This is a genomic window from Massilia sp. TWR1-2-2 (genome assembly GCF_049897565.1).
In the GTDB taxonomy this organism is placed as follows: domain Bacteria; phylum Pseudomonadota; class Gammaproteobacteria; order Burkholderiales; family Burkholderiaceae_D; genus JAFCUW01.
Genome location: NZ_JAFCWM010000032.1, coordinates 1 through 49993, shown reverse-complemented (window position 1 = coordinate 49993; position 49993 = coordinate 1). Strand labels below are relative to the sequence as shown.

The window sequence follows — 49993 nt, the reverse complement described above, 5'->3', positions numbered from 1 at the left end:
CAGCGATACACTCGAAAAGCTGCCCACCTGCCCGAACAGCAAGATCGACTCCTTGCTACCGTTTGCACAGTCTACCCAGTCCTAAACCGCATTCATAGGTGGGTGGGCCGGACGCTTACAAACGAGCGACGACACGACCAATTCATCCGCAAGAGCCAGACGAAAAAAAGACCCCGGTTTGACGCGGGGCCTTTCATCCGGCGAATTACGATACGTTGTTATCCGACGGCTTGACGTTTAACACCTCGAAAGTCCGAGGATACGAGGTGCGGAGCACCCCTTGGATTATCAAACGCCCAGCAGGGTGTGAGCCGTGGCGTTGAACGAACCCGTGCCCAGGTCAACCAGACCGACGAGTTTGACGATAACGTCGCTGTCGTTGGTGAAGGTTGCGCCGTCAACAACGTTTTCGATCACGTAAGTATTGCCACCGATCTGGAACCAGGAGATCTGACCAGCATTCGTCGAAGCGATCGCAGCGTTAGCGTAGTCCTGGAACACAGCGGTATCGCCCAGCGAAACCTTCGATGCGATGAACGAAGTGCCGTTATTGAACAGGATCTTGTCGCCAGCGGTGAAGTCGGTGATCGTTGCGTAGCTGTTGACGTTCGTCGTAGCTGCTGCAACGTTGAACACGTCGTTACCGGCGCCACCGGTCAGGATGGCCAGGTTGCCGTTAGCGCCAACGATCAGTGTGTCAGCACCAGCGCCACCGATCAGGACATCAGCGTTGCCGTTTGCGGTCAGAACGTCAGCAGCAGCGCCGCCTTTGATCGTCTGCGATACGGTGCCGTTGGTGCCAGCGACCAGGATGCCGGTCATTGCAGAACCATCAACCGAGGTCAGAGCAGCAGCGGTCTGCGACAGGGTCAGGTTCGAGTTGCCGGTGATGACAACCGATTTCAGCGCAGCATCGGTCAGGTTCAGGGTAGCGGTCTGGATGCTTGCCAGGCCATTCGACGTTGGTACGGTGTCGGTAACGGTCAGGTTGATCGTCTCGACGCCAGCAGCAGCGACATCACCGAAGTTGATCGCAGCGCTCGACACTTTGGTGACGATGTTCAGCGAATCGGCGGTGCCGGTTGCGTCGTTCATCGTGACGATCGTGTTGGCGCCAGCACCGATCATTTCCAGCGTAGCTGCGTTAGCGACGTGGGTCAGAGTCAGCGAACCGGCGGTCGAAGCGATCACACCTGGGGTGGTTTCGGTCGAAGCGGTGAACGAGATACCAGCGCTCGATGCAGCAGCGAGGTTAGCAACGTTGCCTTCGGTGTTGAGGTAGGTAACCGTGACCACGGCGCCAACATTCGAGATGTTGCCGATTTCGCGGGTTGGGTTAGCGGCGTTCCAAGCAGCCATGATCGCAGCCTTGTCAGCAACGATACGGCCTGCGGTGGTCGAAGCATCATCCGTTGCGACCGAGCCGGCAACAGCAGCGCCCAGGAACGAGACGGCGCCCGAAGCGGTGCCCGAGACGGTCAGGGTCTGAACTTCCGAAGCAGCAGCGACGGTCACAGCGGTACCGGTGCTGATGACGTAGTTGATGTTGTCCAGGTTAGCCAGGTCAACCGTGTTGGCACCAGCCGAAACGACTGCGTTCAGCTGCAGTTTTTCGAAGCCGTCGATCTTCGTAGCGAAGGTCGTCGTTGCCGATGCAGTAGCAGCATCAGCTGCGTCCATGCGCAGGGTGTCGGTACCAATGCCGCCGTCCATGTTAGCGGTCAGCGCGGTGGTGCCAGTTGCCAGACGCAGGGTGTCGTTGCCGGCGCCCAGGGTGACGGCCTTGGTCGTCGTGGTGTTCAGCAGCGTAACGGAGTCGGTACCAGCGCCGCCGGTGAAGGTTGCGTTTGCGGTATTGATGGTGACGCTGGTCGTGCCGGTCGTAGCCGAGCTGTCAACCGAAGTCACGTTCGAACCCGAAGCGTCCATGGTCAGGCCAGCAGCGCCGGAAACGGTAACCGTCTTCAGTGCAGCAAAGCTCGAACCGGACAGGATTGCGGTGTTGGTGCCCGAGACAGCCAGGGTTTCAACAGCCGAAGCGGTGATCGCGGCGCGCGAGGTGGCAGCAGCGGTGGTGATGTTCAGGTTCGTGTAGGTCGAACCCAGGCCTACCGTAGACGCCACGCCGGAGACAGGGTTACCGATGTTGTTCAGCGACAGGTTGAGCGAAGTAGCAACGGTGTTGGTTACAGCTACATTGTGGGTGCTGTTCGCCAGGCTCAGCGAGGTCAGCGCGTCCGAAGCGATGGTCGAGTTAGCGAACGAGTTCAGGCTGACGGTCGACAGAACATCGGTGCCGGTGATGTTGCCGTTGATGGCAACCGCGCCAGCGACGACGCCGAGGGTGCCTTCGTAGCCAGCCACGCCGGCGTCGCCGTCGGTCACTGGCGTGACGACGACAGCTGCGGTGCCCGAGCTGATCAGGGTAGCAACGTTGCCTTTCGAAGTCGATGCGGTGAAGGTCACGGTGGCGGTTGGCGCCAGGGTGGTGCCGCCGGCAACTGCTGCGCCGGTGGTGAAGTTCGAGCTGGCGGCGTTGGAGTAGATACCGTTAGCAGCCGGTGCGGAACCCTGAACAGCCGACGTGCCCAGATTGGCGAATGCCGAAGCTGCCTGGATGGCGGTCAGATCTTTGACAGCAGTGAAGGTCAGGCCGTTGATGACGACGGCCTGGCCAGCGGTCATTGCGCTGAAGGTTACGGTCTGAACTTCCTTGACGCCTGCAACGGTAGCCAGGGCTGGGTCAACTGCGACTTCAGTTGCCTGGTTGACGGTGACCGACGTGGTCGCGGCCGCGCCGTTGACAGTGATTGCGCCCAGGGTGACGGTCGAGCCGGTCGTGTCTTTGATTGCAGCGGTAGCATCCGAAGTGGCGAACTCGTTGACAACGACGGTGGTGCCGCCGGTGATAGCGATGGTGCCCAGGGTCGTGTTGGTAGCGGCTGCGGAAGCAACGCCGGTTGCCGATACGTTGATCGCGCCGGTTGCCACTTTGGCAGCGCCGATGGTGATTGCGCCCGTAGCCCGGCCTTCAGCGACCAGGTTGATCGAGGTGCCGCCGTCGATATCGATGGTGCCGGTGCCTTGAGCTTTGTGGGTTGCGCTGATGGCGCCGCCGGCATCGTTCATGTCGATGGTGGTATTAGCCGCGGTTGCGGTAACGTTCTGGCTCGAACCACCATTGACAACGACGTTGCCGGTAGCGTTCAGCACCTGGATGGAGGTCGACTCGCCAGCGGTCAGGTTGACAGCAGCCGACTGGGTGGACTTGAGCGACGAGACGCTCGAGAAACCGGTGGTATTGGCGGTGACTGCGCCAGCGCCGCGGATAACGATGTTTTCAACGCTGTTGAGCGTGATGCCGGAGTTATTCGACAGGGTGAATGGAGCGATCGAAATGATGTTCAGCGTGTCGTTGCCGGCGCCGCCGTTGATCGTGTCGAGTGGGGTGAACGTTGCAGCGCCCAGAGCGTCAGGAGCGGCGTTGAACACGTCGTTGCCGCTGGTGCCGGTGATGGTGTCGACGCCGGCGGTCAGGAGTTGGGTCGAAGCGACAGGAGCCGAATCGATGGCCATCTGCTGCAGGTTGGCCGACAGGGCTGCAGGCGCGATAGCGGCGGTCAGCGAAGCGTCGGTGGTGATGCCGTTCAGGAACGCCTTAGCCGAAGTGATGGCGGCAGCGTTCGAGTAAGCCAGGCGCAGGGAAACGTCGGCGTTCAGGGCGTCGGTGTAAGCGATGCTGGCGGTCGTACGGTTGTTGTACGTGGTCAGGTCCGAACCTTGTGCGCCTTTGGCGACTACGGTAACGATCTGGTCGATCGTAACGGCGCCCGATTGCAGCTTAGGGCTCCAGAAGTTCAGGCCTTCGGAATCGACCGTGCGGCCGAAGATGTTCAGGTAAACCTGGTTGATAACGCCATCGGCGCTCAGGCCGGCGTATGCAGCTTTGTATTCTGGCGACTTAGCGAATTCGGCGCTCACTGCGGCGGTATTGCCGTTAGCGCGTGCAACGACACCTTCCCAGAATGCCAGACCAGCTGGATCCGCAGGACGGTTGAAGTAAGCAACGTAGAGGGCTTGAATCGAAGCGGTGTATTGGGACATTTAATGACTCCTAGGGGTTGTACATCTAAAGTTGTTCTGGCCCTGCCACTTCCGTAATTGCAGCACAGCAAGAGCACGTACAGAATGATGGCAGAACACTGACTTGCGTCAATGTGACGAACATCACAAAAAAATAGAAATTCGCACTAATTTTCGCCGTTGTTGCGACAGAAAATGGAGCGCGAGCAATTATGGGAGAACATTTTGCTGAAAGCAACGTTTTTCGATGAAGCAATGTTAACGCCGGTCCTTTGTACACTTAATAAGTGTTAACGGACAATTTGGTCCCGGGGCGATGCGGTATAGTCTGGCCTCATCAAAAAGCGCGTAGACATATATATAGATGAGTTACCCCGACAGCGAATTCGCCCGCGTTCAGTGCCCTGCCCCTGACCGCGCGAACCAGGCTGAGCCGCATATCGTATATCGGGCTGACATCGACGGCCTGCGTGCCGTGGCCGTGCTGCTGGTGATGCTGTTCCACGCCTTCCCGACCGTCGTCCAGGGCGGCTTCATCGGCGTCGACATATTCTTTGTGATTTCGGGATATCTCATTTCCGGCATCATTTACGACAAGCTCGACCGCGGCAACTTCAACTTTGCCGATTTCTACGCGCGGCGCATCTGCCGGATCTTTCCGGCGCTGCTGGTGGTCATGGCGGCGTGCCTGGCGTTCGGCTGGTTCGCCATGCTGGCCAGCGAATACAAGATGCTCGGCCGGCACCTGGCGTCCGGCGCCGGATTCATCGCCAACCTGACGCTGTGGCAAGAGAGCGGCTATTTCGACAGCGCCGCCGACACCAAACCGCTGCTGCACCTGTGGTCGCTGGGGATCGAGGAACAGTTCTATGTGCTGTGGCCGCTGGCGCTATGGGCGGCGCATCGGCTCAAGGCGCCGCTGCTGGCACTGTGCCTGGTGCTGGCGGGCGCCTCGTTCGCGCTGAATGTCGCGCTGGTCGACGGCAACCCGGTGGCCGCTTTCTATTCGCCCGGCACGCGCTTTTGGGAACTGCTGGCCGGCAGCGTGGTCGCCTATGGCGGCACGCAGTCTGGACGGTCGGCGTGGGGCGGTCGAACGCCTGGGCGTGCCAACAACCTGATGGCGGTGGGCGGGCTGATCCTGATCGCCGCGGCGGTCGCGCTGATCACGCCGGCGCGCGCACTGCCTGGCTGGTGGGCGCTGCTGCCGGTGCTCGGTACCTGCATGCTGCTCGCTGCCGGTACTGGCGCATGGTTCAACCGCACGGTGCTGGCGGCGGCGCCGCTGGTGTGGGTTGGCCTGATCAGCTATCCGCTGTACCTGTGGCACTGGCCGCTGCTGGTGTTTGCCCGGCTGGCCGAATACAACGGCGCACCGCCCTGGCCGATCCGCCTGGCGGCACTGGCGCTTAGCGTGATGCTGGCGTGGTTGACCTTTAGTGTGGTGGAAAAACAACTGCGCTTCGGGCGGGCGCGCAATGCCAAGGTCGCAGTGCTGTGCCTGCTGATGCTGGGCGTGGGCGCCGCCGGCTACGAGGCCCACCTTGGCGACGGCCTGCCGTCGCGCGAGGCCAACGCCAAGGTGGCGCTGTTCGCCGACATCCTCAGCCCGCCGCAGACGCGCATGACCAACGATTCGTGCCAACGGCTACTGGCCCGGCCGCCGGTACCGGGGGCGGTGTGCCTGGCCAAGTCCGCGCAACCGCGCATGCTGGTGATGGGCGACAGCCACGCGATGGCGTTCAATTCGGCCGCGCTGACCGGCCGCTCGGCGCTCGACACGGTGTTGTTGGCCGGCCACGGCTGCCTGCCGTTCATCAGCTACCAGAACTACGGCCCGCAGGAAAACCGCGCCGCCAAGAAGTGCTATGACCTGACCGCGGAGGCGCTGGCGATGGCGGCGACGGTGCCATCAATCGAAACGGTACTGCTCGTCAGCCGCGGGCCGCTGTACTTTTCGGGGCGCGGGTTCGGCATGGAGGAGACCGATCCGCGCTGGAGCGGATGGAGGATCGAGCCGGTCAGGCCGGGCGCCTCCATGCCGAGCCACCAGGCGTTCGTTGCCGGTTACGTCGAGGTCGCCAAGCAATTGCTGGCGCTTGGCAAAAAGGTCGTGTTTGTCATCGATGTGCCTGAATTTGGCATCAACCCGGAGGTATGCATTGCCAACCGTCCGGTGGCGTTTCGCAATCAGTCGCTGCCGAGCTGCGTGCTAAGCCGCGTGGTGGTCGATGCGCGCCAGCGGCAATACCGCGAACTGATCGGCCAGATCCAGGCGCAGGTGCCCGGCTTGCTAGTGTACGACACGCGCGCCGCGTTTTGCAGCGAGACGAGCTGCGCATCAAAGGATGACCGTCAGGTGTACTTTTACGATAACAACCACGTCAACCTGAGCGGCAGCGCCAAGCTGCTCGACGATCTGGCGGCCTGGCTACAGCGCCAATAAGCAAGGGCTTGTTGCGGTACCGGTGGAGGTCGCGGGCTGCGCCCGATAACGCAGTCCCCGCGTGCGCGAGGACGACCGTCTTACAATGTGCAGCAACAGCGCCGGTGAACCGGCTCAGCGGCCCTACTTCCAGTACGTTACGCCGCTAGCGATGCGGCTGACGTCGATATTGCCGTTGAACAGGTACGTTGCATCATTGTTCGGACCGAGCACGCCGTTGACGGTCATGTTGGTCGGCTTTTGGAACTGGCTGTTGCCGTACAGTCGGCCGTCACTGGAGACCTCGCCTTCGGCACGCATCTTGAAGCGCTCGGCGTCGGAAGTCAGCAAATCGAAGCTGGTCGTAAATCCCCGGCTGCCGAAATCGACCCGCAGCTCGCCGTTCTCCAGCTTTGCCAGCGTGACTACCTGGCTGTTCATGTCGCGCACGAATGCCTGGCTCACCTTGAGCGTGAAGCCCACTTCGCCTTTCTCGGGCGCCACATACGGCGTACCGGCAGCGTCGCGGAACAGCACGAAATACTCGTTAAAAGCGATCCGCTCGGCGCCGTCCTTGCGGATCGCACTGGTGGGCGCCAGGCCAAGAACCGGCTGGAACCGGCCCCAGCTGATCTCGCGGCCAGGCTCGATCACCGGCGGCGGCGTCGGCACGCCAATTTCCACCACTGGCGGCGTGGTCGACGGCGGCAGCGGATCGGGCGTTGGCGCCGGCGGCGGCGGGGTAGTCGGCGCAGGCGGCGGCGTTACCGGCGGCACCTGGGCGCCCACCAGCAGCAGGTTCTCGGATTTCTTCGGGTCCAGGCTCGGCTCACTAGGCGAGGAGCCGACACTGCCGGCCGTCTTGGCGATCGGCTCGTCGGCGCGCGGCGGTGCCGTCACGTCCGGCGACAGGCTGCCGCCTTGCAGCAGCTGCGGCACCTTGCCGCGCTGGATCTGCAGCAATTGGCCTTTCTGGCTGGCCGACAACTCGCGGGCGGCGCCGCCTTCGCACGGTCCGTTGCCCTCGGGCAAGCAGGCGCCGGCAAAGCCGCTGACGGTGATGCCACCAGAAATGACGGCCACGCGCGAGGTATCCTGGTCGGTAAAGACGGTAAAATCGGTTCCGCGCACACCGATCGCGGCGACCGGCGTGTTGAAGCGGAAATTCTGGCGCGCCAGCTTGACCGCTTCGCCGGAGCGGCTGCGCGCCACGCCACTGATGAGCTCGAGCTTGATGCGGGTATTCGCCGGATTGGCCTTGTCGACGTGGTAGGCGGCGATGCGCGCGCGGGTATTCGGGCGCAGGATGAACAGGCCGTTGTCGACCGTCTTCACATACACATAGCCGTCGGCGCCGGTGGTCAGCATGTCGCCCTCTTGCACCGCAGAACCCAATGCAGCGGCGCGGTCAGCGACGGCAGCGTTGCCGGCGACATAGATGACCTTTCCAGCTTCGGCCGCATCGACGAGCTGTGCCGACGCAGCAAGACTGGCGATGATGATGAGATGACGCAACATGATGTTCCCCTTTTCTCCCATTATCCGTTCTCACCGGCAAGTTTCTGTGATGAGCATCACATGCTATCATAATTGTTCAGCCCGCCAGACCAAGTTACACCTGGTCGCAAATGTCCTTTCCCCGGGCGCAAACGGCTATACTCAACGTTTATTAACAACAATTGCGCAGCAACATGGATATCCCGGCCTTGCGCCAGCGGCTGCCTGCCGCGACCACGGTGATCAGTTCGGCGATCGCGCTTGCCGCCTTTCTGCTGACTATATGGACGCAGTGGATGGTACCGCCGGCCGACTCGGTGTTCGCCGACGAATGGCTGCGCGACGGCTTCGTCCAGTTGCAGGCAAGCGACAGTCCCGACCCGCGCATCCTGATTGTCGACATCGACGAGACCAGCATGGCCGCGCGCGGCCCGTGGCCCTGGCCACGTGAGCGCATCGCCGAACTGGTCGAAACGCTGCTCACCACCTACAGCGCCCGCGGCGTCGCCCTCGACATCGTGTTGCCGCAGGCGGGCGACCAGCGCGGCAATGAACGGCTCGCCCTGCTCGCGACACACGGTCCGCTGGTATTGGCACAAGCCTTCGATTTCGATTTCCATCAGGTACGCCCGGAACCGGTGCGCGACGGCGTACTGGCCGGCGCCAGCGCCGCCTACCCGCGCGGCGGCGTCGCCGCCACCGGCTTCATCGGCAACCACCCCGACTTTGCCAAGGCGCCCAACGTGGGCAACATCGGCTTTATCCCTGACGCCGACGGCGTGCTGCGGCGGGTGCCGCTGGTGACCAGTTTCGAGGGTCGCCGCTACCCGGCGTTGTCGCTGGCGCTGATCAACTGCTGCGCCGGCGCCGGCGCCCTGCCGCTATCCGACACCGGCCTGCTGCGCGTGTCTTACCGGCGCGACTGGGCCGCCTACACCGTGGTCGCCGCCAGCGACATCCTGTCCGAGAGCATCGCGCCGCACAGCGCCCAGAAGCGGCTGGTGATCGTCGGCTCGTCATCGCTGGGGCTGGGCGACCGCGTCACCACGCCGCTGGCGGCCAGCCGGCCCGGCCTCGGGGTACACGCGGCGATGCTGTCGACCCTGCTCGACCGCCAGGCCGGGCTGACGCCGGCGCCGTGGCCGGGCCGGCTGATTGCCTGTCTGTTCGCCCTGTGCGCGGCGCTGCTGGCCGTGTTCGCGCTGCCGCGCCTGTCGGCCCTCACCAGTGTGGCGTTGCTGGGCACGCTGTCGGCGCTGTGGGTCGTGGCGGCGTATTTCATCAGCCGGCACGACGGCGACTTTTCCACCACCGGCCCGCTGGCAAGCAACCTGCTGCTTCTGGCCGCCGCGGTGCCGTACCAGTGGCAGCAGACCCAGCGCCGCTCGCGCCATCTGCTCGACACCTTGCGCCAGTACGTTGCCCCCGAAGTCGTCGAGCAGCTGCTGCGCAGCGACGTGACCGACCCGCTCAAGCCGCGCCAGCTCGACGTCACCACCTTGATTGCAGACATGGAAGGCTATACCACCCAGGTCGAGTCATTGCCGGTGGAAGAAGCGGCGCGCCTGACGCGCGACTTTCTCGACTGCCTGACCGGCCCGGTGATCGCCATGCACGGCACGCTCGACAAATACACCGGCGACGGCCTGGTGGCGTTCTGGGGCGCGCCGTTGCCGATCGAACACCATGCCGACCTGGCGCTGGATGCCGCCGGCGCCATCCTGGCGCGCGTGGCGGCGCTGAGCGCCGAGCGCCAGCGCGACGGCAAGCCGGCCTTGCGGGTGCGCATCGGCATCGAGAGCGGCGTGGCGATGGCAGGCGACTTCGGCACCTCGTTTCGCAGCATTTACACGGCCGTCGGCGATAGCGTCAACACCGCCGCGCGGCTGGAACAGGCCGCGCGCGACTTCACCCACAGCATCATCGTCGGCGCCGGCACTGTTGCGCGCGCGCGTCGCCACGACTTCTTACTGCTCGGTGAGCGATTGCTTCGGGGCAAAGAGAAGCCGACAACACTATATACTCTCGAACTCAATCACAACGCCGGCGGCGAGACGACAACAATGAATCAGGCAGGCGGCAAGGCGACGCTGGAACACGTTGCATGACGGGTCAGGCAGTACACATCATGCGGGCGATCGCGGCGCTGGCCATGCTGGCCGCCGCCTGCCGTGCGCAGGACGGCGCGGCGGCGCCGCCGGCCCAGCTCGACGAGCTGTACCGCGCGGCGATGCAGTCGATCGCCGAAGGGCGCAAGGGCGACGCGTCGGAAGCGCTGATGCGGGTGGTCGACATCGAGCCCAAGCACGCCGGCGCCTGGCTCGACCTGGCGCTGATCCAGTGCGGGCTAGGTCACTCGGACGAGGCCGAAAGGCTGTTTGCCGCGATCGAGACGCGCTTCAATCCGCCGTCCGGCATCCTCGAGGTGATCGCCGAAGCGCGCGACAGCGGCTGCAGCCGCTGGAATCCGACCAGCTCGAGCTCGCTCACGCTCGGGCGCGGCTACGACCGCAACGTCAACCAGGGCGCCAGCAACCCGAATTTCGTCGTCAACAGCGACGGCATCCCGATCGAACGCCAGCTGTTGGCCGAATTCTTGCCGCAGGCGGACCGCTACAGCGTGCTGTCGGGCGAATACATGCGCGACGCCACTGCCAATGGCACGGTCGGCTTTGCCCAGATGCAGTTTCGCCACAACGACCACCTGAGCCGGTATAACAGCGGCGCGCTGTTTGCCGGCGTCGAGACGCCTTGGCGCTTTGGCCGATGGACCTTGCGCACCACCGCCCTGCTCGGCGCAGTGAGCCTGGGCGGCCAGTTCTACCAGCGCCATGCCCAGGCGCAGGCGCGCTTCGGCCCGCCGCTATCCTTGCCGGCGGGCATGCAGCTGACGGTGCTGGCGGGCATCAACCACACTGAGTATCTGACGCTGACCAATTTTGACGCCAACACGGTCGAACTGCGCCCGCAGCTGACCTGGCGCGGCGCCGCCGGCACCCTCAGCGCCAGCGCCGGCTACCTGCGCGACATGGGCCAGCCCGCCCGCCCGGGCGGCGACCGCCGCGGCCTGATGGCCAATGTGGTCGGGCGCCGCAGCCTGGCCTATGGCATGACGGGCGAACTGGCGTTGACGCGCCAGCAATGGATCGGCAGCAGCGCCTACCTGCCGGGCCTGATCGAGCAGACCCGCCAGCAGGACACCAGCATCGTGCGCGCCAACCTGAGCTACCCGATCAGCAAGCGCCAGCTGTTGCAGCTGGAAGTGCGGGCGGTGCGCAATCGCGAGAATATTTCCATCTTTCAGTACAATAATCGTCAGGTACAGTTGAGTTGGCAACTGCAGAGTCCGTGACCGGCTACAATCGGCGTTTGAACCAGGGAGCGTGGTACGGTATGGTATTGGAACAACTGTTATTTGCCGGCGCTAGCGCGGCCATGCTGGCCGGTTGCCTGGTGCCCAACAGTTGGCTGCCGCGGCGCCTGCCGAACGACAAGCTGATGCATTTCGCCGGCTTTGCCTTTCTCAGCGTGCTGGCGGTTCGGTTGGCGTCGAGCCAGCGCCAGATGATGCTTGCCATGCTGGGCCTGCTGGCGGCCGGCCTGCTGATCGAATGCCTCCAGATCCTGGTGCCGGAACGAAAATTTTGCTGGCGCGACATGGCCGCCAACGCCGCCGGCGTCGCCAGTGTGGCGCTGGGTGCACACCTTTACCTTGTATTTGCCTGACCTGACTAGAATTGCCGATGACCTCAGCCAGCCCGAAGCCGATGCTCCCACCGCCCGACGCCGCTGCCGAAGCGCCGCCGGGCGAAGACGCGCAGGCCAGCCAGAGCCGCCAGGTTCAGGTGCACCTTCGCAAGATCCCGCTGCTAGCCGGCCTGTCGGACGAGGAACTGGTGCCGGTCAGGTCAGAGCTGCGCTTTCGCCAGTACACCAAGCGCCAGGTGGTGCTGCACAAGGGTGGCAGCGGCGACGGCCTGCTGTTCCTGCTATCGGGCCAGTTGCAAGTGATCGACGTCACCGAAGACGGCCGCGCGATCGGCCTGCGCATGCTGCAGCCGGGCGACTTTTTCGGCGAAATCGCCTTGATCAACAACTCCACCCGCTCGGCCTCGGTCGTGGCCACCAGCGACGTGCTGGTCGCCTTCCTGCCGACCGCCACCGCGATGCACCTGTTTTCGCACTCGCCGTCGGTGGCCAACCAGATGCTGCGCCACCTGGCGCGCAAGATCCAGACCGATTCCGAGTTCCGCGCCTTGCTCAGCATTAACAATACCGCCAAGCGCATTTACACTTACCTGGTGCTGATGCGCCAGAAAAAGGCCGACGGCCAGGACGTCGTCGAGAACCTGCCGACCCACCAGGATATCGCCAACATGATCAACACCAGCCGCGAGACGGTCACCCGCGCTCTGCTGACGCTGGTGCAGCAAGGCATCGTGCAGAAAGACACTCACCGCTTGATCATCCTCAATCCCGAGGCGCTGCAAAAGCTGGTGCAAGGCTCGACCTAGCCGGTGCGGCGCCCGGGCGCCGTTGTAGAAGCACCACGCTGCGGTATAATCGCCCGCTTAGCCAACCGTACTGCCGCCCGCCTATCGCCGCGGCCCGTTCACCCATGATGCAAAGCCGTTTCCTGTCCGCCCTGTTGGCGCGCCGCCGCCGGGACGCCCGATGATTTCGAGCGCGATGCTCAAGGGCGTGTGGGCCTATCGCGGTTTCGTCGTGGGCAGCGTGAAACGCGAATTCCAGGCCAAGTACGGCAACGCCGTGCTCGGCGCGGCATGGACGGTGCTCAATCCGCTGGCGATGATCGTCGTCTACACCGTCATCTTCGCCCAGGTCATGCGCAGCAAGCTGCCCGGCGTCGATTCGAGCTTCGCCTACAGCATCTACCTGTGCGCCGGCGTGCTGACCTGGGGGCTGTTTACCGAAATCACCACGCGCGCGCAGACCGTCTTCATCGAGCACGCCAACCTGATCAAGAAACTGCAGTTCCCGCGCATCTGCCTGCCGCTGATCGTGGTGCTCAACGCCACGCTCAATTTTGGCATCGTGTTCGCCCTGTTCACGCTGTTCCTGCTGGCCAGCGGAAATTTCCCCGGCTGGGTGTTCGCCGCCTTGCTGCCGGTGCTGCTGCTGCAGATCGCGCTGGCGATCGGCCTTGGCATGCTGCTTGGCGTACTGAACGTGTTCTTCCGCGACGTCGGCCAGTTCTTCGGCATCTTCATCCAGTTCTGGTTCTGGCTCACGCCGATCGTCTATCCGGCCAGCATTTTACCGGAGGAAGTGCGCGCGCTGCTGCCGTGGAACCCGATGGCGTCGGTGATCGGCGCCTATCAGGACATCCTGGTGCACGCGAAGTCGCCCGACTGGTCCAGCCTGGCGCTGCCGGCGGTGCTCGCCGTGCTGCTGTGCATGCTGGGCATGCAGACCTTCCGCAAGCGCTCCGGCGAAATGGTGGACGAACTGTAATGGGCAGCATTCACGTGCAACAACTGGGCAAGGCCTACAAGCAGTATCCGAACCGCTGGTCGCGCCTGGCCGAATGGGTGCTGCCCTTCCTGGGCAAGCGCCACCGCCTCAAGTGGGTGCTGTCCGGCATCGATTTCCAGATCAACCGCGGCGAGGCGGTCGGCATCATCGGCGTCAACGGCGCCGGCAAGAGCACGCTGCTCAAACTGATCACCGGCACCACCCAGGCCAGCACCGGCGCGGTCCACACCAGCGGGCGCATCGCCGCCCTGCTCGAACTGGGCATGGGCTTTCACCCCGATTTCACCGGCCGCGAAAACGTCGTCATGGCCGGCCAGTTGATCGGCCTGGCGGTGGCCGAGATCGAGGCGCTGATGCCGGAGATCGAGGCGTTCGCCGGCATCGGCGACTACATCGACCAGCAGGTGCGGGTGTACTCGAGCGGCATGCAGATGCGCCTGGCGTTCAGCGTGGCTACCTGTGTGCGGCCCGACATCCTGATCGTCGACGAGGCGCTGGCGGTGGGCGACGTATTCTTCCAGCAAAAATGCTTCGCGCGCATCGACAGCTTCACCAAGGCCGGCACCACCTTGCTGTTCGTCTCGCACAGCACCGGCACGGTGCTCAACATCTGCACGCGCTGCATCTTCATCAAGCAGGGCGCGCTGGCGTTCGACGGCGCCCCGAAGGACGCGATCGACCTGTACCAGGCCGAGCTGCTGAGCCATTTGGACCACGCGCCCGGCCAGATCCGGGTCAACCGCGGCAGCGCCCCCGAGCGGCTCGACTACGAGCATGCGCCTGCGCTGCTGGGCAAGACCGGCAGCATCACCACCGACGCGGCCGACTGCATCGCGGTGCGCTTCGTGCACGCCGACGGCAGCACCGCGCACAGCATCGTCGCCGACCATCCGGCGCGTTTGCAGGTCGACTACCGCACCCGCCGCCGGCTCGACGATCCGCACGTCGGCTTCAAGATCCGCAACCGCTTCGGCGTGGTGCTGTTCGAAACGAACAGCTACTGCATGCGCGAGCAGCTCGGCGCCGTCGATGCCGGCGGCGCGCTGTCGGTGCAGTTCAGCTTTGCGATGGCGCTGGCGCCGGACGAATACACCATCACCGTCGGCCTTGGCAATGGCGGCTACGGCGAAGGCAGCTTCCGCGAAGTGCTCAACTACCTGCATGAGGTGACCACCTTCATCGCCTTGCCGAACCAGGACGCGATCGTCTGGTCGGGCCAGGTGAACCTGGCGCCCACCCTGACATTCACCAAACCGTAACGGCGCCCCGGCGCCGGCCATCAAGAGAGGAATGCGAGAATCATGCAACAGCAGCAGACAGCGGCTCCCACCAGCGCCCAGCAGGACATCGTGCGCGGTCTTTATCGCGGCTTTCTGGGCCGCGAACCGGACGGCCCTGGCCTGGCCCACTGGAGCGGCGTGCTGGCCGGCGGCGGCGATTGCGGCGAGCTGCTGCGCGCCATCACCGGCAGCGACGAATACCTGCGCGCCGACGCCGAGCGCGCCGCGCGCACCCGCGTGCGCCAGGCGGTGGCGGCACGCGCCGCGGCGCTGCTGCGCCAGCAACCATTGAGCATCGTCGACATCGGCGCGCAGGAACTGGCAGGCGAACAGCACGTCTACGCGCCGCTGGTGCAGCACGCCCTGCCGTACCAGGTGATCGGCTTCGAGCCGCTGGAACAAAAGCTGCAGGAACGCCAGCTGCAGGACGGCGGCAGCGTCAAGCTGTACCCGAACTTCATCGGCGACGGCGAGCGCCACCTGTTCCATATCAACGCGCCGGACGCCACCTCGTCGCTGCTGCCGCTCAATCATGCGCTCAATCGCGACCTGGTCGACTTGTCGCAGCTGCGCACCGAAAAGACGGTGGAAGTGACCACCAGCCGCCTCGACGAGGTGCTCGCCGACGTCGCCCGCGTCGACTTCCTCAAGCTCGACATCCAGGGCTTCGAACTGCCGGCGCTGCAGCATGCCGGCGCCGTGCTGGCGCGCACCAACGTGATCCACTGCGAAGTGTCGTTCGCGCCGATCTACCGGGACCAAGCGCTGTTTTCCGAAGTCGAAGCGCTGCTGCGGTTGCACGGCTTTTATTTCGTCGACCTGCAATCGAGCTGCCGCTACGCCTACCACACCGCCTCGGGCAGCACCTCTCGCGACCGCCTCGGCTGGGGCGACGCGCTGTTCCTGCGCGACGCCGGCGCCACCGAGGCGCCGCGCGACGTGCTGGCCCAGCTGGTCATCGCGCTGCTGGTGTACGACAAGTATTCGCTGGCCGAGTCGCTGGCAGCGCGCTACGACGCACTGACCGGCGACACGCTCGCCGCACTGTTCGGCGCCGCGCCATGAGCTTCATCTCGTACGCCCAGAATGGCGAAGACGTGCTGCTGTGGCGCGCGCTCGGCCACATCAAGAACGGCTTTTACATCGACGTCGGCGCCAACGACCCGGAGCTGCATTCGGTGACCAAGGCGTTCTACGACCACGGCTGGTACGGCATCAACGTCGAGCCGCTCAAGCAGTACCAGAAAGGGTTCGAGCAGCAGCGCCCGCGCGACGTCAACCTGACTGTCGCCGCCGGCGCCGAGGAAGGCGAGATCACCCTGTACGACGTGCCTGACGTGCCCGGCTGGGCCTCGGCCGACGCCAGCGTCGCCCACGCCCACGAGCAGGATGGCTTCACGCTGCAGGCGCACACGGTGCCGCTGATGACCTTGAGCGCGATCTGCGCGCGCCACGCCTCGTACGACATCCACTTCCTCAAGATCGACGTCGAGGGCCACGAAGAGCAGGTACTGCGCGGGATGGACTTCGCGCGCTGGCGCCCGTGGATCCTGGTGATCGAGGCGACCATGCCGAACAGCCGCGAGACCAACCACGACACGTGGGAGGCGCTCGTTACCGGCGCGCGCTACCAGTTCGCCTATTTCGATGGCCTGAACCGCTACTACGTCGCCAGCGAACACGCCGAGCTGGCCGCCAAGCTGCAGGTACAGCCGAACGTATTCGACGACTTCATCTCGTCTCACCTGTCCAAGGCGTGGCGTGAGGGCGAAGCCGCGCGCGCGCGGGCGCAGGCGAACGGCGGCTGGGCCGAGCGCGAGCAGGCCGAGCGCATCGCCGCCGCCACCCGCGCCGACGAAGCGGTGGCGCGCACCATCGACACGCTGGCCAAGCTGCTCGACAGCGAAGCGCGGCGCCACCAAAGCGAAACCGAACTGCGCCTGGTCGTCGCCGACCGCAACCACACGCAATTCGAGCGCGACCAGGCGCGTGAAGCGCAGCGCAGCGCCGACGCCGAACTGCAGCATGCCCGCCACGCGCTCGCCGAGCTCGAAGCGCTGCGCGCCGTATCGGTCTGGGCCGACGACCTGAACCAGCAGTTGCTGCGCATTCACGGGTCGCTGGCCTGGCGCGTGACCGCCCCGCTGCGCCTGGCCGGACGCGTGCTGCGCGCGTTTGGCCGCGGCGGCTTCGTGCTGCGCCGCGCCGGCGCCGCGACCGCGCGCTCGAAGCAGCGCGCGCGTTCCTCGCTGCGTGGGCTGGTACGCTGGGGCCCGGTGCGCCGGCACGTGCTGCCGCACCTGCTGCGCATCCCGGCGGTCGAACAGCGCATGCAGCGTGTCGCCGCCGCTTTGCAGCCACCCCACCCTTACGCCGATGGCGGACCGCCGGTCACGCCGCAGCTGATCGATTTGCCGCCAGCGGCGCGCAAGGCGCTGGCCGACCTTGAGCGGGCCCGCCGCCGCAGCACGACCTAAACAGAAAAACCTATGCGTCTCGTAATCGACTTGCAAACCTGCCAGGGCGGCGACGCCGCCACCATCCGTTATCACCTGGCGCAGGTGCGTTCGCTCGCGCGCACCGCCGGCTCGCACGAGCTGTGGCTGGTACTAAATGGCCAGTCGGGCGAGCGCATCGAATCGGTGCGCCTCGCCTTCGACGGTGTGGTGCCGCAGCAGCGCATCGTTGTCTACGACTTGCCCGAACACGGCGCCGGCGCCCAGCCGTGGCAGCTGCGCGCCGCCGAACAGGTGCGCGAAAGCGCCATCGCCGCGCTCGAGCCGGACCTCGTGTTTGTGCCCAACATGTTCGGCGACGAGCGCATGGTCGCCTCGGTCGGCAGCCTGAGCGACCGGTTCGCGACGCTGGCCGGCTGCAGCGACCTGACCCCGCTGCTGCGCGAGGCGCCGCCGGCCGGCGCGCCCGCCTACCGCCAGCGCACCGCGCTATCGAACGCGACGCAGCTGATCGTCGGCAGCGGCGAAGCGGCCGCAGTGGTCGAGGCAGCGCTGGGCGCCGGCCACGCGCGTGTGGTGCCGCTTGGCCTGGTCCCACAGATTGTCAGCCGCGCCGGCGCCGACGCCGATGCCCTCGACGTGCTGATCCACGTCAGCGCCACCCACCCCGGGCGCGCCGCCATGCTGCTGACCGCCTTCCTGCTGCAGCCCGAAGCGCTGCGGCGCGGCCGCCGGCTGGTGTTCATCGGCGCCACCGGCGCTGATGAACGTTCGCGCATGCTGGCCATTGCCGCCGGCCTGGACAAGGGCGCTGGCCAGCTCGTCTTTGCCGACGGCAGCAGCGACGCCGCGCTGCAGGCGCTGTACGCGCGCGCCGCCGTGCTGGTGTGCGCCAGCGGCGACCAGAGCTACGGCGCACTCGAAGCGATGGCCGCCGGCGTGCCGGTGATCGCGGCGCAGTACGACGCGCTGGCGCCGCTGATCGGTGCGCCGCGCGCGCTGTTCGACAAGCCCGACGCCGGCGCCGTCGGCGTCGCCCTCGGCCAGGTACTGGGCGACGAAGCGCTGCGCCAGTCGCTGCGTCAGCAAGGTCTGGCGCTCGCTGCGCGCGACACCATGGACGAGCATACGCGCGCGCTGTGGGCCGCCTTCGACGCCGCCGTGGCGCTGCGCCCGGCAGCGGCACCGGCGCCGGCGCGCCGCCACCGCCCGCGCCTGGCCTACGTCTCGCCGCTGCCGCCAGAGCGCAGCGGCATTGCCGACTACAGCGCCGAACTTGTGCCGGAGCTGGCGCGCTACTACGACATCGACCTGGTGGTGAGCCAGCCGGCGGTCGGTGATGCCTGGATCGAGGCCAACCTGCCGCTGCGCAGCGTCGAGTGGTTCGACGAGCACGCCCATCACTACGACCGGGTGCTCTACCACTTCGGCAATTCGCCGATGCACCAGCACATGTTCGGCCTGCTCGAACGCCACCCCGGCATCGTCGTGCTGCACGATTTTTACCTTGGCAATATCGTCCACCACCTCGAACATACCGGCTACGTCCCGGGCGCGTTCCAGCAGGCGCTGTACTACTCGCACGGCTTCGCCGCGCTGGCCGACCAGCGCAAGACCGGCATCAACGCGTCGGTCTGGAAGTACCCCTGCAACAAGGCGCTGCTCGACCAGGCCAGCGGCGTCATCGTGCATGCGCGCTATCCGGCCGAACTGGCCGAACGGTGGTACGGCCACGCCAGCGTGCGCAAGTGGCGCACCTTGCCGCTGCTGCGCGCGCGCCACGCAGGCGCCGGCCGCGAAGCCGCGCGCGCGGCGCTGACGATCGCCGCCGACGAATTCGTTGTCTGCTCGTTCGGCCTGCTCGGGCCGACCAAGCGCAACGACGCGCTGCTGGCTGCCTGGCTGGCCTCGCCGCTGGCACAGGACCCGGACTGCCGGCTGGTGTTCGTCGGCGCGCCCGACCCGGGCGCTTACGGCCGCGATTTCGCGCGCCAGCTGGAAAAGGCGCAATGCGCGCGGCCGGTCGAAGTGACCGGCTTCGTCAGCGCCGACGCCTACCGCAACTGGCTGGCCGCCGCCGATGCCGGCGTGCAGCTGCGCATGCAGTCGCGCGGCGAGACGTCGGCGGCAGTACTCGACTGCCTGCTGTACGGCGTGCCGGCCATCGCTAACGCGCACGGTTCGAGCGCGGAGCTGCCCGACGACGTGCTGCTCAAGCTGCCCGACGACTTCGCGATCGCCGAACTGGCCGACGCGCTGGTGCGGCTGCGCGGCGACGGCGCCCTGCGCGCAGCACTGTCGGCGCGCGCCGGCGCCTTCATCGACCGCGAGCACTCGCCGGCCCAGGTCGGGCGCCAGTACGTCGAGGCGATCGAACACTTCGCCGGCCGCGGCGCCGGAGCCGAGCTGGCCGCGGCGGTCGCGCGCATCGCGCCGGCCGACGCCGACCTGACCGACGTGGCGCGCGCGATCGGCGCCAACAGCCGCCATGACGGGCCGCGCCAGCTGCTGGTCGACATTTCGGCGATGGTGCAGTTCGACCTGCGCACCGGAATCCAGCGCGTCGTGCGCAGCGTGCTCAAGTCGCTGCTGGAAGACACGCCGGCCGGCTTCCGGGTCGAACCGGTCTACAGCGCCGGCGGTGGCGCGCCGTACCGCTACGCGCGCCGCTACATGGCGGGCATGCTCGGCATCGACAACTGGCAGCTCGACGACGCCCCGGTCGACGCGATGCAGGGCGACCTGTTCCTCGGGCTCGACCTCGCCACCCACGGCACCCGCCTCAACGAAGGGCGCCTGCAGCAGTTCCGCAACCGCGGCGTGCAGGTGTACTTCGTCGTCTACGACATTCTGCCGATCCTGCGCCCGGAAATGTTCCCGCCGACGGCGGAAGGCGACTTCAAGGCTTGGCTGCCGATGCTGGCGCGCGTGGCCGATGGCCTGGTGTGCATCTCGCGCGCGGTGGCCGACGAAGTGGCGCACTACCTCGGTACCCTCGAAGCGCAGCAGCCGTCGGCGCCGCGCCGGCCGCTGCAGATCGGCTGGTTCCACCTCGGCGCCGACATCGACGCCAGCGAGCCCAGTAGCGGCCTGCCGCCGGCGGCCGAGGACATCCTCGGCCAGCTGGCGTCCCATCCAACCCTGCTGATGGTGGGCACGATCGAGCCGCGCAAGGGCCATGCGCAGGCGCTCGCCGCGGTCGAACTGCTGTGGGCGCGCGGCGTCGGCGTCAACCTGGTCGTCGTCGGCAAGCAGGGCTGGATGGTCGAGTCGACCGTGGCCAGGCTGCGCGACAGTGCGCACGCCGGCAAACGGCTGGTCTGGCTGGAAGGGGCCAGCGACGAGATGCTGCAGAAACTGTACGGCAGCGCGCAGGCGCTGCTGGCCGCCTCCGAAGGCGAAGGCTTCGGCCTGCCGCTGATCGAAGCGGCGCAGCACGGGATCGCCATCATCGCGCGCGACCTGCCGGTGTTTCGCGAAGTCGCCGGCGAGCACGCCTATTATTTCGACGGCGTCGCACCGGCCGCGCTGGCCGACGCCATCGACGCCTGGCTCGCGCTGCACGCGGCCGGCAAGGCACCGCTGTCGGCCGGCATGCCCTGGCTGACCTGGTCGGCCGCGACCGCCCAGCTGCGCGGTTGCATCCTGCGGCAGCAGTGGTATCGCACGCTGCACCACGACGCGGCGGCCGCGCCTGAAACGATCGCCGCCATCGCCGCGGTGGAAGCGGCGCCGCCGCCGGCCGCCGGCACCGCCGCGCGCCAGCTGCTGGTGGACGTCTCGGCCATCGTGCGCACCGATCTGCAGTCCGGCATCGAGCGCGTCGTGCGCGCCCAGCTGTTTGCGCTGCTGGCCGACCCGCCGCCAGGCTGGCAGGTCGAACCGGTGTTCCTGAACGCTGAAGACGATCGCTGGCAGTATCGCTACGCGCGCAAGTACGCCGAGAAGCTGCGCGCGGGCGCAGGAGGAACGCTCGAAGAGAACCTGGTGGCGGTCAGCGCCGGCGACGTGCTGTACAGCCCCGACTACTTTCCCGACGGTGTGGCCGCCGCCGCGGCGCAGGGCCTGTACGCCAAATGGCGCGGCGCCGGCGTCGAAGTGAACTTCCTGGTGCACGACCTGCTGCCGCTGCTGCGCCCGGAGTTTTTCCCCGAACGCGCCGACCGAACCCACGGCCGCTGGCTGGCGTCGATCGCCGCCAACGCCGACCGCCTGGTGTGCATTTCGCACGCGGTGGCCGAAGAGACAGCCGCCTGGCTTGACCGGGCCGGCAACCCGCAGCCGGTCAGCATCGCCGTGCTGCACCACGGCGCCGACCTGGCAGCGTCAGTGCCGACCGAGGGCCTGCCTGCCGACAGCGAAGCGACGCTCGCGCAGCTAGCCAGCGCGCCGGTGTTCCTGATGGTCGGCACGATCGAGCCGCGCAAGGGCCACCTGCAGGCGCTGTCGGCGTTCGAGCAGCTGTGGCGCGAAGGCAGCACGGCGCAGCTGGTCATCGTCGGCAAGGAAGGTTGGAAGGGCCTGCCGGAGAACCAGCGCCGCACCATCCCGCACCTGATGGCTCGCTTGAGCCATCACCCGGAAATGGGCGAGCGGCTGCTCTGGTTAAGCGGCATCAGCGACCAGTACCTGGAACGCCTGTATGCCGTGGCCGATTGCCTGCTGGCCCCAAGCGAAGGCGAAGGCTTCGGCCTGCCGCTGATCGAAGCGGCGCAATGCGGCCTGCCGATCCTGGCGCGCGACCTGCCGGTATGCCGCGAAGTGGCGCGCGAACACGCCTGCTACTTCAGCGGCCTGGCGCCGGCCGACCTGGCGCGCGCGGTCAACGAGTGGCTCGCGCTCGACGCCGCCGGCCAGGCGCCGTCGTCGCGCAACATCGAGTGGAGCACGTGGGAGCGCAATTCGCGCGAACTGGTGATGGTGCTGTCGGGCGGCAACGACGAGCGCCGTTGGGTGCCGCCGGCGAAGGATGGCGCGCCGGCGTGACCGGCACCGTGGCTGACGCAAGCGGCAGCGGCGCCAGTTCGGCTTATAATGCCGCGTTGACAACGCCGCGCCTGATGCCGGCGCCCCAAACACTGCAACTTGGACCCACTACCATGAACTTGAACCCGACATCGCCGCGGCGGGCCGGCTGATGCAATTTCTCCTTTACTGCATCTGCGGCGGCATCGGCGTATCGACCGACTACGCCATCTACTACCTCGCTTTCACCAACGGCATGTGGTACCAGGGCGCCAACGCGCTCGGCTACCTGGCCGGCACCTTGATGAGCTTCACGCTGAACCGCGTGTTCACCTTCGGCATGCGCGACCGGGTGCTGCAGCGGCTGTTCCTGTTTCTGGCGGTGGCGGCGGTCGGCTTTGCCGCGTCCGCGCTGCTGCTGTACGCACTGGTGCAGTGGCTGCAAGTCGATCCCCGCATCGCCAAGCTGTTGACGCTACCGATGGTGGTGGTGCTGCAGTTCTCGCTGAACCGGCGCATCACGTTCAACAGCGCCGGCGCCAAGGCGACCTAACTTTTATCGAAAACCGAAAATACAATGAGCAAGCAATTTGATGCAGTAATCGTGGGCGCTGGATTTACCGGCCTCACCGCAGGACTGGAGCTGGCGCGCGCCGGCAAGCGTGTCGTCGTGCTCGACGCCGACAGCGCCCCCGGCGGCCTGGCCGGCACCTTCGAGTTCAAAGATGGCGTGACGATCGAGAAGTTCTATCACCACTGGTTCAACAACGACGAGTACGTGCCCAAGCTGGTCAAGGAACTGGGCATGGAAGGCGACATCGTGACGATGCCGTCGAAGACCGGCATGTACTTCAACGGCCGCCAGTGGAACCTGTCGACGCCGATGGACCTGCTGCGCTTCAAGCCGCTGTCGTTCGTCGACCGCATCCGCCTTGGCCTGCTGGTGCTGAAGGTGCGCCGGGTCACCGACTGGAAGACCATCGAGCACCTGTCGATCCGCGAGTGGCTCGAACCGCTGTGCGGCAAGAACGTGTTTCGCATCGTCTGGCAGCCGCTGATCGAGAATAAATTCTCGGTGTTCGCCGACGCCGTCAACGCGGTGTGGATGTGGAAAAAGCTGGTACTGCGCGGCAGCACGCGCGACGCCAAGGGCGGCGAGCAGCTGGCCTACTTCAAGGGCGGCTTCGGGCGCCTGGCGCAGGCGATGGCCAGCGAGATCACCCGCCTCGGCGGCGAGGTGCGCTATTCGAGCCCGGTGACCGGCGTGCATACCGCCGGCGGCGACAAGCTCTCCGGCGTGGCCACGCCAGGCGGTGAAGTGAGCGGCGAGCAGTACCTGTTTACGCCGGCGTTCTCGCTGATCGCCGACATGTTCGAAGGCGCCGCTGGCGCCGACTGGCTGGCGCGCTGGCGCCGCGTCAAGTACCTCGGCAATGTCTGCCTGGTGCTGGAACTGGATCGCAGCCTGTCGGATACCTACTGGCTCAACGTCAACGACCCGGGTTTCCCGTTCGTCGGCGTCATCGAGCACACCAATTTCGACAGCCCGGAAAACTACGACGGCAAGCACATTGTGTTCCTGTCGCGCTACCTGGCCAAGGAAGACCCGCTGTGGTACTACGGCGACGACGACTACCTCGAGTTCGCGCTCGGCCACCTGCAGCGCATGTTCCCGAAACTGGAGCGCAGCTGGATCCAGGATTTCCGCATCTGGCGCGCCGAATTCGCCCAGCCGGTCACCGAGCGCGGCTATTCGGAATACGTGCCGGACCGCGCCACGCCGTTTAGCAACGCCATCATCAGCACGATGGCGCACATCTATCCGGAAGACCGCGGCACCAACTACGCCATCCGCGAAGGCAAAGCGGTGGCCGCGTTGATGAACCAGGCACCGGCGCGCTGATAGCGCCGCAGCGCCTTCAATGACCGCGACTTCGCCGCCGAAGCTGGCTTTCATCGAAGGCATGCGCGGCATCGCCGCTTGCCAGGTGGTGCTGCTGCATTATTGCGCGGCGCTGTTGCCGGTGCTGGCGCGGGTCGGCGGCGCCGGCCATTTCGAGTCCGAGCAAGAGCTGGCGCGCTCGCCGTTGTTCGCCCTGATCGATGGCTACTCAGCGGTCTACCTGTTCTTCGTCATGAGCGGCTTCGTGCTGGCCGGCTCGTTCCTGCGCGCGCCGCGCGCTTTCCCCGTGTTGGCCACCAAACGCCTGTTGCGCCTGTTCCTGCCTGTGGCCGCCGCCTTCGCCATTGGCGTGCTGCTGTTCGCCGCGCTGCCGCAGGCGCGCGCGGCGGCGCTGAAGTATGCCGGCTCCGACTGGCTCGCCGCGCTCGGCCGCAACGATCTGTCCGGCGCGGCGCTGCTGCGCGACGGTCTGCTCAATTCGATGCTCATTGGCTACCAGGGCTCGTCGATCTTCGCCGGCGCACCGGGCGTGCTGGCGCCGGCGCCGATGGGCGATGCCATCAACGCGCCGACATGGACGCTGCACGCTGAATTCTGGGGCTCGATGCTGGTACTGGCGCTGGCGCTGGCGTACCGGCGGATGCCCGCTTTGCCGTTCTGGTGCGGCTGCGCGGTGCTCGCCGTGGTGCTCGGCACCAGTCATTTTTCGCTGTTCGTGCTCGGCTTCTTCCTCTACACCCAGCAGCACGCGCTGCTGAGCGCGCGCGGCCGGCTCGCCAGCTGGAGCGGCGCGCTGCTGTTCGTTCTCGGCGTGACGGTGTGCGTGGCCAAGGACAACGCGGCGCTGGCCGCGGTCGACGCCGCCGCGCGCGCGCTCGGCGTGGCCAGCGCGCAGAGCGACTTTCACTGGCAAAGCCAGGCCGGCGCGGCGCTGATGTTCATCGGCGCGGTGCTGAGCGCACCACTGCGGCGTGTCTTTTCCTGCGCGCCGGCGCAGTGGCTCGGCAAGCTGTCGTTCAGCGTCTACCTGCTGCATTTCCCAATCCTGCTCACGGTCGGCTGCTTGGTGTTTGCATCGCTGGCACCGGCGTCGTACGCGTTGGCGGTGCTGCTGTCGCTGGTGGCCGGCGTCGGCCTCACGTTCGTTGCGGCGGTGGTGTTCGAACGCCACATCGACCGCCGCGCCGTACTCTGGTCGCGCAAGATTGGTGCCGTCCGCCTTCAACCCCTTCCACAGTAAAGTGTGTCCTCGATGACCCAGTCTCGCCCCGTCCCACCCGCGATCCCTGCTTCGGCGCGCCTCGCCCTGCTCGCCATCAGCGTACTGGTGCTGCTGATGATGAACATGGATACGATGTGGGCGACCTCGGTCGACCTGGCCCATCACTACGCGCTGGTGGTGCGCCTGTCAGACTTGTGGACGCTGCCGCACGCGCTCGATCCGAGCCTGGGCGAAATGAACGTCTATCCGCGCCTGGCCCACCAGACGGCGGCGATTCTCGGCCGGTTGGCTGGCTCGCCCTTGCTGGGCCTGCAGATAGTGACGGTGCTGTCGCTGTTGCTGTTCTGGGCCGCCGTCGCCTGGATCGTGCAGACGCTGCCGCGCGCCGCCGCCATTGCCACCGCCCTGATGCTGGCCGCCCTGATGATGCTGAATTTGTCGACGCTGCAGATGCAAGTGCATGGCGACGAGGTGGCCGGCAATTTCTTCTTCTCGCAGCTGGCCGCGCAGGGCTTCGTGATGGCCGTCATCGCCGCCTGCATGACGCTGGACGCAGCGGGCCATCCGAGCTGGCTGCGCAACGTGCTGCTGGCCGGCGCCGTCTGGCTGGCCACCAGCATTCACCTGATGCCGGCGCTCGAGCTGCTGTGCGTGATGGGCGTGCTCGTCACGCTCGATCTGTTGCAGCTGTGGCGCCAGCGCCGCACCGGCTTCCCCGTCGCCGGCGTGCTGGCGGGGGCGCTGCTGCTGGCCGCACTGGTGCTGCTGGCTACCCATCCGGCGTTTCGCGCGATGTCCTCGATCAGCATCAACAACGGCGCCATGTTTACCAACCACTTGGGCAGCGTCAAGGCGGTACTCAATTACAGCGTGTTGATTACGGCGCTGTCGGGCGCCATCGTCTGGCGCTGGCTGGTGCTGGAGCGGCGCGAGAACAACCGCGCGCTGCTCGCGCTGAAATACGTCGGATCCTATGGCCTGGCCGTATCGGGCCTGTGCCTGCTGCAGGCGCTGGCATGGAAATTCGGTTTCGGCTCCGAATACGCGATCAAGAAATATGTCGCCGCCCTCAATAGCGTCGTCCTGCTCGAGTTGGCGCTGCTGCCGGTGCTGTTCGTGCGCGCCTTGCGCCTGCCTGCCGCCGCCGGCGGCAACGGCGTTGCGGCTATCGTGCATGCCTGGCTGCTGCCATCGGCGCTGACGGCGTTCGCCTTCCACGTGGCCATCGCGCCGGCCGTCAAGATCATCGACATCTCCGAGCTGGCGAGCCTCGAGCAGCAGCTGATCCTGCGCCGCGACCTGCTGATTCCTGCCCATCCGGGCCGGTTTACGTATGTCGCCGGCGTCCAGCGCCTGCCGCCGCATCTTGCCTACATGATGTCGATCGCCCTGTTCCAGACGCCGCGCTCGGCCAATGCCGCCAGTATCCTGACAAACCGCGCCCTCATCGACTGGACGATGGTGGGATCGATCGTGACGTCCGAAGGCAGTTACATGGACAAGCAGGATTGCCGCCGCGCGCCGCCGGCGCAGGGCATCGCCGTGATGGATGGGCGCTGCCTGGAACGCCGAATGGGCGTACAACGCACCCGCATCGAGTTTGGCGGACCGCAGCCAGGCGCCTGCACGCTGCAAGGCTTCGGCGATCGCGAGCAGTACAGCACCTGGACGATTGCCATGGAAGCGAGCATGTCCTGCCCGGTGCCGCTGATCGCCGGTAAGGCGCCGTCGCATATCGAAATCGACGCTGCCGCCTTCCTCAATAAAGTCGCCTCGCAGCGCGCCATCGTCAGCGTCAATGGCGCCGCGCCAATGACCTTTGTTTTCGATGCGGCCGAGCCGAAGAAAATCACTGTACCGCTGACAGGCACTGTCGGCGAACAGGTCGAGATCCGCCTGACGCTGCCGGATGCGCGCTCTCCGCAGGAGCTGGGCCTGAGCGGCGACCAGCGCAAGCTTGGCCTGGCGCTGCGCGCGCTCGAATTCAAATAAAACGGCTCCTTACGGCGCGACGGCAGTCAGCTCGATGTTGCGGATCAGCCAAGCGCCCAGGCGCGGGTCAGCCGGCGCCAACGCCGTAGCCCTGCCGTCGGTGCTGAACGCCAGCTCCGCCAGCGCCGTCGGCGCGGCGTCGACCACCTGATCGAATGCCGCCATCGACTGGCCGTCGCCCTTCAACTCGATCTGCTGGGCCGTGCCGTCGCGCCGCACCACGCGTAAGGTCAGCACCTGCGGGCCGCGCGTCAGGTACTCGAAGCGCAGACGCGTCTTCTTCTGACCGTCCGGCGCCGCATCGGTCGCAACCGCAAAGCGCGCCGCTCCCTCGACCCAGTACCACCAGTTCCGGCCATCGGTTTCGCGGTGGTGCGCACCGCTGACGGCGCCAAGCACGATCGCATCCGGGCGCGCCAGCGCCACCTGGAACGGCCCTACCATGCGCGCACCGGGCGTCGCGGTGGCATTTGCGCCCGGCCCGATGACGCAACTGCCCGAAGCTGCTGGCCGATTGCGCCGCGCAGGGCCAATCCAGTCGAGGTAATTATCGTCGCGCCAGTCCGACGTCAGCGCGCGGTCGTGCAAGTACAGCGCGGCCATCTGGCGGAACTTGCTGAAGTTGCCGTTGAGCGCCAGGTGCACCGGCGCCTGCGGCGGACAAGCTTCCAGCACGGCGCCGCGCAGGTCGCGATAGAAGCGCTCCATGTCGTGAATACCGGCGTAGCCTTGCATGAAATGCGACATTCGCCCAAGAGACAGACCGACGCTGCTGGCCAGGCCAATGGCGAACAGCAGCACCACGGCCGCGCCGACCCGCGCCGCGTCGCGCCGGTACAGGCGCGCGATCGAAAACAGGGTCAGTACAATCGCAAACGGAAACGCCCAATCGGCCAGTTTCGACTGACTCCAGCTTTGTCCGGTGCCGGTCGGGAACGGCGACGCCACGCCATAGCGGAAGTACAGCGTGGCGGCGCCGAATACGGCAAGGATTGCCATCGCCGGCAGCAGCGTGGCGTTCAAGCTGGCGCGCCACAGCGCGCGCGCATTAAGCGCGACCGGCGCCAGCACCAGCGCCAGCAGCAGCAAGCCGCCGGCGAAGGCGCCGGTGCGCGCGCCACTCGCTGCCCACTGGAAGCCGTCCCAGGCGCCGCCGTGCACGCCGAACGCGTGGGCAAGGAAGCCGACCAGATGCCAGTCGACCGGCGCGCCGACCACCACGCCCATCTGCGCGCGCAAGGCAGCCACCACCCGCAGCATTTCGACGTTGAGCAGCAGCACGGCGACGGCCAGCATCACCGCGCCGTGCAGCAGCAGGTTGCGCCACGCCTTGCGCTGCAGTGCCAGCACGAAGGCGCTGGCGACCAGCGCGCAGCCGACGAACGGGCTAAGTTCCGAATACGCCAGCGTGGCGCCGGCCAGCATCACGCCGCCCGGCACCGATGCTGCAGCCACGTCGGCTGCGCCGCGGCGACTCTGTGCGACCCAGCCAAGCAGCGGGCCGGCCAGGAACAGCGCGCAGGCGGCCAGCGCCATGCCGAGCGTTTGCGGCAGGAAGCCGAAACTGGCGCCGAAGGTCAGGCCGCCAAGGCCGAATGCAGGCAGCGCCAGCAGCAGCAGGCGCCGGCTGCGCCGCATCGGGCGCAGCTGGCGCGCCAGCACGAAGCCGATACCGAGGCAGCAGCTGGCGATCGCCGAGATCAGGAGCACCGGATAAGCGGCATAGGCCCAGCGCAAGTGCAGCAGCGACTGCAACAGCGCCAGCAGGTAGGAGCCGCCCATGCGGAACCCGGCCTTCTGGTACAGCAAAATCTGGGTGGCGAACGGCGTCACGGTCTCGGGGTCGACCGACTGGCTGAAGGGATACTGCTGCAGCCACTGCGCGTGGGCCAGGTAGGTGAAGGTGTCGTTGTCGGTATTGAAGCCGCCGTACACCAGCAGCGGCGCGAGAATGCCGGCGCCGCACACCAGCGCAAAGGCGCCGCTGCAGGCCGACTGGCGCAGCGCGGTGCCGAATGCGCGCCGGCGCGCCAGCCCGTATGCCGACAGCGCGGCCAGCGCCAGCGGCAGCATTGCGGGATGGCCCAGCGCAACGTAGCGACCGCAGACGGTGGCAAGCACCGTCAGCGTGGCCAGGCCCAGCGCCGGCGCCAGGTAAAAGCGTGCGCGCGCGCGCAGGCCGGGCGGCAGCAGCGCCGTCCAGGCGCTGCCGATGACGGTGGCGACGAACATCAGCGCCGGTACCGCGGCAAGCGTGATCCAGAAGATGGTGGGTACCGAATGAACTGTCACGACTCGATTTCCTTGCTCCCACCGGCGGGGTCAGTGCCGACAATCGGACACGGACTGATCCTTGAAGGGGCTATACCGTCGGGCCCGTGTCCGTTTGTCGGCACTGACCCCGCGGTGGTGGACGGCGGCACCGCCGGGCCCGTGTCCGATTGTCGGCACTGACCCCGGCGGGTGGGTGGCAGGTGGCAGGCGCCGGTGGGCGCCGCAGGCGCTTAGGCGCGGTCCCAGACGCGCCACGGCGCGTTGCCCTGGGCCCAGAGCGCCTCGAGCTCGCGCTTGTCGCGCAGCGTGTCGCACGGTTGCCAGAAGCCGGTGTGCTGGAAGGCCGCCATTTCACCGTCCTTGGCCAGGTTGGCCAGCGGCGCGCGCTCCCACGATGTGCTGTCGTCGGCGATGTAGTCGATCGCGGCGCGCTCGAGCACGAAGAAGCCGCCGTTGATCCAGCCGATTTCGTCGCTCGGCTTTTCTTCGAAGCTCGACACGGCGTGCCGGCCGTCGATGTTGAGCACGCCGAAGCGTCCCGGCGGCTGCACCGCGGCCACCGTGGCCAGCTTGCCGTGCTGGCGGTGAAACGCCAGTTCGGCGCTGATGTCGATGTCGGACAGGCCGTCGCCGTACGTCATGCAAAACGTCTCGTTGTCAAGGTGCTGAGCCACGCGCTTGAGGCGCCCGCCAGTCATCGTGTCGGCGCCGGTGTCGACCAGCGTGATGCGCCAGTCTTCCGACTGGCTGTTGAGAATGGTGTGCTCGCCGGTGCGCAGGTCGATCGTCATGTCCGACAGGTGGCGGTAGTAGTTGAAGAAGAACTCCTTAATGACGTAGCCCTTGTAGCCGAGGCAGATGACGAAATCGTTGATGCCGTGATGGGCATAGTTCTTCATGATATGCCAGAGCAAAGGCTTGCCGCCCACTTCGACCATCGGCTTCGGCTTGGTGTCGGATTCCTCCGAAATACGTGTGCCCAACCCGCCGGCAAGTATCACTGCTTTCATGTGCGCTTCCTATTAAAGTTTGAGTTCAGGCGAAGAAAAATTGAGGCTTTGCTGGACGATCGCGATCGGCTCGGCGCGCACCACCAGGTAGATGCGCAGCAGGTATTCGCCGATGATGCCGAGGAAAAAGGAATTCAGTCCAATGCCGAACAACACCAGGATGTGTATGCTGGCCAGCCCGCGTGGCAACTCCGGATGCAGCAGGCGCAGCACCAGGTAATAAACCGCGCCGATCACGCTCATGAGCAGGATCGACAAGCCGAGGAAGGACGCCGCGCGCAGCGGTACCACCGAGTGATTGAACACCGCCGTCAGGCCGAGCTTGACCAGGCGCGCCACGTTGAACTTGCTCTCGCCGGCAATGCGCGCATCGCGGTCGTAGGCGACGCCGGTCTGGTTAAAGCCCAGGCCGGCGATCATGCCGCGCAGGTAGGGGCTCGAATTGCGCATCTTCGCCAGCGTGTCGATCACCTTGCGGTCGATCAGGCGGAAGTCGCCGACGTCGCGCGGGATCGGGTGCTCGCTGATCTTGTCGATCACCCAGTAGCCGAGACGGCGGAAGTTCTTCAGCAGCCACGCTTCCGGGCGCTTGCGGCGGATACCGTAGACCACTTCGTAGCCCTGCTGCCACAGGTCGAAGAACGCCTCGAGCAGTTCCGGCGGATCCTGCAAGTCGGCATCGATCTGCATCACCGCGTCGCCGCGCGTGTGCAGGTAGTTCGCCAGGATCGAGCGCTGGAAACCGAAGTTCTTGGAAAAGCGGATGGCGCGCACGCGCGGGTCGCGCGCGGCCAGTTCGGACAGCAGCGCCCAGGTGTCGTCGTCGGAATGGTTGTCGGAAAAAACGAACTCCAGGTCGCACTTCTCGGCCATCCGCTGGCCCAGCGCTTCGAGCCTGGCGTACAGCGCGTCGATGTTGCCCGATTCGTTGAGGACCGGGATGGAGATCGAGATCAGGGGCTTTTTGTTTACTGGCGTCATGCTGGCTGCGGAGGTGGGAGTCATTCGGGCTTCGGCTGCGCGAGGCACGCCTTAAGGTAGGCGACGATCGCCGGCAAGGCCGGCCGGTAGGCCTGCGCACCGAGCAGCCGATGGCGCGCAAACACGGTGCTGTAGTTTTCTTCGAGCGGCTCGGCCAGCGCGCCGACGTGCAACAGGTCGGCCGCGCTGCACTGCGCGAACACGGTAGTGGCCAGCTCGCGCAGGCTGACCGCCTCGCCATTGCTCAGGTCAGTGACGCCGCGTACGCCGGCCGCGTCGAACGCCCGGATCGCGGCGGCCTCGTCGTCGACGTGGTGGTATTCGCGCAGTTGCTTGCCGAGCGTCATGTTAAACGGGGTACACTGGCGCAGCGACGTCAGGATCTGCCCGAGGAACATGAACGGGCTAGGCTCGCCGGCGCCAAACAAGGTATGGACGCGAATGTGGGCGACGTTGCCGCCGGCCGCGGCCAGTTCGGCGACATGGCGACCCAGCGCCGCCTTGCTTTCGATATACGGATTGTGGCGCGCCAGCAGGCTCTCCATCACGGTGCCGAAGGTGACGACACCTATGCCGTGCGCGCTGGCGCCGGCGATGATGTTGAGCGGCAGCTGGACATTGACCCTCCGGTGATCGGCCGGCGCCAGCTTCGGGTCGAGCAGGCCCGACGTTACGAACACGGTGGCGCCGCTGCCGGCCCACGGCGCGAAAAAGCGCGCGGCGGCGTCGGCGCCGCCCGCATCGGCCCAGCCGTCATAGACGGGGCGCTGCAGGCACTGCAGCTGGTTGCCGTCATACTGGCGCGCGATCGCCTGGCCGAGGCGGCCGCGGCCGCCGACAACGAACTTCATTGTTCGATGCCTTCACGCCAGGCGTTGATCTGGCGCAGCGTGATCTCGCGCGCGGCTGCCGGATCGTTGTAATAGTCGCGGTACCAGGCGGCGGTCTGCTCGACGACCTGCTCCGTGTCCCACACCTGCATCCAGCCGAGCTTGTTGCGCGCCAGTGAACTGTCGAGCGCAAGGGCACCCGCTTCCGGCAGCGGATTATCCATGTAGTCGAGCTGCGGGCGCTGCCAGTGCGAGCTCATCAGTTCAAGCACATCGCGCACCGAGTGCGATTTCAGGTCCTGCGGGCCGAGGTTCCAGGCGCGCGCGTAGCGGCCCGGGTGGTCCGACTCAAGTCCGGCCAGCAGCAACAGATAGCCGTGCACCAGCGCCAGCACGTGCTGCCACGGACGCGTGGCGTCGGGATAGCGCAATGTCATCGGCTGGCCGTCGATCAGCGCGCGCACGAAGTCGGGAATCAGGCGGTCTTCGGACCAGTCGCCGCCGCCGATGATGTTGCCGCCGCGGGCAATCGCGATCGCCGGGCCCTTGCCTTCGGACCAGGGATATGAGGCCGCGTAACTCTGGATCACCATTTCGGCCGCCGCCTTCGAGGCGCTGTACGGATCCTTGCCGCCGAGCGGATCGTTTTCGCGATAGGCCCATTCCCACTCGTTGTTCTTGTAGACCTTGTCGGTGGTAATGCACAGCACGCCTCGCACGCTCTTGACGTGGCGCGCCGCTTCGAGCACGTGCGCGGTGCCCTGGGCATTGACGGCAAACGTCGACAGCGGCTCGCGGTATGAGCGGCGCACCAGCGGCTGTGCCGCCAGGTGCAAGATCAGGTCCGGCTGAAAATCTTCCACCGCCTGGCGGATCGCGTCGTAGTCGCAGATGTCGCCGATGACGGTGGAGAAGTCGGCAGCGATGCCGAGCGCATCGAACAGAGCAGGCGTGGTTTCCGGCTCGAGGGAAAAGCCGGAAACGACAGCGCCGATCGAATGGAGCCACAGGCAGGCCCAGCCGCCAGTAAAGCCGGTGCTGCCGGTCACCAAAATGCGTTTGCCGCTTAATGATTTTTCAAATTCGAGCCTGCTGTTCATCGAGTATCTTTTTATTCGCGCGAGGTTTTAAGAGGCAATTCGCCAACGTTAATCATTGCATATTTTTCATGCGTGCCGCCATTTTACTTGACGGCGGCAGCCTTCGTGAATGCCGGCCCGGCCACACGGTCGGAGCGCATAAAAAAAGCGCGTCCACTTCGACGCGCCATTGACAAAAGCAGACTCTGCCGGTTACGCCTTCGGTCCGCCGCCCAGCAAGGCAGCGACCTTCTGCTTGGCCGGCTTGATCGACGGATTGGCCGACGCCTCGGGCGCCTTGACGGCCGGCGTGGCCGGCTCGTACGGCTTGAGGAACCACGGATCGACTTTGTCGCGGCGCGGCGCCGGGCCGCTGCTGCGGGCGGGGCGTTCAGCCAGGCGCGGCGCCGATTCGCCTTCCGGGCGGCGGGTACGGCGCTCCGATGGCGCGGCCGGCGCGCCGCTGTCGCGCGAACGCGGCGACGACGAGTAAGAGGACGACGACGGCGTGAAGCCGGCCAGCTCGCCGCGCACGATGGTCTGCTTGATCAGCTTTTCGATATCGACCAGCAAGCGCTCGTCCTTGTCGGAATACACCGAGATGGCGTCGCCCGACGCGCCGGCGCGGCCGGTGCGGCCGATCCGGTGCACGTAGTCTTCGGCGTTGTACGGCAGGTCGTAGTTGATCACGCACGGCAGATCGGAAATGTCGAGGCCGCGGGCGGCGACGTCGGTTGCGACCAGCACGTCGATCTCGCCCTTCTTGAACGCTTCGAGCGCGGCCATGCGTTCCTGCTGGGTCTTGTCGCCGTGGATGGCGGTGGCCTTGATGCCGCTTTGCTCGAGGTGGCGCGACAGGCGCGAGGCGCCGATCTTGGTGTTGGAAAACACCAGCACTTGCTTCAGGTCGCGCCCGCGGATGAGGAACTCGACGACTTCGACCTTGTTCGACTCGGCCACCTTGTAGACCACCTGGGTGACCTTGTCGGCGGTCTGGTTGCTGCGCGCCACTTCGATGACGACCGGGTCGTTCAGGAAGCTGTTGGCCAGCTTCTTGATTTCCGGCGAGAACGTGGCCGAGAACATCAGGTTCTGGCGCTGCTTCGGCAGCATGTTGATGATGCGCTGCAAGTCCGGCAGGAAGCCCATGTCGAGCATGCGGTCGGCCTCGTCCATGACGAGCATCTGCACCTGGCCGAGCGAGACATTCTTTTGCTCGACGTGGTCGAGCAGGCGGCCTGGCGTGGCGATGACGATTTCGACGCCGCCGCGCAGGATCACGGTCTGCGGCTTCATGTCCATGCCGCCGAACACGACGGTCGAGCGCAGCGGCGTGTACTGGGCGTAGGCCTTGACGTTTTCGGCCACCTGCACCGCCAGTTCGCGCGTTGGCGTCAGGATCAGCGCGCGCACCGGGTGGCGCGCCGGCGACATCGAGGCGCTGGCGTGGGCCAGCAGCAGCTGGATGATCGGCAGCGAGAAGCCGGCCGTCTTGCCGGTGCCGGTTTGCGCCGCGCCCATCACGTCGCGCCCTTGCAGCACGATCGGGATTGCTTGCGCCTGGATCGGCGTTGGGTGGACATAGCCCTGGTCGGTCAGCGCGCGCAGGATTTCCGGCGACAGGCCGAACTGGTCGAAGCGCGGCACCGGCTGCTCGGCGGCGGGTGAAGCAAGTGGGTCGTTTACGTCGATTTCAGGCATCAGGTTATTTGGCGCACCGGGCGCCTGCTTTCTTCAGGAGATTCATGGCTAAACGCCGGCCGGCGCGCAATGCGCGCCCATCGCCGCGCGGCGGCGGCGGCTCGGATGACAAGGGGGCTGCGCCGCAATTGCGGGGCGGCACCGGCAGCGGCGGGCACGCGGCTTGTCGTCGATGCTTTTACAGGCCATACACGATACCCTAAATTGATGGCGCTGTATATGGCGCATGCGCTCGCGCGACCGAAGTAGCCGAGGGGTCAGACCCCGGTTTTTCCGTTGGGGGTCTGACCCCGGTGTGCTGGCGCCAACTCAAACCGGGGTCAGACGCTAAAACCAAACCGGGTCTGCCCATGGATCCTGCGACGCGACGAAATCGTATCTTCCATGCAACGTTGCCAGTCGCATCGCTGCAAATACGTTGACATAGAGCATCAAAAGCTTCACAGTTCAGTTGCTGTAGTTACAATGCAACCGGCGCCGCGGCCGGGGCCGCTTTTGATGGATTCCCGATGCTCCCCCTGTACCGCTTCCGAATGCTGCGCCTGCTCCTGATTTGCTGGCTGTTACTGTGCGTCGCCGTCGCCGGCGCCACGCCCACGTCCGACCTGCGCTTCAAGCGCCTCGGCTCGCTCGACGCCGACGACCTGTCAATCCTGTCGATGCTGCAGGACCGCCAGGGCTTCATCTGGATCGGCACCCACAGCGGCGGCTTGTACCGCTACAACGGCTACCAGGCGGTCAAGTACACCCACGATCCGCGCGACGCGCGCAGCCTGCCGAACGACCGCGTCTCGGCGCTGTTCGAAGACAAGCAGGGCCGCATCTGGGCCGGCACCCAGGACGGCATGGCCCGCTTCGATCCGCACAACGGCGCCTTCGTGCGCCTGGCGCTGCCGCCGGGCCCGTCCAGCCAGCGCATCGTCAAAGCGATCATCAGCGATGGCGGCGCCGGCATGTGGGTGGCCACCTGGGGCGGCCTGCAGCATGTCGACAGCGCCAGCGGCAAGGTGGTGCGCTACGCCCACGACAAGGCCGATCCGGACAGCCTGGCCAGCAACGACCTGAACGCGCTGGCGCTCGACGCCGGCGGCGGCCTGTGGGCCAGCACCTGGCCAGGCGGCATCGACTACCTGGCGCCGGGGGCGAAAAAATTCGTCCACTACCGGGTCGACTCGGCGCAGTCGCCCGACGACAAGCTCAACATCGTGCGCGCGCTGTATTACGATGCCGATCGCACCTTGTGGATCGGCACCGAAACGGGCGTCGTCAAGTGGGACAGCAGCAAGCCGTGGTCGGAGCGCCGGCGCATCGAATCGCCGCCGCTGCGCGTCAACGCGCTGTACGGCGACAGCCATGGCGCCGTCTGGGCCGGCATGCTCGCCGGCGGCCTGCTGCGCTGGGACAAGGGCAGCGACGAGGCGGTGCGCTACGTGCACCGCGCCAACGACCCGCACAGCCTGCAATCGGACCATATCCGCGCCGTCATGCAGGACCGCGGCGGCATGCTGTGGGTGGCGTCGTTTACCGATGGCATCAGCCTCGTCAACCTGAACAGCCAGGGCTTCTCGCGCTTCATCCCGTTCGACGCCGCGCTCGACAACATCGTGCCGAACAACTCGGTGCAGAACGTCGAAGGCGCGCCGGACGGCCGCCTCTGGCTCGGCAGCAATACCGGCTTCTCGCTGTTCGACCCGGCCAGCGGCGCCGTGCTGAGGACCTGGCGCGGCGAGCCCAGGCGCGCCGGCGGCCTTTCCCACGACGTCGTCTACTCGCTGCACCAGCAAAGCGGCGGCCCGCTGTGGGTCGGCACCTCGGCCGGCCTGAACCGGCTCGACAAGGTCGATGGCCCGTTCCAGCGCATCCTGTTTGGCGACGTCGCCAGCAACTTCATCAACGTCATCGCGCCCGGCGCCGGCGGCAAGCTGTGGCTCGGCACCGGCCTGCACGTGATCCGCTACGACATCGCCAGCGGCACCTCGACGACGTATCCGACCGACGCGGCCGACCCGCACAGCCGCAGCGTCACCGGCACCACCAGCATCGTCGAGGACAAGCGCGGACGTGTCTGGATGGGCTCGGACTGGAGCGGCGGCGGCCTCGACCTGCTCGACACCGCCAGCGGCAAGTTCCGCCACTTCCGCCACGACGGCGCCAACCCGGCCTCGCTGGCCGACGACAACGTGTCGTCGCTGCTCGAGGATCCGCAGGGCCGCGTCTGGGTCGGCACCGCCAAGGGCCTCGACCAGGTGATCACCGCCGCCGACGGCGCCGTCAGCTTCCGCCACTACAACGGCAAGGGCAGCGTCGGCGCCGTCAAGATCCTGGCGATGCGCAGCGACCGCGCCGGCATGCTGTGGATGTCGACCGCCGACGGCCTGCTGCGGCTCGATCCGGCCAACGGCGCGGTCAGCCGCTTTTCCAGCTCGGACGGCCTGTCGGGCGGCTTCGCCAGCGGCGCCTCGTATGCCGCGCCCGACGGCGTGCTGTACTTTAGCGGCGTCAAGGGCATGACGGGCGTCCATCCCGACAAGGTGCGCTCGGTGTCGGTGGCGCCGCGCGTGGCCATCACCGACATCAGCGTGTTCAACCGATCGCTGGCCGAAGGCGCGCGCAGCCCGGATGTGCAGCTCGGCGGCACGGTGACGGCGCCGACCGACATCACGCTGTCGGCGCGCGAATCGGTGTTTTCGCTCGAATTTTCGGCGCTGCACTACACCGACCCGCTGCGCAACACCTACGCCCATCGGCTGATCGGTTTTGACCGCGACTGGGTCATGTCCGATTCGAACCACCGCACCGCCACCTACACCAACCTCGACCCGGGCCGCTACACCTTCGAGGTCAAGGCCGCCAACGAACAGGGCTTGTGGAGCGCGCAGCCGGCCCGCGTGGCAATCGACATCCTGCCGCCGTTCTGGCAGACCTGGTGGTTTCGCCTGTTGTGCGCGCTGCTGGCAATCGGCATGCTGGCGATGGCCTACCGGGCGCGAGTGCGCAGCCTGACGCGGCGCCAGAAGCAGCTGCAGGCGCTGGTGGCCGAGCGCACCGGCGAACTCGAAGAGAGCAACGCCAAGCTGGCCACCTTGTCGTCGACCGATTCGCTGACCGGCATCACCAACCGCCGCGGTTTCGACGAGGCGCTGGCGGCCGAGTGGCGGCGCGCGCGGCGCGGTGGGCACACGCTGGCGCTGGCGATGCTCGACGTCGACCACTTCAAGAGCTACAACGATTTCTATGGCCACCAGTCGGGCGACCAGTGCCTGCGCGCGGTGGCCGGCGTGATCGAAACGTTCGGCCGGCGCACCGGCGACATGGTGGCGCGCTACGGCGGCGAAGAGTTCGCGCTGCTGGCGCCGGCGACCAGCGAAGCCGAAGCGCTGGCGCTGGCGCAGGGGATCTGCCGCGAGCTCGAACGGCTGGCGCTGCCGCATGCGCGCTCGCCGTACGGCGTGGTGACGATCAGCATCGGCGTGGCGGCGGTGGCGCCGGCCGACGACAACAATGCCGAGCTGCTGCTGCTGACGGCCGACCGCGCGCTGTACCGCGCCAAGCAGGCCGGGCGCAACCGGGCGATGCTGCCGGCCGGCGCCGCAGACCTGCTGCGCGAACAGGCCTAGGGGTCAGACCCGATTTTGCTTCCAAAGGGTCTGACCCCGGGCATTAGGGTCGGACCCCGGTTGTGTTGGCGGCCGCGACTCCGGGGTCTGACCCATAAAAGCAACACCGGGTCAGACCCCTGCGACCCCTGCGGCCCCTGCGACCCCTGCGGCCCCTGCGACCCCTGCGACCCTGCGGCCGCTGCGGTCAGCGCGTCCAGCCGCGCTGGATGGCGGCCACCTCGCCCTTCGCGTCGAGCGCAGGGCCGACCGCGCGCGCATCGACGGCCGTCATCACGGCAGCCGGCATGGCGCCGCCGCTGCCTTCGGCCAGCACGGGAATTTTCCACTCGTCGCCGCTGCGGCAGGCCAGCCCGGCGGCAGCGCCAATGCTGAACGTGCGGCAATACTGGCCGTCGCGCCCGAGGAAGCTGATGCCGACCTTGATGCCGGCGGCGCTGCGCGGCCCACTGGCGTACTGGCGCGACAAGGCCGTGTCGAGCTTGCCGCGGGCGGTCAGCATGCCGCCCTCGTCGACTGCGGTGGCCAGCTGAATTTCATCTTGCACGCTGGCCAGTCCGATTGCGCCGGCCAGCACGCCGGCCGCCAGCGCGGCGCCAAACGCGCCCCATTCGCGCCACGACCAGCTGCGCTCGGACTCGGGCTCGGCCACGTCCTTGCGCGGCGCCCGCACGCTGTCGAGATGCACCACCTTCGCCGAGGTCGTCACCGTGTGCAGCCGCGGCGGCGCGGCCGGCTCGTGCAAGGTGCGCGCGAACGCGCGAAACACTTCGTCGCGCATCGCCAGGTGCTGCTTGACCTTGGCCGCCAGCGCCGGATCGGTGCGCATCGCGCGCTCGACCGCGCGGCGGGTCGGCTCATCGAGCGCGCCGTCGGCAAAGGCGATCAGGGTCTCATCGGAAAATCTCATGGTGCGGTCCTCGCTAAACGGTCCGATCGAATAGTTTATCACCGGGCCGGCCAGCTTTCCAATCGGTGCCGGGCGGCCATGGCTACGACGTGATCAATCCATGCTCGTCGAGCAGGTCGTGCATCAATTCGAGCCGGATCAGCGGATTGTCGAGCATGAGCATGCCGTACTTTTGCGCCAGCGTCAGCGGCAGCAGCTCGCACCAGCGGTTCGATACCCAGCCGCAGTCGTCGAGCCGGAACGGCGGTCGCACCGGCCAGCGGTGTTCTGGCACGTCGCCAAGCGAACCGAGCACGCGGTTCAGCGCGTCCGCCGCGCCTTGCAGTTCGGACGGAATCGGCACCGGCAAGTCGCCTGCCAGCAGTTCCACTTCGCCCATCCACAAGCCGTTGCGGCGCCGCTCCGACGACAGCACCCGGAACCGCGCGCCGCCGCGGCACACCACCTGCAACAGCCCGGGCGACGGCGTGCTGCTGTCGTCCACCGTCGCCAAGGTGCCGGCCGCGGCGAACTTTTCCACCGCTTCGGGCGAGCGCACCTCCTGCCCCTCGGTGAGCATGACGACGCCGAACGGATCGTCATGGGCGATGCACTTGCGCATCATCTCGAGGTAGCGCACCTCGAACACCTGCAACGGCAGCACGCCTTCGGGAAACAATACAGCCGCAAGCGGGAACAGGGGAATCGAAATCGGCGTCATGCATCCATCATGACAGAATCGCGCGCCGGGCCGGCGCACGATCGGCGCTAGCGTGCCGCCGGCGGCTGCAGTTTCAGGTAGCGCACCGCGTGCATCAGCGCGGCCAGGCGCCAGCGCAGCCGCTGCCAGCCCGGGTCCGGCAGCGACACCACCGTCACCACTACCTGGCGCCCGCCGTGCGCGCTGCTGGCAAATGCGTAGTCGCCGGCCTGCTCGAACGGCAGCCTGAAATCCTGGCCGGGTTCGAGCAGCACCGGGCCGAACGCGTGGCCCATCGTGTCGCGGTTGCGCAGCAGCAGCACGTCCTGCACGCCGAGCGTGAGCCGGATCGCCGAAGGCAGCATCAACGCCTGGTCGCCGTTGCGCCGGCGCGCCGCCGTGCCCTGTTCGATTTCGAGCAGCTGGTCGTGGTTGACGTAGCGCAGCGGCGCCAGCGCCGCCCAGCTAAGCGCCAGCAGCAGCGCCGCGGCCAGCGGCCAGGCCACCGGGTGGCGGCGCAAACTGGTCATCGGCATCGGCCGGAAAACGTCGAGCTGGAAGATTGCTGCATCTGCTGAACGGGTCTTTTTTGCGGACGGGAATTGTATCACCGGCCTGCGGCGATTCAGTGCAACAGGATCGTCCGAATCCGCGTAAGATTTAAGCCTATCTTGTTAATTGCACGCTTGATGAAATCATCCATCTCCACCGACATCGCATCGGTGCAATCGGTCAGCGCGGTGCCTTCGATGCTGACCGGCACCGCGCTGCTGCGCCACATGGGGCTCTACGAGAAGCGCTCGCCGTGGTCGAACGGATCGCGCGCAGCGGCCGGCGCATCTCCAGCCTGGTCGACGCTGTTCTTGCCGGTGACCAACGGCGGTGCGCTAATGGCACCGGCGACGTTGGCGGCCCTGTTCCAGCCGTTCTGGCGCGGAGACAACAGCGGCGCGTCGGGCGGCCTCGGCCTTGGGCTGTATATCGTCAACGAAATTGCCCGCTCGCATCACGGCGCGATGGAGGTGACGTCGACCGCCGACGCCACCACGTTCAGTTTTCGGATGCCGGCCGCCCTGCCTGCAACGGCGCGCTGAACTGGCCGTTTAGCGTATGAACCGCGCGGCGCCGATCACTACGCCGGCCATCGCGAAGAAGCTACCGATGTACCACTTCAACATTTTCGATTCCAGCTGCGCAAAATCGGTCCTGAGCTGAAGCAGGTCCGCCTTGGTCACATAATTGGACAGAATGACCGCCACGTCGATCTTCAATTTCGCAACGTCGATCTTCAACGCAGAGACATCTGATTTTAATTCGGCCACGTCGACTTTAAGTACTGCCACGTCGGTCTTCAGTGTTCCCACGTCCGTCCTCAATGTTGAAACGTCCGCTTTCAATTCAGCCACGTCGGTCTTCAAAATCGCCACATCCGATTTCAAGACCGACATGCCTGCTTCCAATGCGGATGTCCGTTCGTTGTTTTGGTCCATGATCATATGATTGTCCTCGCCGGACCGCTTGTCAATCGAGCCCGGCGCGGTGCCGGGCCCCTGCCGGATCAGCCCATCGCCTGCTTGCCAGCCGCCTCCATCTCTTCCGGCGTCATGTCCTTCATGTGCGTGGCGACGGACCACGAATGGCCGAACGGATCGGTCAGGATGCCGTAGCGGTCGCCCCAGAATGCGTCGCAGATCGGCATCTTGACGGTGGCGCCCGCATCGAGCGCTCGCTGGAATACTTCGTCGGCGTTCGGCACATACAGGTGCAGCGTGACCGGCGTGCCACCCAGCGCCTTCGGCCCAACCGAACCATAGTCGGGAAAGTCGTCGGCCAGCATCACATGCGAATCGCCGATCATGATCTGCGCGTGCATGACCTTGCCGCCCGGCCCAGGCATGCGACCGCCTTCGACGGCGCCGAACGCCTTCTTGTAGAACTCGATCGCGTCGGCGGCGCCGGCGCACACCAGGTGCGGCGTGACCGAGTGCATTCCTTCAGGGATCGGCTTGACTGCTGCGTTCATGTTGTTCTCCTCGGATAATTTGGACGAAGCGCCAGATTACTCCGAATGCACAGCCGACGTTGGCGTTTTAACAGCAAATTCGCCGGAACCGGCGCGCGCACCGGCGGTCGGTCGCGGCTACGCCGCCTGCCGCTTGGCGCGCGTGCGTTTTGGCAGCGCCGGCGCCGGCATCTGCAGCCGCTGGTTCAGCAGCGCCAGCACGGCCGCCTCTTCCGGCGACAGCTCGTGCAGGTCCTCGACCATCTCGCGGGCGGCGCGTTCGCGCAGCGCTTCCAGGATGCTGCCGTCGAGGTAAGAGTCGAGCACGGCCGGGTGGATGTAGCACTTGCGGCAGATGGTCGGCGTGTTGCCCAGCTTTTCGGCGACCGATTCGATGGCGCGCACGATGTTCTTCTTGGCCTGCGCCTCGGAATCGAACTGTTCGAATTCGTGCAGCGCCAGCGCGGCCAGCACGGTGCCCGACCAGGTGCGGAAATCCTTCGCCGTGTAGTCTTCGCCGGTGATCGAGCGCAGGTAGTCGTTAACGTCGGCCGAGCCGACCGTGTGCTGGTTGCCGTCGTCGTCGACGTACTGGAACAGGTCCTGCCCGGGCAGCTCGCGGGTGCGCGCGATGATGCGCGCCAGGCGCCGGTCTTCCAGCTTGATCGTGTGGAATACGCCACTCTTGCCGCGGAAGCGAAATTCGACCTCCTTGCCGGCCACCCTGACGTGGCGCGAGCGCAAGGTCGTCAGCCCGAACGACTTGTTGGTGCGCGCGTATTCCTCGTTGCCGATCCGCATCATCGTCACTTCCAGCAAGTGCACGATGGTGGCGAGCACCTTCTCGCGCGGCAGGCCAGGCAGCGACAGGGCCGCATCGACGGTGCGGCGGATCTGCGGCAGCGCCTCGCCGAACTTGAGCATGCGCTCGAACTTGACCTCGTCGCGCACGCTGCGCCAGCGCGGATGATAGCGGTACTGCTTGCGCTGCCTGGCGTCGCGCCCGGTCGCCTGCAGGTGGCCGTTCGCCTGCGCACAAATCCACACATCGGTCCACGCCGGCGGAATGACGAGCGACTTGATGCGCGCCAGCGTGGCCTCGTCGGTGACGGCCTCGCCGTGCGGGTCGAGGTAGCGGAAATGCTCGCCGTCGCGTTCGCGCGTGATGCCGGGCTTGGCGTCGGTGACGTAGCGCAGCCCGGCTGCCTTGGCCGCCTCGGTCGGGTCGCTGTTGGGAACGGGCGAAAGCGCCGAAGGGTGGTCGTTTTTCATGGTGCCGAAACTAAGATGGGTGGGAACCGGATCGATACTAGACGAAACAACAAGAGGACGGCGCTCCGCTACGCGCGCCTGGCCCCTCAGCTTCCGGGCAGCGGCGGATTGGCCGGCGCCTTCACTTCCTTCAGCACGAACGAGGTGTACACCTCCTTCACGCTCGGCAGGCCGTTGATGAACTTCTCGGCAAACAACCCGTAGGCCTCGAGGTCTTCGGCCACCACCATCAGCTGGTGGTCGTAGCGCCCGGAAATGCGGTGGCACGCCAATACCTGCGGGATCGCCATCACCGCCTGCTCGAATTCCTGCACGTACTGGGTGTGGTTCTTGTCGAGCGAGATGTGGATGAAGGCCATCACCTGGTAGCCGAGCTTGCGTGAATCGAGCCGCGCCTGGTAGCCGCAGATGACGCCTTCGGCCTCGAGCCGCTTGACCCGGCGCCAGCACGGTGACGCCGACAGCGACACGCGCTCGGCCAGGTCTGCGCTGGACAGACGCGCATCGGCCTGCAGCTCGCCGAGGATCTGCCGGTCGATACGGTCGAGCTTGACGGTTGGTCCAGTCATGTCGCAATACTCCGGTTTTTGGAATAAACGTTTCAATATTTGCTGCGCATACGCTTGAATATAGCAAAATATTGCTCAGTGTCAAAGTTATAATTTACTTGATACCAAGAGTGAGCGCCTGTTCAAAAGACTGTGACCCATCGCATTTTTTATGCACCCTGCATAAACAGCTCCCCACGCCGCCACCTTAGCCGCTTTCCAAACGCACCCTGAGGAGTATTTCCGCATGTCTACCCCTGCTTTCAAGTTGAAGCCATCCGTGATGATGGTTGCCGCCACGCTTGGCGCCTGGATCGTCCTGCCGGCGCCGGCCGCCGCCCAGGCCGACGGCGCCGGCCAGAAGATGGAACGCGTCGTCGTCACCGGTTCGTCGATCAAGCGCATCGACGGCGAAACGGCGCTGCCGGTGCAGATCCTCAAGCGCGAGGACATCGAGCGCATCGGCGCGGCCTCGACCGAGGAGCTGGTCAAGAGCCTCAGTTCGCTCAGCAGCTCAGGCAGCTCGACCACGGTGGCGAATGCCCAGGGCTACGGCGGCGGCAACATCGCCACCGTCTCGCTGCGCGGCCTCGGCGGCGGACGCACGCTGGTGCTGGTCAACGGGCGCCGCGTGTCGGTGTACGGCGGCGGCTCGGCCGGCGCGGCCGGCTCGTCGGTCGACATCAACAGCATCCCGCTGTCGGCCATCGAACGCGTCGAGGTGCTCAAGGACGGCGCCTCGGCCGTGTACGGCAGCGACGCCATCGCCGGCGTCGTCAACTTCATCCTGCGCAAGGATTTCAACGGCGTCGAAGTGTCGGCCACCTATGGCCAGCCGAGCGCGGGCGGGCATGGCAAGGACAAGAAGGCGAGCCTGTTCGCCGGCTTCGGCAACCTGGCCGAGAATGGCTACAACCTCACCTTCGGCGCCAACGTGCAGAAGATCGATCCGATTTTCGGCATCGACCGCCCGTTCGCCAAGCGCATCAACGTCGCGCAGAACAACGAGGTACTGTCGTCGATTACCTTCCCCGCCAACGTCACCTTGTACAACAGCGGCATCCTGAAAAACCCGGCGCTGCCGAACTGCGGGCCGGTGTCGCAAGTGTCGCCATTCGCGCCGACCCGCTGCAGCTTCGACAACAGCCCGTTCGTCTCGCTGCAGCCCGAGCAGCTCAAGGCCAGCGTGATGGCCAACGGCCGCCTGACGCTGTCGCCGAATGCCGAAGCCTACTTCGAAACGAGCTACACAAACAACAAGGTCACCTCGACCACGCAGCAGGTGCCGATCGCCTACAACGCCATCACCACCGCCACCAATCCGTACGTGCCGGCCTACAAGCTGCTGATCGCGCAATACCCGGCGCTGGCCACGCGGCCGGCGTCGGCGCTGGGCGGCTTCGTGCTGGTGCCGACCAGCCCGTACTATCCGAAACAGTTTGCCGCCGACAACGCGATGGCCGGCATGCCGCTGCTGCTGAACTACCGCGACGTCGCCAACGGGCCGCGCCAGACCCGCGACAACGCCGAAAGCGCGCGCTTCATGACGGGCGTGCGCGGCAGCTGGATGAACTGGGACCTCGACTCGGCGCTGCTGTACAGCGAAAGCCGCGTCAACGAGGAGCTGCTGGTCGGTTACGCCCAGTACTCGAAAGTGCTGCCGATTCTAAACAGCGGCGTGATCAACCCGTTCGGCGAAACCGTCGACAAGACCGCGCTGGCCGCTGCCGCGGCGGCAGAATTCCGCGGCACCAGCTACACCACCAAGACCTCCACCACTTCGCTCGACGTGAAGGGCTCGCGCGAGTTGTTCAAGATGGCGAACGGCGCCGTTGCGCTGGCGCTGGGCGCCGAGCTGCGCCAGGAAAAGTTCAACTACAACCCGTCGGTGGCGATCCAGACCGGCGACATCGCCGGCCTTGGCGGCAACGCCTTTCCGGTCACCGGCTCGCGCCGCGTGACGTCGGCCTACGCCGAAGTGAGCGTGCCGCTGGCGCGCAAGCTCGACCTCGACGTCGCCGCCCGCTACGACAACTACCAGGGCGTCGGCGACACCGTCAATCCGAAGGCATCGATCCGCTGGCAGCCGACCAACACCTTCCTGTTCCGCTCGTCGGTGGGCAGCGGCTTCCGCGCGCCGTCGCTGACCGACCTGTACACCTCGCAGGCAAACGGCATCACCGGCAACGGTACGCGCGACCCGATACGTTGCCCGAACCTGGCCACCGGCGCGCCGGGCGACTGCAACTTCCAGTTCAGCACCGTCACCGGCGGCAATCCGAATCTGCAACCGGAAAAATCGCTGTCGTACACGGCCGGCATCCTGATCGAGCCGATCCGCGAACTGTCGATCAGTCTCGACGCCTTCCGCGTCAACCTGAAGGACGCCATCGTCGTCGGCGGCCTGTCGTCGAACTACTTTCTGGCCAACGCCGACCGCGCCAGGCAATACGCGGCGTTCATCCTGCGCGGCGCGCCGGACGGCAATGCCAGCGGCGTCGGCCCGATCACCAGCATCCTGCAGACCAACGCCAACCTGTTCAAGACGCAGCTCGGCGGGGTCGACATCGACGCCAAGTACGGCTGGCGCACCGCCACCGGCAACCGCCTGATGGTGCGCATGAGCGGCACCTACCTGTCGAAGTACGACGTGCAGGGACCGGACGGCAGGTACACCTCCGCGCTCGACACGGCGCTCAACGCCGGCGGCGGCGTGGTGCTGCGCTGGAAGCACAACGCCAGCATCGGCTACGAAACCGGGCCGTTCGCCGCGTCGCTGTCGCAGAACTACCAGAAGGGCTATGTCGACGTGCTGGGCAACCGGGCGCCGGCCGGCTCGACCCCGCGCAAGGTCGACGCTTACCAGACCTTCGACGCCCAGCTGGCCTACTCCGGCATCCGCTCGGCCAAGGTGTCGCTCGGCGTGAAGAACCTGACCAACGTCACGCCGCCGTACACCAACCTGACGTCGAACTTCCTCGGCGGTTACGACGCCAGCTACGCTGATCCGCGCGGAAGGTTTGTCTACGTGACGGCGAGCTATACTTATAAATAAGCAGTGAAAGCCGGCGCCTGCCCCGAGCGGGCAGGCGCCCGACCGATACCTGTAGCTGATCAACCGAGGATGTCAATGTTCAACACCGTTCCACAGAAAACCTTGCTGGCCGCGTTGCTGGCCATCGCCGGCGCCGCCGGCGCCGCCGAGCCGGTCGCCGCGCGCCAGGCGCAGATCGACGCCATCGTGCGCGACATTTCCCCGCAGCGCATCCAGGCCTACGTCGACAAGCTGGTCAGCTTCGGCACCCGCCACACCATGTCCGACACCGTCTCCGACACGCGCGGCATCGGCGCGGCGCGGCGCTGGATCAAGTCCGAATTCGAGCGCTGCGGCGCCGGCCGCCTGCAGGTCGCGTTCGACAGCCACCTGCATCCGATCGACCGCCGCATCGCGCGCCCGACCGAGATCGTCAACGTCGTCGCCACGCTGCCCGGCAGCCAGGCCGAATCGCGCGAGCGCATGTACGTCGTCAGCGGCCACTATGATTCGCGCAACAGCGACGACGCCGATGCCGTCGGTGACGCGCCGGGCGCCAACGACGACGCCTCCGGCACCGCCGCGGTGATCGAGATGGCGTGCGTGATGTCGCGCCACAAGTTCGACGCAACGCTGGTGTTCATGACGGTGGCCGCCGAAGAACAGGGCCTGTACGGCGCCGCCGACTTCGCCGAGAAAGCCAAGCAGAAAAAGCTGAATATCGCCGGCATGTTCACCAACGACATCATCGGCAGTTCGTATAACGAAGCGGGCAAGCGCGACAACACGCAGGTGCGCCTGTTCGCCGAAGGCATCCCGGCCGTCAAGGACATGCCCGACCACCTGCGCATGCTGATCGGCACCGGCGGCGAAAACGATACGCCGACACGCCAGCTGGCGCGCCACGTCAAGGACGTCGGCGAGCGCTACGTCGACGGCTTCAAGGTCACCATCGTCAACCGGCGCGACCGCTACCTGCGCGGCGGCGACCATGCGCCCTTCCTCGACCGCGGCTTCGCGGCGCTGCGCTTTACCGAGCCGGCCGAAAACTTCAACCACCAGCACCAGAACATCCGCAAGGAGGGCGCGCTGCAATACGGCGACCTGGCCGAGTTCGTCGATCCGGCCTACATCGCGCAGGTGGCGCGCGTGAATGCGGCGTCGCTGGCATCGCTGGCGCTGGCGCCGGCCGCGCCGCAGGAAGTGAAGATCCGCACCGCGCGGCTCGATAACAACACCGACCTGACCTGGCAGGCCAACGCCGAACCGGACCTGGCAGGCTACCGCATCGTCTGGCGCGACACCACGGCTGCGCAATGGCAAGGCAGCCAGCTGGTCGGCAAGGTCACCACGGTCACCATGCCGCTGTCGAAGGACAACGTGTTTTTTGGTGTGCAGGCCGTCGACAAGGAAGGCAACGTCAGTCCGGCAAGCTATCCGATGCCGCAACGGTAATTGCCGTCGGTGCGGCCCGCACGGGTCGCACCGCCAACTTCGCCGCGTCAAATCTGATCATCGCCAGGGAGCGAATTTAAGGCTGACGTCGCTGAAATCCGCGTCGACATGAACAAGATGAATGCCGAAATCAAAACATGGACTTTGGCAACCGTCCTGACAATCATCGGAACAATGCTCGCGGCCATTTTTGGCATTGCCACCATCTTTAACGCTGCTTCGCAAGGTTCCAGGGCGCAGCCTGCGCCTATCGTGATCACCATGCCGGCCGCTTCGACGCCAACAAAATCACCGTAACGCTGGTCTGCCAGCGCCGCCACTTTCGCCGATTCCCGTTCAATAGAGGTGCGCTATCTCCCTATTTGCCGCTTCTCGCGCATGGTCACTCGGCGACCACGAAAGTCGGCCGCAGACAAACAAGATGAACGAGAACGCCGCAGCGCAGTCGAACGATTAAGTGTCCTGCGATGCGCCAGCCGGCGACGTGGACACGATGCATGTTTCGCTGCTCCATATCGCGAGCGCCGCTCGCCTCACTAACGAGGACATCATGCGTAAAATTCTGACTCCCTTGCTCGCCACGATTGTGCTGGGCTTTGCCAGCGCTGCCCATTCGCAGGTGACCAACCACAGCACCACCCTGAGCGGCCCGAACGAAGCACCGCCGAATTCGTCGCCTGGCACCGGCGTGGCAACGGTACTCCTGAACGACACCTACAGCCAGATGCGCCTGCATGTCGACTTCACCGGCCTGACCACGCCGACAACCGCTGCCCACATCCATTGCTGCACGCCGCCGCCAGGCACCGCGCCCGTCGCCACGACCGTGCCGACGTTCCCCGACTTCCCGCTCGGGGTCGCCAGCGGCAGCGACGACATGACGTTCGATCTGCTCGCGCCCGGCACCTACAACCCGGCCTTCATCGATGCGGCAGGCGGCAGCGTGGCGCTGGCGGCATCCGAACTGGTCGAAGGCATCCGTGGTGGCGAAGCGTACTTCAACATCCACACCACCGCATTCCCGGCCGGTGAAATACGCGGCTTCTTCGTTGCGGCGCCGATACCCGAACCGGCAAGCTACGCGATGTGGGGGCTGGGACTGGTGGCGCTGGCCGGTGCCGCGCGCTGGCGCCAACGCTCGTCCTACAAGGCCGCGCGGCCGGCCTAGCCTGAATTTTGCATAAAAAAGGGCAAGAATGCCGTAAGTGATTGATAAAATGTGAGTTATCGAGAAACACAATTTACAACACGAACACCACCTTGCCCGATATGAATTCTACCC

General features: G+C 66.1%; 35 protein-coding genes. 20 read left to right on the top strand and 15 right to left on the bottom strand.

The window, feature by feature from the left end; genetic code table 11:
- Positions 1 to 288: 288 nt before the first annotated feature.
- Positions 289 to 4104, bottom strand: a complete 3816-nt coding sequence (locus tag ACP7DD_RS22635; RefSeq protein ID WP_426177118.1) for a DUF4214 domain-containing protein — start codon at positions 4102 to 4104, stop codon at positions 289 to 291.
- A 343-nt stretch (positions 4105 to 4447) separates the two neighbouring features.
- On the opposite strand from ACP7DD_RS22635, the gene ACP7DD_RS22630 reads away from it, so the two are divergent.
- Positions 4448 to 6529, top strand: coding sequence for an acyltransferase family protein (locus ACP7DD_RS22630; protein ID WP_426177116.1), 2082 nt, complete (start codon positions 4448 to 4450; stop codon positions 6527 to 6529).
- Positions 6530 to 6652: 123 nt separating this feature from the next.
- Here the strand turns inward: ACP7DD_RS22630 and ACP7DD_RS22625 are convergent, their stop codons facing one another.
- The gene (locus ACP7DD_RS22625) at positions 6653 to 8026 is read right to left on the bottom strand and encodes a FecR family protein (protein ID WP_426177114.1); all 1374 of its coding nucleotides are present in this window, start codon (positions 8024 to 8026) and stop codon (positions 6653 to 6655) included.
- 173 nt (positions 8027 to 8199) lie between these two features.
- Between ACP7DD_RS22625 and ACP7DD_RS22620 the strand changes: the two genes are divergently transcribed.
- The 13 genes from ACP7DD_RS22620 to ACP7DD_RS22560 all read left to right on the top strand — a co-directional run bounded on the left by ACP7DD_RS22620 (position 8200) and on the right by ACP7DD_RS22560 (position 27319).
- Entirely contained in the window at positions 8200 to 10113 is a 1914-nt protein-coding gene (locus tag ACP7DD_RS22620; protein ID WP_426177112.1) for a CHASE2 domain-containing protein, read from the top strand.
- A complete protein-coding gene (locus ACP7DD_RS22615; RefSeq protein ID WP_426177110.1) occupies positions 10110 to 11357 on the top strand; it encodes a tetratricopeptide repeat protein in 1248 nt (415 codons plus the stop codon). The genes ACP7DD_RS22620 and ACP7DD_RS22615 overlap by 4 nt, the downstream gene beginning before the upstream one ends.
- Before the next feature lie 41 nt (positions 11358 to 11398).
- Positions 11399 to 11731: a VanZ family protein gene (locus ACP7DD_RS22610; protein WP_426177108.1), complete on the top strand. Its 333-nt coding sequence runs from the start codon at positions 11399 to 11401 to the stop codon at positions 11729 to 11731.
- A gap of 17 nt (positions 11732 to 11748) precedes the next feature.
- The gene (locus tag ACP7DD_RS22605; RefSeq protein WP_426177107.1) at positions 11749 to 12519 is read left to right on the top strand and encodes a Crp/Fnr family transcriptional regulator; all 771 of its coding nucleotides are present in this window, start codon (positions 11749 to 11751) and stop codon (positions 12517 to 12519) included.
- A 160-nt stretch (positions 12520 to 12679) separates the two neighbouring features.
- The gene (locus tag ACP7DD_RS22600; RefSeq protein WP_426177105.1) at positions 12680 to 13480 is read left to right on the top strand and encodes an ABC transporter permease; all 801 of its coding nucleotides are present in this window, start codon (positions 12680 to 12682) and stop codon (positions 13478 to 13480) included.
- Positions 13480 to 14760, top strand: a complete 1281-nt coding sequence (locus ACP7DD_RS22595; RefSeq protein WP_426177103.1) for an ABC transporter ATP-binding protein — start codon at positions 13480 to 13482, stop codon at positions 14758 to 14760. The genes ACP7DD_RS22600 and ACP7DD_RS22595 overlap by 1 nt, the downstream gene beginning before the upstream one ends.
- A 42-nt stretch (positions 14761 to 14802) precedes the next feature.
- The gene (locus ACP7DD_RS22590; protein ID WP_426177101.1) at positions 14803 to 15846 is read left to right on the top strand and encodes an FkbM family methyltransferase; all 1044 of its coding nucleotides are present in this window, start codon (positions 14803 to 14805) and stop codon (positions 15844 to 15846) included.
- The gene (locus ACP7DD_RS22585; protein WP_426177099.1) at positions 15843 to 17258 is read left to right on the top strand and encodes an FkbM family methyltransferase; all 1416 of its coding nucleotides are present in this window, start codon (positions 15843 to 15845) and stop codon (positions 17256 to 17258) included. The genes ACP7DD_RS22590 and ACP7DD_RS22585 overlap by 4 nt, the downstream gene beginning before the upstream one ends.
- Positions 17259 to 17270: 12 nt before the next feature.
- Complete coding sequence (locus ACP7DD_RS22580) at positions 17271 to 22223, top strand: glycosyltransferase (RefSeq protein ID WP_426177097.1); 4953 nt, start codon at positions 17271 to 17273, stop codon at positions 22221 to 22223.
- A gap of 151 nt (positions 22224 to 22374) precedes the next feature.
- Positions 22375 to 22755: a GtrA family protein gene (locus ACP7DD_RS22575; RefSeq protein WP_426177095.1), complete on the top strand. Its 381-nt coding sequence runs from the start codon at positions 22375 to 22377 to the stop codon at positions 22753 to 22755.
- Positions 22756 to 22779: 24 nt separating this feature from the next.
- A complete protein-coding gene (locus tag ACP7DD_RS22570; RefSeq protein WP_426177094.1) occupies positions 22780 to 24105 on the top strand; it encodes an NAD(P)/FAD-dependent oxidoreductase in 1326 nt (441 codons plus the stop codon).
- Between the two features lie 19 nt (positions 24106 to 24124).
- Positions 24125 to 25345: an acyltransferase family protein gene (locus tag ACP7DD_RS22565; RefSeq protein ID WP_426177093.1), complete on the top strand. Its 1221-nt coding sequence runs from the start codon at positions 24125 to 24127 to the stop codon at positions 25343 to 25345.
- A gap of 12 nt (positions 25346 to 25357) precedes the next feature.
- Positions 25358 to 27319, top strand: a complete 1962-nt coding sequence (locus ACP7DD_RS22560; protein WP_426177091.1) for a hypothetical protein — start codon at positions 25358 to 25360, stop codon at positions 27317 to 27319.
- Between the two features lie 9 nt (positions 27320 to 27328).
- On the opposite strand, the gene ACP7DD_RS22555 is transcribed toward ACP7DD_RS22560, so the two are convergent.
- The 6 genes from ACP7DD_RS22555 to ACP7DD_RS22530 all read right to left on the bottom strand — a co-directional run bounded on the left by ACP7DD_RS22555 (position 27329) and on the right by ACP7DD_RS22530 (position 35194).
- Positions 27329 to 29611 carry a hypothetical protein gene (locus tag ACP7DD_RS22555; protein ID WP_426177089.1) on the bottom strand — a complete coding sequence of 761 codons (2283 nt, stop codon included), beginning with the start codon at positions 29609 to 29611 and terminating at the stop codon, positions 27329 to 27331.
- Between the two features lie 212 nt (positions 29612 to 29823).
- The gene (gene rfbF, locus ACP7DD_RS22550) at positions 29824 to 30603 is read right to left on the bottom strand and encodes a glucose-1-phosphate cytidylyltransferase (protein WP_426177087.1); all 780 of its coding nucleotides are present in this window, start codon (positions 30601 to 30603) and stop codon (positions 29824 to 29826) included.
- Between the two features lie 12 nt (positions 30604 to 30615).
- Entirely contained in the window at positions 30616 to 31584 is a 969-nt protein-coding gene (locus tag ACP7DD_RS22545) for a glycosyltransferase family 2 protein (RefSeq protein WP_426177085.1), read from the bottom strand.
- A 20-nt stretch (positions 31585 to 31604) separates the two neighbouring features.
- Positions 31605 to 32435: an NAD-dependent epimerase/dehydratase family protein gene (locus tag ACP7DD_RS22540; RefSeq protein ID WP_426177083.1), complete on the bottom strand. Its 831-nt coding sequence runs from the start codon at positions 32433 to 32435 to the stop codon at positions 31605 to 31607.
- Positions 32432 to 33514 (bottom strand): CDP-glucose 4,6-dehydratase, encoded by a 1083-nt coding sequence (rfbG, locus tag ACP7DD_RS22535; RefSeq protein WP_426177081.1) that lies wholly within the window; start codon positions 33512 to 33514, stop codon positions 32432 to 32434. Before rfbG ends, ACP7DD_RS22540 begins: the two co-directional genes overlap by 4 nt.
- A 192-nt stretch (positions 33515 to 33706) precedes the next feature.
- Positions 33707 to 35194: a DEAD/DEAH box helicase gene (locus tag ACP7DD_RS22530; RefSeq protein WP_426177079.1), complete on the bottom strand. Its 1488-nt coding sequence runs from the start codon at positions 35192 to 35194 to the stop codon at positions 33707 to 33709.
- 509 nt (positions 35195 to 35703) lie between these two features.
- On the opposite strand from ACP7DD_RS22530, the gene ACP7DD_RS22525 reads away from it, so the two are divergent.
- Positions 35704 to 38811, top strand: a complete 3108-nt coding sequence (locus ACP7DD_RS22525; protein ID WP_426177078.1) for a ligand-binding sensor domain-containing diguanylate cyclase — start codon at positions 35704 to 35706, stop codon at positions 38809 to 38811.
- Between the two features lie 187 nt (positions 38812 to 38998).
- Here the strand turns inward: ACP7DD_RS22525 and ACP7DD_RS22520 are convergent, their stop codons facing one another.
- From ACP7DD_RS22520 to ACP7DD_RS22510, 3 genes are all read right to left on the bottom strand, one after another.
- Positions 38999 to 39721, bottom strand: a complete 723-nt coding sequence (locus tag ACP7DD_RS22520; RefSeq protein ID WP_426177077.1) for an anti-sigma factor family protein — start codon at positions 39719 to 39721, stop codon at positions 38999 to 39001.
- An 82-nt stretch (positions 39722 to 39803) separates the two neighbouring features.
- Positions 39804 to 40421 carry an LON peptidase substrate-binding domain-containing protein gene (locus ACP7DD_RS22515; RefSeq protein WP_426177076.1) on the bottom strand — a complete coding sequence of 206 codons (618 nt, stop codon included), beginning with the start codon at positions 40419 to 40421 and terminating at the stop codon, positions 39804 to 39806.
- Positions 40422 to 40468: 47 nt separating this feature from the next.
- Positions 40469 to 40930 carry a hypothetical protein gene (locus ACP7DD_RS22510; protein WP_426177074.1) on the bottom strand — a complete coding sequence of 154 codons (462 nt, stop codon included), beginning with the start codon at positions 40928 to 40930 and terminating at the stop codon, positions 40469 to 40471.
- A gap of 159 nt (positions 40931 to 41089) precedes the next feature.
- Here ACP7DD_RS22510 and ACP7DD_RS22505 point away from each other — a divergent pair, with 159 nt between their 5' ends.
- The gene (locus ACP7DD_RS22505; protein ID WP_426177073.1) at positions 41090 to 41494 is read left to right on the top strand and encodes an ATP-binding protein; all 405 of its coding nucleotides are present in this window, start codon (positions 41090 to 41092) and stop codon (positions 41492 to 41494) included.
- Positions 41495 to 41503: 9 nt separating this feature from the next.
- On the opposite strand, the gene ACP7DD_RS22500 is transcribed toward ACP7DD_RS22505, so the two are convergent.
- The 4 genes from ACP7DD_RS22500 to ACP7DD_RS22485 all read right to left on the bottom strand — a co-directional run bounded on the left by ACP7DD_RS22500 (position 41504) and on the right by ACP7DD_RS22485 (position 44243).
- Positions 41504 to 41896 (bottom strand): hypothetical protein, encoded by a 393-nt coding sequence (locus ACP7DD_RS22500; protein WP_426177071.1) that lies wholly within the window; start codon positions 41894 to 41896, stop codon positions 41504 to 41506.
- A 62-nt stretch (positions 41897 to 41958) separates the two neighbouring features.
- The gene (locus tag ACP7DD_RS22495) at positions 41959 to 42423 is read right to left on the bottom strand and encodes a VOC family protein (RefSeq protein ID WP_426177069.1); all 465 of its coding nucleotides are present in this window, start codon (positions 42421 to 42423) and stop codon (positions 41959 to 41961) included.
- 117 nt (positions 42424 to 42540) lie between these two features.
- A complete protein-coding gene (locus ACP7DD_RS22490) occupies positions 42541 to 43674 on the bottom strand; it encodes a DNA topoisomerase IB (RefSeq protein WP_426177067.1) in 1134 nt (377 codons plus the stop codon).
- Between the two features lie 86 nt (positions 43675 to 43760).
- A complete protein-coding gene (locus ACP7DD_RS22485) occupies positions 43761 to 44243 on the bottom strand; it encodes an Lrp/AsnC family transcriptional regulator (protein WP_426177065.1) in 483 nt (160 codons plus the stop codon).
- Positions 44244 to 44469: 226 nt separating this feature from the next.
- On the opposite strand from ACP7DD_RS22485, the gene ACP7DD_RS22480 reads away from it, so the two are divergent.
- The 4 genes from ACP7DD_RS22480 (at position 44470) to ACP7DD_RS22465 (ending at position 49879) form a co-directional block, all read left to right on the top strand.
- A complete protein-coding gene (locus ACP7DD_RS22480; RefSeq protein ID WP_426177064.1) occupies positions 44470 to 47277 on the top strand; it encodes a TonB-dependent receptor in 2808 nt (935 codons plus the stop codon).
- Positions 47278 to 47352: 75 nt separating this feature from the next.
- Entirely contained in the window at positions 47353 to 48711 is a 1359-nt protein-coding gene (locus ACP7DD_RS22475) for a M20/M25/M40 family metallo-hydrolase (protein ID WP_426177063.1), read from the top strand.
- Between the two features lie 108 nt (positions 48712 to 48819).
- Positions 48820 to 49008: a hypothetical protein gene (locus ACP7DD_RS22470; RefSeq protein ID WP_426177062.1), complete on the top strand. Its 189-nt coding sequence runs from the start codon at positions 48820 to 48822 to the stop codon at positions 49006 to 49008.
- A 253-nt stretch (positions 49009 to 49261) separates the two neighbouring features.
- Positions 49262 to 49879: a CHRD domain-containing protein gene (locus ACP7DD_RS22465; protein WP_426177061.1), complete on the top strand. Its 618-nt coding sequence runs from the start codon at positions 49262 to 49264 to the stop codon at positions 49877 to 49879.
- The last annotated feature ends 114 nt before the right edge of the window (positions 49880 to 49993 follow it).

Excerpts from the sequence above, each read along its gene's own strand:
- ACP7DD_RS22585 (WP_426177099.1), top strand. The coding sequence starts at position 15,843 with ATGAGCTTCATCTCGTACGCCCAGAATGGCGAAGACGTGCTGCTGTGG.
- ACP7DD_RS22560 (WP_426177091.1), top strand. The coding sequence starts at position 25,358 with ATGACCCAGTCTCGCCCCGTCCCACCCGCGATCCCTGCTTCGGCGCGC.
- ACP7DD_RS22630 (WP_426177116.1), top strand. The coding sequence starts at position 4,448 with ATGAGTTACCCCGACAGCGAATTCGCCCGCGTTCAGTGCCCTGCCCCT.
- ACP7DD_RS22610 (WP_426177108.1), top strand. The coding sequence starts at position 11,399 with ATGGTATTGGAACAACTGTTATTTGCCGGCGCTAGCGCGGCCATGCTG.
- ACP7DD_RS22595 (WP_426177103.1), top strand. The coding sequence starts at position 13,480 with ATGGGCAGCATTCACGTGCAACAACTGGGCAAGGCCTACAAGCAGTAT.
- ACP7DD_RS22590 (WP_426177101.1), top strand. The coding sequence starts at position 14,803 with ATGCAACAGCAGCAGACAGCGGCTCCCACCAGCGCCCAGCAGGACATC.
- ACP7DD_RS22480 (WP_426177064.1), top strand. The coding sequence starts at position 44,470 with ATGTCTACCCCTGCTTTCAAGTTGAAGCCATCCGTGATGATGGTTGCC.
- ACP7DD_RS22545 (WP_426177085.1), bottom strand. The coding sequence starts at position 31,584 with ATGACGCCAGTAAACAAAAAGCCCCTGATCTCGATCTCCATCCCGGTC.
- rfbF (WP_426177087.1), bottom strand. The coding sequence starts at position 30,603 with ATGAAAGCAGTGATACTTGCCGGCGGGTTGGGCACACGTATTTCGGAG.
- ACP7DD_RS22600 (WP_426177105.1), top strand. The coding sequence starts at position 12,680 with ATGATTTCGAGCGCGATGCTCAAGGGCGTGTGGGCCTATCGCGGTTTC.
- ACP7DD_RS22495 (WP_426177069.1), bottom strand. The coding sequence starts at position 42,423 with ATGAACGCAGCAGTCAAGCCGATCCCTGAAGGAATGCACTCGGTCACG.
- rfbG (WP_426177081.1), bottom strand. The coding sequence starts at position 33,514 with ATGAACAGCAGGCTCGAATTTGAAAAATCATTAAGCGGCAAACGCATT.
- ACP7DD_RS22515 (WP_426177076.1), bottom strand. The coding sequence starts at position 40,421 with ATGACGCCGATTTCGATTCCCCTGTTCCCGCTTGCGGCTGTATTGTTT.
- ACP7DD_RS22530 (WP_426177079.1), bottom strand. The coding sequence starts at position 35,194 with ATGCCTGAAATCGACGTAAACGACCCACTTGCTTCACCCGCCGCCGAG.
- ACP7DD_RS22605 (WP_426177107.1), top strand. The coding sequence starts at position 11,749 with ATGACCTCAGCCAGCCCGAAGCCGATGCTCCCACCGCCCGACGCCGCT.
- ACP7DD_RS22510 (WP_426177074.1), bottom strand. The coding sequence starts at position 40,930 with ATGACCAGTTTGCGCCGCCACCCGGTGGCCTGGCCGCTGGCCGCGGCG.
- ACP7DD_RS22615 (WP_426177110.1), top strand. The coding sequence starts at position 10,110 with ATGACGGGTCAGGCAGTACACATCATGCGGGCGATCGCGGCGCTGGCC.
- ACP7DD_RS22485 (WP_426177065.1), bottom strand. The coding sequence starts at position 44,243 with ATGACTGGACCAACCGTCAAGCTCGACCGTATCGACCGGCAGATCCTC.
- ACP7DD_RS22620 (WP_426177112.1), top strand. The coding sequence starts at position 8,200 with ATGGATATCCCGGCCTTGCGCCAGCGGCTGCCTGCCGCGACCACGGTG.
- ACP7DD_RS22625 (WP_426177114.1), bottom strand. The coding sequence starts at position 8,026 with ATGTTGCGTCATCTCATCATCATCGCCAGTCTTGCTGCGTCGGCACAG.
- ACP7DD_RS22580 (WP_426177097.1), top strand. The coding sequence starts at position 17,271 with ATGCGTCTCGTAATCGACTTGCAAACCTGCCAGGGCGGCGACGCCGCC.
- ACP7DD_RS22575 (WP_426177095.1), top strand. The coding sequence starts at position 22,375 with ATGCAATTTCTCCTTTACTGCATCTGCGGCGGCATCGGCGTATCGACC.
- ACP7DD_RS22475 (WP_426177063.1), top strand. The coding sequence starts at position 47,353 with ATGTTCAACACCGTTCCACAGAAAACCTTGCTGGCCGCGTTGCTGGCC.
- ACP7DD_RS22465 (WP_426177061.1), top strand. The coding sequence starts at position 49,262 with ATGCGTAAAATTCTGACTCCCTTGCTCGCCACGATTGTGCTGGGCTTT.
- ACP7DD_RS22570 (WP_426177094.1), top strand. The coding sequence starts at position 22,780 with ATGAGCAAGCAATTTGATGCAGTAATCGTGGGCGCTGGATTTACCGGC.
- ACP7DD_RS22520 (WP_426177077.1), bottom strand. The coding sequence starts at position 39,721 with ATGAGATTTTCCGATGAGACCCTGATCGCCTTTGCCGACGGCGCGCTC.
- ACP7DD_RS22505 (WP_426177073.1), top strand. The coding sequence starts at position 41,090 with ATGAAATCATCCATCTCCACCGACATCGCATCGGTGCAATCGGTCAGC.
- ACP7DD_RS22490 (WP_426177067.1), bottom strand. The coding sequence starts at position 43,674 with ATGAAAAACGACCACCCTTCGGCGCTTTCGCCCGTTCCCAACAGCGAC.
- ACP7DD_RS22470 (WP_426177062.1), top strand. The coding sequence starts at position 48,820 with ATGAACAAGATGAATGCCGAAATCAAAACATGGACTTTGGCAACCGTC.
- ACP7DD_RS22565 (WP_426177093.1), top strand. The coding sequence starts at position 24,125 with ATGACCGCGACTTCGCCGCCGAAGCTGGCTTTCATCGAAGGCATGCGC.
- ACP7DD_RS22540 (WP_426177083.1), bottom strand. The coding sequence starts at position 32,435 with ATGAAGTTCGTTGTCGGCGGCCGCGGCCGCCTCGGCCAGGCGATCGCG.
- ACP7DD_RS22525 (WP_426177078.1), top strand. The coding sequence starts at position 35,704 with ATGCTCCCCCTGTACCGCTTCCGAATGCTGCGCCTGCTCCTGATTTGC.
- ACP7DD_RS22635 (WP_426177118.1), bottom strand. The coding sequence starts at position 4,104 with ATGTCCCAATACACCGCTTCGATTCAAGCCCTCTACGTTGCTTACTTC.
- ACP7DD_RS22500 (WP_426177071.1), bottom strand. The coding sequence starts at position 41,896 with ATGATCATGGACCAAAACAACGAACGGACATCCGCATTGGAAGCAGGC.